The organism is Pseudomonas sp. SIMBA_067 (assembly GCF_046534675.1).
In the GTDB taxonomy this organism is placed as follows: Bacteria; Pseudomonadota; Gammaproteobacteria; order Pseudomonadales; family Pseudomonadaceae; genus Aquipseudomonas; species Aquipseudomonas putida.
Genome location: NZ_JAWRYH010000008.1, coordinates 114865 through 172535 on the forward strand (window position 1 = coordinate 114865; position 57671 = coordinate 172535).

Here is a 57671-nt window from a genome sequence, read left to right on the forward strand (position 1 = left end):
CCCTGGAAACGCTGAAAGCGATCCTGGACGGCTCGGGCGACCGCGAAATCTCCACCACCATGGCCTTCGTGCGTATTCTGGCGCAGCTGGTCAAGGACAAGGAAATCGGCCAGCGCATCGTGCCGATCATCCCGGACGAAGCCCGTACCTTCGGTATGGAAGGCATGTTCCGCCAGCTGGGCATCTACTCGTCGGTCGGCCAGCTCTACGAGCCAGTCGATAAAGACCAGGTGATGTTCTACCGCGAAGACAAGAAGGGCCAGATTCTCGAGGAAGGCATCAACGAAGCCGGCGCCATGTCGTCGTTCATCGCTGCCGGTACTTCGTACAGCTGCCACAACCAGCCGATGCTGCCGTTCTACATCTTCTACTCGATGTTCGGCTTCCAGCGCATTGGCGACCTGGCCTGGGCCGCTGGCGACAGCCGCACCCGTGGCTTCCTGATCGGCGGTACCGCCGGCCGCACCACCCTGAACGGTGAAGGTCTGCAGCACGAAGACGGTCACAGCCACATGATGGCGGGTACCATCCCGAACTGCCGCACCTACGATCCAACCTACGGCTACGAGCTGGCGGTGATCATCCAGGACGGCATGAAGAAGATGACCGAAGAGCAACAGGACATCTTCTACTACATCACCGTGATGAACGAATCCTACCAGCAGCCTGCCATGCCGGCCGGTGTCGAGGAAGGCATCATCAAGGGCATGTACCTGCTGGAAGAAGACACCCGCGAAGCCGCGCACCACGTACAGCTGATGGGCTCCGGCACCATCCTGCGCGAAGTCCGCGAAGCGGCGAAGATCCTGCGTGAAGAGTTCAACGTCGGTGCCGACGTATGGAGCGTCACCAGCTTCAACGAACTGCGTCGCGACGGCCTGGCCGTAGAGCGCGCCAACCGCCTGAAGCCTGGCCAGAAGCCACAGCAGACCTACGTCGAGCAGTGCCTGAACGGCCGCAAAGGCCCGGTCATCGCCTCTACCGACTACATGAAGCTGTTCGCCGAGCAGATTCGCCAGTGGGTGCCGAGCAAAGAGTTCAAAGTCCTGGGTACCGACGGTTACGGTCGCAGCGACAGCCGCAAGAAGCTGCGTCACTTCTTTGAAGTCGACCGCCACTTCGTGGTACTGGCTGCCCTGGAAGCCCTGGCTGACCGTGGCGAGATCGAACCCAAGGTTGTGGCTGACGCCATCGTCAAGTTCGGCATCGACCCGGACAAGCGCAACCCACTGGACTGCTGAGGAGTATTTTTAAGTGAGCGAACTCATTCGCGTACCTGACATCGGCAGCGGTGAAGGTGAAATCATCGAGCTGTTCGTCAAGGTCGGTGACCGTATCGAGGCTGACCAGAGCCTGCTGACCCTGGAGTCCGACAAGGCCTCCATGGAGATCCCGGCCCCGAAGGCCGGTATCGTCAAGGAACTCAAGGTCAAGCTGGGCGATCGCCTGAAAGAAGGCGACGAGCTGCTGGTGCTGGAAGTCGAAGGTGCCGCTGCTGCGGCGCCTGAGGCTCCGGCCGCGGCCGCTGCCCCGGCTGCTGCTCCAGCGCCTGCCGCCGAAGCCGCCCCTGCTCCTGCCGCAGCCCCGGCTGCTGCCAGCGTGCAGGACATCCACGTGCCGGACATCGGCTCGTCGGGCAAGGCCAAGATCATCGAAGTGCTGGTCAAGGTCGGCGACACCGTCGAAGCCGACCAGTCGCTGATTACCCTGGAGTCCGACAAGGCCTCCATGGAAATCCCGTCGCCGGCTGCCGGCGTTGTCGAAGAAGTACTGTGCAAGCTGGAAGACGAAGTCGGCACTGGCGACCTGATCTTCAAGCTGAAAGTCGCGGGCGCTGCCCCGGCTGCTGCGCCAGCACCTGCTGCTGCACCGGCGCCAGCCAAGGCTGAGGCTGCTCCGGCCGCCGCGCCTGCCGCTGCTGCCCCTGCTGCTGCCCCTGCACCGGCTGCTACCGCACCGGCTGCTGGCAACAATGCCAAGGTTCACGCAGGCCCGGCTGTTCGTCAGCTGGCCCGTGAATTCGGTGTCGAGCTGGGCGCAGTGGCTGCCACCGGCCCGCACGGCCGTATCCTGAAGGAAGACGTGCAGGTTTACGTCAAGGCGATGATGCAAAAGGCCAAGGAAGCCCCGGCAGCCGCCGGTGCAACCGGTGGCGCTGGCATCCCGCCGATCCCGGTGGTGGACTTCAGCAAGTTCGGTGAAGTGGAAGAAGTGGCCCTGACCCGCCTGATGCAGGTCGGTGCCGCCAACCTGCACCGCAGCTGGCTGAACGTGCCGCACGTGACCCAGTTCGACTCCGCCGACATCACCGAGCTGGAAGCCTTCCGCGTTGCGCAGAAGGCCGTGGCCGAAAAAGCTGGCGTGAAACTGACCGTGCTGCCATTGCTGCTCAAGGCCTGCGCCTTCCTGCTCAAGGAACTGCCGGACTTCAACAGCTCACTGGCGCCAAGCGGCAAGGCCATCATCCGCAAGAAGTACGTGCACATCGGCTTCGCCGTGGACACCCCGGACGGCCTGCTGGTCCCTGTGATCAAGAACGTCGACCAGAAGAGCCTGCTGCAACTGGCTGCCGAAGCCGCTGCACTGGCCGAGAAGGCGCGTACCAAAAAGCTGTCGGCCGACGACATGCAAGGTGCCTGCTTCACCATCTCCAGCCTCGGTCACATTGGCGGCACCGGCTTCACGCCGATCGTCAACGCGCCGGAAGTGGCTATCCTGGGCGTCTCGAAGGCGACCATGCAGCCAGTGTGGGATGGCAAGGCCTTCCAGCCGAAGCTGATGCTGCCGCTGTCGCTGTCCTACGATCACCGTGTGATCAACGGCGCTGCCGCCGCGCGCTTCACCAAGCGCCTGGGCGACGTGCTGGGCGATATCCGTACCATGCTGCTGTAAGGCAGCCCGCTGCCCCTCCTTGCGAGGGGCAGTACCCTTTTCGAGCTGCCACGCTCGTACCTCAACCCCGCCAATTGGCGGGGCTTTTTTTGTCCGCCGATAGGGTTTTGCCGCCTGGGAGATCGACCGCCGCCCGCGCGGCGCTCGATCTCCCAGGCGGCAAAAATCCCAACGCGATCTAAGTTTTCCGCCCCACCCGCCGATAACCTGTCCACAGCATCAAGCATGGCCGCTTGCCAGCCCTCGGGACATGATGCAACCTTGCCGAATCCGCCGCCGCTCCAAGGCCGCGCTCCCTGTTCAAGCGAGTCTTCGATGAAAAGCCAACCCGATGCCGCCAGCCGTGTGGCGGCCGAGGTCGTCACGCCGTTACCCGTGCCCTCGCGGCTCGGTATGCTGCGTTTCGAAAGGCTCAACGAAGCCACCTGGTCCATGCTCTACCTTGACCCGGCCTGCGAGCGCCAGTTTGGCCTGCACGCCGCCGACCTGTGTGCCCTGGTGGACGCGCCCTACGCCAGCCTGATGGAGCCCGAGGCCCGCTACCGGCTGCACGACGAGATCCAGCTGCAACTGGCCCAGCGCGGCTACTACCGCGTGCGCTACTCCCTGCACACGCCAACCACCTCGCTGCGCCTGCTGGAAACCGGTGAAGCCTACAAGCAGCACAACCGCCAGCTGTTGCGCGGTTACCTGAGCGTGCTCGACGACCAGCCCGACGACGCAGGCGAGAGTGCCAGCGACCTGGAGTCGCGCAACAACCGCCTGCAACTGGCCCTGCAACTGAACCAGCGTGCCCAGCAGGAACAACTGGAACACCTGGAGCGGGTACGCGGCCAGCAAGACCTGATCCTGCGCCTGGCACGCCAGCGCTACAGCGCCGAGAACTCCCTGCTGGAAGCCGCCCAGCTGATCACCCAAAGCGCCTGCGAAATTTACAAGGTCGACAGCGCCAGCATCTGGCACCTGGACGACCAGCGCCTGGAACCGATCACCGCCTGGTACCGCGACGCGCAGGAGCATCGCCAGCCCGAGGCCATCGATGCAAGCCGCTTCCCCGACTACCTTGAAGCACTGCACGCCAGCCGCGCCATCGACGCCCACAACGCCGGCCACGACCCGCGCACCCGCGCCCTCACGCAAAGCCTGCGCCCGGAAAACAAGGCCATGCTCGATGCCAGTATCCGCGTCGATGGCCAGGTGGTCGGCGTGTTGTGCCTGGAGCAGAGCGGCCAGCCACGGGCCTGGCAATCGGACGAGATAGCCTTTGCCGGCGAGCTGGCCGACCAGTTCGCCCAGGTCATCACCAACCACAACCGGCGCGCGGCGGCCAGCGCACTGCACCTGTTCCAGCGTGCGGTGGAGCAAAGCGCCAGCGCCTTCCTGCTGGTCAACCGCGATGGCCGGGTGGAGTACGTCAACCCAAGCTTCACCGCCATCACCCAGTACAGCACCGACGAAGTGCAAGGCCGCCAGTTGGGCGAGCTGCCTGCACTGGAAAACCTGAGCGAACTGCTGTTCGACTCGCCCTCCAGCCTGGCCATGGGCAATAGCTGGCAGGGTGAATTCAAGAGCCGGCGTAAAAACCTGGAGCCCTACTGGGGCCAGTTGTCGATTTCCAAGGTGTACGGCGACAACCGTGAGCTGACCCATTACATCGGCATCTACGAAGACGTCACCCAGACCAAGCTGGCCCAGCAGCGCATCGAGCGCCTGGCCTACACCGACAACCTGACCAACCTGGGCAACCGCCCGGCGTTCATCCGCAGCCTGGACGAGCGCTTCGTCCGCGATGGCGAAAGCGCGATGTGCCTGCTGCTGGTGGACATCGACAACTTCAAGCGCATCAACGACAGCCTCGGCCATCAGACCGGCGACAAGCTGCTGATCAGCCTGGCCCGGCGCCTGCGCAACAGCCTGCACAGCGGTGGCATCCTGGCGCGCTTTGCCAGTAACGAGTTCGCCGTGCTGCTCGATGACACCAGCCTGGAAGATGGCCAGGGCGTTGCGCTGCAGTTGCTGAGCACACTCGACAAGCCGATGTTCGTCGACAACCAGCTGATCAACGTCACCGCCTCGGTAGGCCTGGCTTGTGCACCACTGCACGGCGTCGACCCCGCCAGCCTGATGAAAAACGCCGGCCTTGCGCTGCACAAGGCCAAGGCCAACGGCAAGCACCAGGTACAGGTGTTTACCGAGGTGCTGAACGCCGAGGCCAGCTACAAGCTGTTCGTCGAGAACAACCTGCGCCGCGCCCTGACCCAGAACGAGCTGGAGGTGTTCTACCAGCCCAAGATCTGCCTGCGCAGCGGCCGCCTGCTGGGGCTGGAGGCATTGCTGCGCTGGAACCACCCCGAGCGCGGCATGATCCGCCCGGACCAGTTCATCAGCGTGGCAGAAGAAACCGGCCTGATCATACCCATCGGCAAGTGGGTGGTACGCCAGTCGTGCCGCATGAGCAAGCAACTGCGCGAGGCCGGGCTGGGCAACCTGCACGTGGCCATCAACCTGTCGCCCAAGCAGTTCTCCGACCCGGACCTGGTGGCGTCCATCAGCACCATCCTCAACGAAGAAGCCCTGCCCCCGCACTTGCTTGAGCTGGAGCTGACCGAAGGCCTGCTGCTGGAAGCCAGCGAAGACACCCACCGCCAGCTGGACGAACTGAAGGCCCTGGGCCTGACCCTGGCCATGGACGACTTCGGCACCGGCTATTCGTCGCTGAGCTACCTGAAGAAGTTTCCGATCGACATCCTCAAGATCGACCGCAGCTTCATCAACGAAATCCCGGATAACCAGGACGACATGGAAATCACCTCGGCGGTGGTGGCCATGGCCCATAACCTCAAGCTGAAGGTGGTGGCCGAAGGTATAGAGACGCCGGAGCAGCTGGCGTTCCTGCGCCGGCACCGCTGCGACGTGGGCCAGGGCTACCTGTTCGACCGGCCGATTCCGGGGCGCGAGCTGGCCGAGCGGCTGAAGCGTTATCCACGTGGCCCGGTGGCCTGACAGCAGCTCAAACCTCGGGCACTATAGAGGTCATTCGGGCCCTTTCGCAGCGCAAGGCTGCTCCTACAGAAAAGCGCGTCCCCTGTAGGAGCAGCCTTGTGCTGCGAATGCCCCAACACCTATCCCACTGAATTAACACAGAGGAACGGCCATGGTCCTGCGTTCGGAAATCCTGGTGAACAAAAACGTCATGCCAACTGCGGAACAGGCCCTGCCTGGCCGCGAAACGCCAATGAGCCTGCCCGAGTTCCACTACGTGTTCGAAGGCACCCCGCTGCTCGGCCCCTTCTTTGAGGGCGCCATCGACTTCGCCATCTTCGGCCTGGGTTGCTTCTGGGGGGCGGAGCGGCGCTTCTGGCAGCGTGAAGGTGTGGTCAGCACCGTGGTCGGCTACGCCGGCGGTTACACCCCGAACCCGACCTACGAAGAAGTCTGCTCGGGCCTGACCGGCCACACTGAAGTGGTGCTGGTGGTGTTCGACAAAGACAAGGTCAGCTACCGCGAGCTGCTGGCGATGTTCTGGGAACTGCACAACCCGACCCAAGGCATGCGCCAGGGCAACGACGTCGGCACCCAGTACCGCTCGGCCATCTACTGCACCAGCCCTGAACAGCTGGAACAGGCCAAGGCCAGCCGCGACGCCTTCCAGGCCGAACTGACCAAGGCCGGCTTCGGTGAGATCACCACCGAAATCGACCAGGCACCGACCGTGTACTTTGCCGAGGCCTACCACCAGCAGTACCTGGCCAAGAACCCGGACGGCTACTGCGGCATCGGCGGCACCGGTGTATGCCTGCCACCCAGCCTGCAGGGCAACTGAACCATGGCCACGATGACCCTGTTCCACTCGCCATTGTCGCCTTTCGTGCGCAAGGTCATGGTGGTGCTGCACGAGACCGCCCAGCTTGAGCGCGTGACGCTGCAACCGGTCAACATCAGCCCGGTCAGCGGCGACCCGCAGCTCAACCACGACAACCCGATCGGCAAGATCCCGGCCCTGCGCCTGGACGACGGCACCGTGCTGCATGACAGCCGGGTGATCTGCGAATACCTCGATCTGCAACATGTCGGCCTGCCATTGCTGCCCCGCGAAGGCTCGGCGCGCTGGCGGCGCCTGACCCTGGTGTCGCAGGCCGATGCGATCATGGACGCAGCAGTGTCGTCGCGCTATGAAAGCTTCCTGCGCCCAGAAGACAAACGCTGGGACGGCTGGTTGCAGGCGCAGGGCGACAAGATCCGCCGTAGCCTGGCCAACCTGGAGCAGGAGCACCTGCCCGAGCTGGTGTCCGGGTTCGACCTGGCGGCGATTGGCGTGGCCTGTGCGCTGGGGTATCTGGATTTGCGTCAGCCGGAGTTTGGCTGGCGTGAACGCCAACCAGGCCTGGCGGCATGGTATGCCGAGGTGGCCAAGCGGCCGTCGATGGTCGCCACAGCGCCGACAGCCTGACAGGGACATTCGCAGCACAAGGCTGCTCCTACAGGGGATGCGACCGCCTGTAGGAGCAGCCTTGCGCTGCGAATGCCTCACTTGGCTGTCACAGGAAACAACAGCCCGATCCTGAAGGCCAACCACCGCCCGATCTCTCTATCCTCCCTCATGCCGACCTCCCCACCCGCGCCCAGTCCAGCCGCCGGGTCAGCACCATGAACACCCCCAGCAAGCCAAAGCACAGCAGCGACCCCATCAGCAGCGCATAGTCTTCGGCACTCAGCAGCCCGTACAGCAGCGCATACAGCGCCGCCAGCCCCGCCGCAAACCCGATCCCTCGTCCCAGGCTGCGCAACACATGGCTGAGGTAGAAGCCGATCAGCAGCACACACGCCGAAGCCGACAGCCCGTACGCCAGGCCAAAGCCTATGTGCTCGGACAATGACAACAGCAGCAGGTAGAAGAACGCCAGCGCCACACCCACCAGGATGTACTGCACCGGGTGCACGCTCAGGTTTTTCAACACTTCGAACAGGAAGAAGCCAGCAAAGGTCAGCGCGATGAACAGCAACGCGTACTTGATCGCCCGCTCACTCTTCAGGTACTGGTCCACCGGGTCGACAAAGCTCACGCCGAAGCTACGCTCGCTGAAGTCTTCGCACTGGCCGGCAGTGGCGCATTGGCGCAGGGCATCTTCAAGGTTGGTGGCGAAGAACGACGTCTGCCAGTGGGCGCTGAAGCCTTGCGCATCGATGTCGCGGCGGTTGGGCAGATAGCTGCCGACAAAGCTCGGATGCGGCCAGTTGGCACGCATGTCAACGCTGCTGGTGCGGCCCACCGGCACGATGTGCAACTGGCCGGTGCCTTGCAAAGCAAGGTCGAAGCCGTAGCTGAATTCCCGTGCCTGCATACCGTCCAAACCCGGCAGGCTGGCATGCACGCCACCGCGCATCCAGTCGAGCTGGGTGCCGGCCTCGAACGGCACCTTCTGTTCGTCCAGGCTCAGTTCCAGGCCATTCTCGATGCCGCGGATATCGCTGATGCCCACCACCAGGAAGGGTTTGTCGAAGCGGTAGTCGTCGAAGTCTTTGTCGATGCCCCAACGCTCCGGGAGCTTGAAGCGGCCGCTGATACGCCCCTTGGCGTGGAACAGCCGGGCCTGATAGATGCCGCGGGCACGCAGTTCGGTGTCCACGCCCAGGTCGGCGGCGAAGGTGTCCGGCAGGAAGTACAAGTGGCCGGCGATGGTGCTGGTTTCCTGGGTGCGCTCGCCGTCCTTTTCGATCCAGCGGCGCTGGTACTTGCGGTACGGCACCACCAGCAGCGGGCCGCTGAGCTGTTGGTCGAAGCTGGCACTTTGGGCGATGTCGCGCAGCACGTTGTCGCGCAGGGCCTGGCGTTCATCGATCAGGCCGTTGATCAGCAGCAGCGGGATGAGCAGCAGCAACATGAGCACGGCGATCATGCCGAGTTTGTAACCGAGGGTCTTGGTCATGGGGCCTCCTTTGGCAGTGGGCGCAGTGTCTGCGCCTTGCGTGGAGGCTTTGGGGAGCTTGTGTGGAGATCGTGTGTACTTTCAAGGGCCAAATTGCCGACAACCCAGCTCCCACAGGTCCAGCGCAAGGCCCAGTACCTGTGGGAGCTGGCTTGCCGGCGATGGGCTGCAAAGCAGCCCCGGCTATCTCAGCTGATACGCCGCACCGGCAACCACAACCGCACCCGCACCCCGCCATCGACGTTATCCACCGCCAACGCCCCGCCATGCAGTTGCATTACCTCGGCCACAAAATTCAGCCCCAGCCCGGTGCTCTTGCGCCCGCTCCCTGGCCGCGGCAGCGAGTAGAAGCGCTCGCTGACCCGCCCGATGGCATACGCCGGTATCGCCTGCCCCTGGTTGAACAGGCTCAATGCCACCCGATCGCCGTCGCGCTCCAGGTCAAACAGCAGTGCGCCACCTGCGGGGGTGAAATCCAGTGCGTTATCCAGCAGGTTGGCCAGCGCCTGGCGCATCAGGAACGGATCACACAGCAAGCGCAAGCCAGCCGGCACCCGCTGACGCACGTGCAAACCGGCGCCTTCGATTCGCGCCCCGTGAGCCAACAGCAACTCGTCCACCAGTGCCGCCAGCGCCACCTGCTGTTCATCCTCCAGGGCCTGCATCTGCTCGACCCTGGCCAGGTTGAGCAGGCGCTCGACCATCTGCTGCAAGCGCTCGCTCTCGCGCTCGATATTGCCGGCAAAGCGCGTGCGCTGGTCGGCGGGCATGCCCTCGTCCTGCAGCAGCTCGCAAGCCCCACGAATGGCCGCCAGCGGGCTTTTCAGTTCGTGCGTCAGGGTATGCACATAGCGCTCTACATAAGCCTTGCCCTCCAGCTGGGTGCGCATGCGTTCCACCGCCTGGGCCAGGTGCGCCAGCTCGCCGCCCTTGTAGTGCGGCAACGCAGTCCGCTCACCCTCACTGACCGCCTGGGCATAACGCGCCAGCCGGCGCAGCGAGCGCGCCAGCCACCAGGATAACGCCGCACCGATCAGCAAGCCGAGGCCGATCAGCCCCAGGCCCAGCGTGAGCAGGCGCCGCTCGGAACGGTCGATGTACGGCTGCAGCGAGCTGTTGGGTTTGGCCACGGTGACCACGCCGATGACCTTGCCGTCGTCGATGATCGGTGCGCCAACGTGCATCACCGAGGTGCTTTCATCATTGGGGTCGCTGCGGGTGGAGCGGGCGCCGTACTGGCCACGCAGGGTAAGCAGCACGTCATTCCACCGCGAGTAATCCTTGCCCAGCGCCTCACCGCTGGAGTCCAGCAGCACGATGCCCTTGGCGTCAGTCACATAGATGCGGTGGCTGACCTGGTTCTTGGCCAGGCCCCAGATCTGCGCGCCCGGGCTGCGCGAGCCGTAGGCCCTGAGTACTTGCGGCAGGCGGCTCTGGCTCAAGGTGCCGGCCTTGACGTCATCGCGCAGGATCTCGGCCAGCAGGTTGGCGGTGTCGACCAGTGTTTCTTCGGAAGACTGGCGTACCACCGGGCGGATCTGTTCACGCACCGTGTTGAGCAGAAAGTAGCCCGCCAGGCCGACGAACAGGAAATACACCAGGAAGATCCGGATGCCCAGGCGCATCAGGCATGGTCCGGGCTGTAGCTGTAGCCAAGGCCGCGGTGGGTCTGGATCGGCTCGGCGTCACCCGCGACCTGGCGCAGCTTGGCGCGCAGGCTTTTGATATGGCTGTCGATGGTGCGCTCGTACCCTGCATCGGAGGCCACCCCCAGGGCATCAAGCAGCTGTTCTCGGCTGAACACCCGCTGCGGCTGCTCCAGCAGGGATTGCAGCAGGCGGAATTCGTGGCGGGTCAGCGTGAGTGGCTGGCCGCGATAGGTGATCTGCATGCGCAGGGTGTCGAGCTGGAACAACGCCGCATCGATAGCCGGGTCGGCCCTGGGGCCCATGCGTTTGAGGATCGCGCGCACCCGCGCAGCCACTTCACGCGGGCTGAAGGGTTTAACGACGTAGTCGTCGGCACCAATTTCCAGGCCCACCACCCGGTCGATTTCACCGTCACGGGCGCTGAGGAACATCACTGGCACCTCGGTGAAACGGCGCAATTGGCGGCAGGTTTCGAAGCCACTGATGTCGGGCAGGCCGATGTCGAGGATGATCAGGTCGGCCGGGCGCTGGCGCTGCTGGTCGAGTGCAGCGCCGCCCAGGGTCACCCATTCGGTACTGTGGCCGTCGGCCTGCAGGGCGTAGACCAGGGTGTCGGCGATGGCGGCTTCGTCTTCGACGATGAGGATATGGGGCATCGAGCTACAAGCCTCAAGCTGCAAGCTTCAAGTAAAAGCGGATCACGTGAACTTACACTGATCTGTTCTCACTTGCAGCTTGCAGCTACTGCTTAGCAGTCAGGCTTGCCAGCGGTAAACTTCTTGGCCGGGTTGACCGCGGCCTTGAACTCACGCAGCGCTTTGGACCCCACCAGCAGCGGGTAGTTGAAGCTGCTGCGGTCCACCAAGTTCACTTCCACGGTGCGCTTCACGTCACCCAGGCACAGCTCCAGGTCCACCACCGGGCGCTTGGAAATTTCCGGCGCATCGCCCTCTTCCTCTTCATCGGCACGGCCCTTGATCTTGCTGATGCGCGAGACCTTGTGCTCGTACACCTTGCCGTCCGAGTCCTTGGTCGCCAAGCGGAAACGTACCCACTCGTCGCCATCGCGGTTGAACAGCTCAATGTCCTTGGCCGACAGCGACGCGGTGAAGGCACCGGTGTCCATCTTGGCCTTCAGGGTTTCGCCCAGCTCGGGCAGGGCGATGTTCTCGTACCGGCCGTAGATCGTAGGTTCGGCGGCCATTACTGGCAGCGCCAACAGTGACAACATGGCTAACAGAGATTTCACAAGCAGGCTTCCTTGAGAAGGGTCAGTGCTTAGACTGCACTGGCAGGATAGGTTCGCTGTCCCAAGCCTAATCAACATAATGTGAAACATTTGTTGCCGCCGCAGGGCATTGGACATTTGGCGTAGGCCACTGCCCTGCTTATCATTGCCAGCCGTTTATTTCCCACAACAAGAGTCTCTTTATGCGTCGCCTGCTGACCGGCATTCTTACTACCACTCTGCTGCTGCTCAATACAGTTGTGTTGATCTGCCCGCTGCTGGTCTTTGCCCTGCTCAAGCTGGTGCTGCCGGGCCGTGGCCGCGACTATGCCTCGTGGGCAGTGATGTGGGTGGCCGAAACCTGGTCGGAAATCGACAAGGCCATCTTCGCCCTGTGCATTCCTACAAACTGGGACATCCGCGGCGTAGAGAACCTGCGTAAGGACACCTCCTATCTTGCGGTAAGCAACCACCAGACCTGGGTCGATATCCCGGCGTTGATCGAAAGCCTCAACCGCCGCACGCCGTTCTTCAAGTTCTTCCTCAAGAAGGAATTGATCTGGGTTCCGCTGCTGGGCCTTGCCTGGTGGGGGCTGGATTACCCGTTCATGAAGCGCTACAGCAAGGCGTTTCTGGAAAAGCACCCCGAGCTCAAGGGCAAGGACCTGGAGATCACCAAGGCGGCCTGCGAGCTGTTCAAGCGTCAGCCAGTGACCGTGGTGAACTACCTGGAGGGCACCCGGTTTACCGAAACCAAGCGCCAGGAACAGCAGTCGCCGTATCGCTACCTGCTCAAGCCCAAGGCGGGTGGTGTGGCGTTTGTGCTCGCGGCATTGGGCGAGCAACTGGATGCCCTGCTGGATGTGACCATCGTGTACCCCGGCAACCAGGCACCGGGGTTCTGGGCGTTGCTCAATGGCAGCATTAGCCGGGTGATTATCGACATTCAAGTGCGAGAGCTGGACCCGGCATTGTGGGCGGGCGATTACGAGAATGACCCCGAGTTCCGGCAGACCGTACAGGCCTGGGTGAACCAGCTGTGGGCGGCGAAGGACCAGCGGATCGAGGCGCTGCGGGGAGAGCTGGGCTGATCTGGACTGGCCCTATCGCCGGCAAGCCAGCGCCCACAGGGACTGCACAGCATTGGCCAATGCGGGCATTCTGTGGGACCTGGCTTGCCGGCGATAGGGCCGGTGAACCCACTGCAAAGCCCGATTAAAACCCAGGCTAATAATCGACATAAGGATTACTTCTTTGTCACACCCCACCTAAGTGGATAAAAATCGATCAAAGCACAATTACAAAAAGCCTGGATCGATCAATGGCCAACCAACCTAGCTCCGCCCCCGCCCAACTCCGCCGTGTCCTCGGCCTGCCCGCCCTGGTGTTCTTCGGCCTGGTCTACATGGTCCCACTGACCATCTTCACCACCTACGGCATCGTCACCGAACTCACCGGTGGCCGCACCGCCGGCGCCTACCTGGTCACCCTGGTGGCCATGCTGTTCACCGCTGCGTCCTACAGCTTCATGGTCAAACGCTTCCCGGTGGCGGGCTCGGCGTATTCCTACACCAACATGGCCTTCGGCCCCACTATCGGCTTCCTTGCCGGCTGGTCGCTGCTGCTCGACTACCTGTTCCTGCCGATGATCAACTACCTGCTGATCGGCCTGTTCCTCAACATCGCGTTCCCGGCAGTGCCCGCCTGGGCCTTCGTGCTCGCCTGCATCGCCCTGGTGACAGTGCTGAACGTGGTCGGCATCAACTCGGTGGCCAAGACCAGCAACCTGATCGTCGGCGCGCAGATCGTGTTTATCGGTGTGTTTGTCGCGCTGTCCTGCCAAACGCTGGCCGGCCAGCCGCTCGACCTGCTATCGCCGCTAATCGGTGATGGCAGCAAACCGGGCTTCGGCCACCTGATGGCTGGCGCGGCGGTGCTGTGCTTGTCGTTCCTGGGCTTCGACGCTGTGTCGACCCTGGCCGAAGAATGCCGCGACGCACGCCGCGACGTGCCACGGGCGATCATCCTCACCACCCTGTTTGCCGGCTTGCTGTTCACCCTGCTGGCTTACGTCAGCCAGCTGGTGCTGCCAGGCAGCAGCTTCGCCAATGCCGATGCAGCGGCCAACGAAGTGATGTTCAAGGCTGGCGGGCAGTTCCTGACCAACTTCTTCACCGCCGCTTATGTTGCGGGCAGCCTGGGTTCGGCGCTGGCCTCGCAGGCGGCGGTGTCGCGCATCCTGTTCACCATGGGCCGCGACAACGTGCTGCCACGCCGTAGCTTCGGCTACCTGTCGCCGCGCTTTGGTACGCCAGTGTTCGCTATCTTGCTGGTGTCAGCCTTCTCGCTGCTGGCGCTGGTGATCGACCTGGCTACCCTCGCCTCGCTGATCAGCTTCGGCGCGCTGGTGGCGTTCTCGGCGGTGAACCTGGCGGTGGTGAAGACGCATCTGATGGACGATGCAAGCCAGCGTAATGCCAAGGGGCTGTTGAGCTATGGGGTGGTGCCGCTGGTGGGGTTGGGGCTGACCTTGTGGCTGTGGACCAGCCTGTCGGCGGTGACGCTGGTGATCGGGTTGTGCTGGTTTGCCCTGGGGTTGGTCTATCTGGCAACACTGACTGCCGGCTTCCGCCGCCCAGTGCGTATGGTGGATTTCTCCGAAGCCGGCTGACCTCAAAGACGGGTACTGATAATTCTGCTAGTTGTGCATGGCCTTGCAAACATCAAGACTGAGGCAGACCGTCTTGCGAGGCCAGCCCTATGTCAGTAGCAGTGTTTACGTATTGCCCATATGGGCAGAGTAATAACCACACAAACCAGAACCCTGTGCTTGGCTTTAACGGTGAGCGATATGATCTTGCCGCCCGCGCCTATGCGTTGGGCCAAGGCTACCGCAGTTATAGTCCTGTTCTGATGCGCTTCCATGCTCCGGACCACCTCAGCCCGTTTGAGCAGGGCGGGCTCAACGCTTACGCTTTTTGCGAAGGTGACCCGGTCAATTATCAAGACCCCACAGGCCATATGCGAGGGGCGAGCATATGGCTAAGTTCCAAGGAAGCGTTAAAACGCCTGGTATCGATTTTTGATCGACCCGCTTCTCCTACTGTGGGGACCAAGGTAATACCGGACACTCTGACCACGCCAGTCACAGCGACCAAAAAAATAACACGATTCAGTAATCTACCCTCCCGCATAACCTATCCAGATGAAGCAGAGCTGACTAGACCTGACCAGTTTCGATACCGGGCAGAACTCATAAAATATTACGAAAGAGAGCTCATGAAAAATGAGCCATTGCTAAATGAGTTCGCTGACCTCCGCAAAAAAATCGAAATGCGCGCGTCCAATGGAATTAAGATTGACGTAGCAGATCAAGAAAGATTTGGAATTCTTGAAAATACGAAACTACGATTTGATCAACTCAGAAAGGAGATCGGTAAAACCCGCTCAATTTAAACATGAGACTAAAGCAAAGGGCACTGATCTCGCGCCTAAGCGCTGAATATGAATACGTTTCAGTGCCCCCTATTTTTACACCGAAGGGGCTGGTGTAGATGCCGGCGCGGTCCACAGGCTACTCAGGTTCGGCAACAATGACCCAGCAATCCCCTGCTGCCCCAAATACTGCAGAATCAGTGGCGCAAACTGCCCGATCATCCCGGTATCCATCCCCAGCGCCTTGAACGCACCGTCCAGGTCGCTGCGGTTTTCCACGTTGTTGCCCAGCGCGTTGCTCAAGGCCGACTCGCTTTCGCTGTTCTTGCCCAGCAAGTCGCCCAAGCCGCTCAAGCCACCCAGCGCATTGGCTCCGGCCAGCAGGTCCAGCCCTGGCACTGCCTTGGTCAGTTGCCCATAGTCATCGCTGCTAAGGTTGTTGCGCGCCAGCCCCAACATCGCCCCAGCTCCGCCCACGGCCTGTTCGGGGGTGATCTTCAATTCGCTGTCCAAGGTGTTCATCAGATTGGCCTGTGCCTCAGGTGCCTGTACTTGGCCCTGCTGCTTCTGAGCTTGCATGGCGGACACGGCGTTGGCAGCGTCGCTGAGGTAGAAGGCGAACACCGGGCTTGCGGCCAGAGTCATCAGGGTTGCCAGGGTGAATGCTTTCATCGGGAGAGACCTCGTGGGCCTGGATGGCCGCGGAAACGAGGCTTTTAACTCGGCGTTCCGGGGTTTGTTCCGAGCCGGTTGTCGAGACTATCAAGCAGTGGCACCAACCTGTTATTTTTGCCAGTAGCGGCATGCTCAGATCATTTAGATACTTGAAGAGGTCAAGACAAATGGGCGAAAAAGACACGCCCTCTGATAGCGAGTACAACAACATGAACAAATGCGGCGTACATGCTTACTCTCCCTATGGTTTTACAGTATCGCTCCATTCAGTAAAAAAGATGCTCGGGTTCAATGGCGAATACGCGCAAGCCCTAACATTGTTATATATGCTGGGTTCCGGTCACAGAAGTTACGGCACCGAGTTGATGCGCTTCCTTTCGCCTGACAGTTTGAGCCCGTTTGGCGACGGAGGGATCAACACCTACGCCTACTGCGCAGGCGACCCGGTGAACCGCACCGACCCAACTGGACGCTCTTACCTCCACAATCATTACATCCAGAAGCCCACCCCTACGCCGCTTATTCAATTACCCAAGCGTGGTCCAGAACCAACATTGCCCCAGCCCCTCCCACGTCTCGCTGGCAAGAATTTTAGTACAACACGTTTGAATACGATGACTTATGCCGAACTTCGATATCGGACCAGGATTTCAAAAGCCGAACTGAACAATGCTAAACGTCTGATGCTGAGTAGCCCCGACGAAACCGGTGCAGCTGCTACCAAACGATTCATCTCGTTGGAAAATCGCCACCATCGGTTGGTGGAAGCACTGAATACAAAGATAACCGAACGATATGCAGGCGTGATTCAGGCAATGACAGAGCAAAATTTATTCCGGCCAAAGATCAAGGTGCCACTCAGTCCAGAATTACTCCGCCTGATTCGCGATGGCGTGGATCTGAGCATCCCCAACTCTTACGACATGAGAACCGTCACCCCGCCTTACTAGGGGCGGGAAGTATGCGCTGCGCAGCGCTTGCTCCGCGCTTCACATCATCCATCTGCGCTTGGAACAAGCACTGATGGATGATGCTGAGTTGAGGCGCTAAGTGCTCGCTTTGACAGGTTCGAAGCCTGTTGAATCGAGCGCCAAATCTGCCAGGGGGAACAACTCCCCCAAAAAAAGCCGCCCACCACTTCAGCGCTGATGTCTGCGTTCTCGCTGCTGGCGTTGGTAATTGACCTAGCCAACTTGGCATCGTTGATAAGCTTTGGGGCGCTGGTGCCATTTCCGGCGGTGAACCAAGCGGTGGTGAAGACGCATCTGTTGGATAATGGTGCTCAGCGTAACCTCAAGGGGGCGCCAGCCTTCAACGGCTGTGATACCCACACTGCCCCTAAAACCCACTAGACCGAAGGCTGGGTCAAGGGCGCTGGGGCAGTCCACAAGCTCCCCAGGTTTTGCAATAGCGAACCAGCAATCCCCTGCTGCCCCAGGTACTGCAGAATCAACGGGGCGAACTGCCCGATCATCCCGGTGTCCATCCCCAACGCCTTGAACGCACTGTCCAGGTCGCTGCGGTTTTCCACGTTGTTGCCCAGCGCATTGCTCAATGCCGACTGATTTTCGCTGTTCTTACCCAGCAAATCGCCTAAGCCGCTCAAGCCCCCCAGCGCATTCGCACCGGCCAGCAGGTCCAGCCCCGGCACTGCCTTGGTCAGTTGGCCGTAGTCATCGCTGCTCAGGTTGTTGCGCGCCAGCCCCAACATAGCCCCAGCTCCGCCCACGGCCTGTTCGGGGGTGATCTTCAATTCGCTGCCCAAGGTATTGAGCAGGTTGGCCTGGGCCTCGGGCGCTTGCACCTGGCCTTGCTGGTTCTGGGTCTGCATGGCGGACACGGCATTGGCGGCGTCGCTGAGGTTGAAGGCGAACACCGGGCTGGCGGCCAGGGTCATCAGGGTTGCCAAGGTGAGTGCTTTCATCGGAAGGGACCTCGTCGGCCGGGATGGCCTCGAAAACGAAGGGTTTGACTGGAAATCTGAGGGATTGTTCCGAGCCCCAAAAGGCGCACACCTGACATTTCTGCCAGTAGTCAATTGCTCAAGACACCCCAGATAATCGTAGAGCCCACGCCATACATTTCCGGGGCCAACTGCAGACAACGGGAGCACGTCGGTGAAAAACAGTCCTGATACCCCCAAATATTTCTACCAGACCAGCAAACTGACCACTGTCATTGGAAACGATCAGAAGCGTTCATTCCTGCGGATTGGAACGCTCCCTCTTGCTGAGTCCGCTGGCAAAGAAGCAAGAAGCTCCCAGCTTTTCGCAACGGATGAGATGGACTCAGTGCTTGTCGTGAGCACGCCTGACGGAAAGCAAAACAATCACAACTACACCCCCTTTGGATACAACGACAAACTGCCATCAGGATCCACAGCGATGGGATTCAACGGCGAGTTCATATTGGACAACATGCACCTTTATCTCCTAGGCCAAGGACACCGTGGCTTTAGCACCGAGATGAGACGGTTCATCGGACCGGACAATGCTGAAAGCCCATTCGCCCGAGGCGGGGTCAATGCTTTCGCGTACTGTGTGAATGACCCAGTCAATCGGAAAGATGAAACGGGGATGTGGAGCATTCTCAAGCCTAGAACGTGGTTTCGTAGTAACCAAGCAAAATTGGAGCAGCGCTTGGAAAGCATGACGGTTATTAATGCAAAACTGAAAGAGCAAACCGCCAAACTCAATAATTTAGTCAACAAAAGAGAATACGGAGGAAAAACAGTCGCCCCAAGAATTGAGGCCGCTAGAAAAACCCTCCAAAAAACGCTTGACAGGGGTTTAAGAAAGGCACGCGGCATAAATAGATACGTAGAAAGTAAAGATCATGCATACATTTTCTCCGAACATTACCATGCCCAACAAGCTATAACAAATTCAACCCCTGATACTAACCGCCCAACGAGCGGGAACACCGATAGAAGAAACATGTTCTACACGCAAAAAAAATATGACGATCCTAATGACGACAGAAACTACCAATTCGGGGCAATCGACGCAAATAATGAGACGCGCCGGCCACAATCGAAGTAATTAACTGTCTGCATGAAAATGACTGCGCAGTGGCTCTTCGCTCCACCGCCACTCTCCAGGCTTCGGAACTGATGGGGTATGTGCGGGCGGCGCTCGATCTCAAAGCGATGAAAATTTTGTGACAAGCACCTCCGGCCGAGATGCCTTATCAGAATGGACAAAAAGCCCCTCAATGCGAGGGGCTCTTTTTACTCGACGCTGATTACGCCGCGCCCCACATTTTGTGCGGGTCGATCACAAACTTCTTAGGCACACCGGCATCAAACTCGCCATACCCTTCCGGCGCCTGATCCAGGTTGATCACCTGCACACCCACCACTTCAGCAATGTTGATGCGGTCCCACATGATCGCCTGCATCAGCTGGCGGTTGTATTTCATGGTCGGGGTCTGGCCGGTGTGGAAGCTGTGCGATTTCGCCCAGCCCAGGCCAAAGCGGATGCTCAGCGCGCCGATCTTGGCAGCGGCATCCACCGCGCCCGGGTCTTCGGTCACGTACAGGCCCGGGATACCGATGTTGCCGGCCACGCGGGTCACTTGCATCAGCGAGTTCAGCACGGTGGCAGGGGCCTCGTGCTTGGCACCTTCGTGGCCATGCCCACGGGCCTCGAAGCCGACGGCGTCGACGGCGCAGTCCACTTCCGGCTCACCGAGGATGTCGATGATCTGCTCGTGCAGCGGGGTGTCCTTGGACAGGTCGACCACTTCGAAGCCTTGCGACTTGGCGTGGGCCAGGCGGGCCGGGTTCAGGTCACCGACGATGACGCAGGCGGCGCCCAGCAGGCGGGCCGAGGCAGCAGCGGCCAGGCCGACAGGGCCAGCGCCCGCAACGTAAACGGTGCTGCCTGGGCCTACGCCAGCCGTCACGGCACCGTGGTAGCCGGTGGGCAGGATGTCGGACAGGCAGGTAAGGTCACGGATCTTTTCCATGGCCTTGTCGCGGTCCGGCAGTTTCAGCAGGTTGAAGTCGGCGTATGGCACCAGCACGTACTCAGCCTGGCCGCCGGTCCAGTCGCCCATGTCGACGTAGCCGTAGGCACCACCGGCGCGAGCCGGGTTGACGGTGAGGCAGACGCCGGTGTGCATCTCTTTGCAGGAGCGGCAGCGGCCGCAGGCAACGTTGAACGGCACCGACACCAGGTCACCGATTTTCAGGCGTTCGACGTCACGCCCGATCTCGACGATTTCACCGGTGATTTCGTGGCCCAGGACCAGGCCGACCTGGGCAGTGGTGCGGCCACGGACCATGTGCTGGTCAGAACCGCAGATGTTGGTGGAGACCACCTTCAGGATGACGCCGTGCTCGATCTTCTTGCCACGCGGGTCCTGCATTTTCGGGTAGTCGATGTGTTGCACTTCGACCTTGCCGGCGCCGAGATATACCACTCCACGATTGCCAGACATGCTCTTACCTCGCTTGATTTTTATTTATGCAGCGGTGGTTGAACGCGCCGCCATCCATGGGCGGCTTGTGTTACTGGAATGCAGGGAATTGTGGGCCTGATAGGCCGGGCTGCACTGACTGGAAACGACAGGGGGATGTCTTTTAGCGGCAGGTACAAAGGTGTGAGGCCATTCGCGGGCAAGCCCGCTCCCACAGGCTCACCGCTCTTTCGAACATGGCGATGAACCTGTGGGAGCGGGCTTGTCCCGCGAAGAGGCCGGTACAGGATGTCAGAGCACGACCGTGCGGTTGGCGTTGAGGAACACCCGCCGCTCGATGTGATACCCCACCGCACGCGCCAGGGTCAGGCATTCGATATCCCGCCCCTTGGCAATCAGGTCTTCGGGATAGTGACTGTGATCCACCACCTCGACACCCTGGGCAATGATCGGCCCCTCGTCCAGGTCGTTGTTGATGTAGTGCGCCGTGGCACCGACCATCTTCACGCCCTTGTTGTAGGCCTGGTGGTAAGGCTTGGCGCCCTTGAACCCTGGCAACAGCGAGTGGTGAATATTGATCGCCCAACCATCCAGACGGCGGCAAAGCTCGGGCGACAGTACCTGCATATAGCGCGCGAGGATCACCAGCTCGGCGCCGGTTTCCTCGATCACCTGCAGCACCTTGCGTTCTTGCCCAGGCTTGTCCTTGGGGTCGAGGGCGAAGTGGTAGTAAGGGATCTTGTGCCACTGCGCCAGCGGTTCGAGATCAGGGTGGTTGGACACCACCGCGACCACGTCCATGCCCAGTTGCCCAATCCGCTGACGATACAGCAGGTCATTCAGGCAATGGTCAGCCTTGGACACCATGATCACCACCTTGGGGCGGTGGTTGGGCGCGGTCAGCTCGAAGGCCATGCCGAACGCTTCGCTGCGCTCGGCGAGGCCGGCCCGGAAGCCCGCCTCGTCGAAATCGTCCGGCTGACGGAACTCGACGCGAATGAAGAAGCGCCCCGACTGCCGGTCATCGAAGGAGTGGTGCTCCGTCACGTAGCAGCGCTGCTCGAAGAGGTAACGCGTCACCACGTCGACGGTGCCGAGCATGCTCGGGCAGTCGGCGGTGAGAATCCAGGTATCCGGTGCCCGACTCATGTTCTTGCTCCTTAGGCTTCGATGCTCAGGCCGTATTCGGCAGAAGCGTCCTGCAGCCACAGCCACCAGTAATCGGCGAAGCTGCGGCGAATCACCAGCTCCCAAGTGTCTTCGGCGGTACGGCGGATCACCAGTTGCGACTTGGCGAACACGGTGCCCACGGCCTTGCCCACCGGGAAGTTGTTCGGGTGAACATCATAGCTGGTGGATTTCATCAGCACTTCGCGCACGTTCGGGCCGCGCAGTTCCAGCAGGCTTTGCCCGCCGCTGACGTTGACCACCTGGATGTGCTGGCCTTCAAGGGCTGCACGCAGCTTTTGCTCGACCGCCAGTTCCTGGCCGCCGGGCACGATCAGCAGCCACTCGTCGGGGCCGACCCATTGCAGCGACATTTCGTTGTGGGCAACCACGGTCAGGGCCACTGGCAGCTCAAGGCCCAGGGCCTTGTGCACGCCGGCGGCGAATTCCGGGTTGTGGCCATCACCGCGCAGGGTGAGGTGGCCGAGGAACTTGCGTTCACGCAGGGTCACGCCTGCGTTCTTGCGGCCTTTGCCTACCAGGCTGGCCAGGTCGGCATGGTGCAGTGGCGACTGGGCTTTGGCCTCGGCGCCGGGGTTTTGCTGGAAGACGTTGATAGCGCTCATTTCTTACCTGCCTTGAATTCTGGATTCGACCACGATGCCTGCGGGAGGCGGCCATCCTGTGGGAGCGGGCATGCCCGCGAATGCGATGTTGAATTCACCGCCCTCTTCGCGGGCACGCCCGCTCCCACAGAGACCTCATTCCACGCCTGACACCGGTTGGACCGGGGCCTTAGACGTTCTGCCGCTCACCCTTCGGATCGAAGAACACCGAAGACACGATTTCCGCCTCGATCACGCTGCCATCTGCCTGCGGCGAGTAGACACGCTCGCCCATGCGCTTGAGGCCGCCTTTGACCACACCCATGGCGAACGAGTAGCCCAGGGAGTTGGACGCGTAGCTGGAGGTGACGTGGCCGACCATGTCCATCGGAATCGGCTGTTTCGGGTCGAACACCAGCTGGGCGCCTTCCGGCAGCCACTTGGTCGGGTCGACCGGCTTCAGGCCCACCAGCTGCTTGCGGTTCTCACGTACGCAGTCTTCGCGGTTCATGCCACGCAGGCCGATCCACGAGAACGGCTTGTTGCGGCCAACGCACCAGCTCATGTTCAGGTCGTCCGGGTTCATCGAACCATCGGTGTCCTGGCCCACGATGATGAAGCCCTTCTCGGCACGCAGTACGTGCATGGTCTCGGTGCCGTACGGGGTCAGGTTGTACTTCTTGCCCGCCTCGATGATCTGTTCCAGCACGCCCATGGCGTAGTTGGCCTGCACGTTCACTTCGTACGACAGCTCGCCGGTGAACGAGATACGGAACACACGGGCCGGCACGCCACCGACGTTGCCTTCCTTCCAGGTCATGAACGGGAAGGCTTCCTTGTCCATGTCGATGTCGGTCAGCTCACTCAGCAGCTTGCGGCTGTTAGGGCCGGACAGGGTCATGGTGGCCCAGTGGTCGGTAACCGAGGTGAAGTACACCTTCAGCTCTGGCCATTCGGTCTGGTGGTACAGCTCCATCCACTGCAGCACACGGGCGGCGCCGCCGGTGGTGGTGGTCATGATGAAGTGGTTGTCGCCGACGCAGGCGGTTACGCCGTCGTCGAAGACCATGCCGTCTTCCTTGCACATCAGGCCGTAGCGGGCCTTACCCACGTCCAGCTTGGTCCAGGCATTGGTATAGATGCGGTTGAGGAACTCACGCGCGTCCGGGCCCTGGATGTCGATCTTGCCCAGGGTCGAGGCGTCCAGCAGGCCCACGCTGTCGCGCACGGCCTTGCACTCGCGGGCCACGGCGGCATGGATGTCTTCACCGGCTTTGGGGAAGTACCAAGGGCGCTTCCACTGGCCAACGTCTTCGAACTCGGCGCCGTTCTTCACGTGCCAGGCATGCAGGGCGGTGAAGCGTACGGGCTCGAACAGGTGGCCACAGTGACGGCCCGCTACCGCGCCGAACGTCACCGGCGTGTAGTTGGGGCGGAACATGGTGGTGCCCATTTCCGGGATGGTGATGCCGATCGAACGGGCGGCGATGGCCAGGCCGTTGATGTTGCCCAGTTTGCCCTGATCGGTACCGAAACCCAGCGCGGTGTAGCGTTTTACGTGCTCGACCGACTCGAAGCCTTCACGGGTGGCCAGCTCGATACCTGCGGCGGTCACGTCGTTCTGCTGGTCGACGAACTGCTTCGGCCCCTTGGTGCCTTTGTCGTGCGGCACCTGGAACAGTGCCACGGTGGCCTCTTCCTTGCGCGCCACGGTTTTTGGCAGGGTGCCGACAGAGGCCTTGAAGCCCGCCTCGGTGGCTGCGCGAACGCCGCCTTCGAAGCCATCGGCAATCACGTCACCGAGGGCGTAGACGCCATTGATACCGCCCACGCACTCGCGTTTCTGCGGCGCATCGCCCGGTACGAAGCCGAGGATGTCGTCACGCCACACTGGGCGACCGCCCAGGTGCGAAGCCAGGTGCACGATCGGGCTGTAGCCACCGGAGGTTGCGATCAGGTCGCACTCAAGGGTTTCGCCTGGGCTGGTGACTTTGTGCGCCTGCACATCGATGGCCGCCACGCGGGCGCCGGTGACATGCTTGCTGCCTTTGGCCTCGACCACGGCGCTGGAGGTGAGGATGCGGATGCCTTTGGCACGCGCTTCTTCAACCAGCGAGCCACGTGGGTTGTGGCGGGCGTCGGCGATGGCGACCACTTGCAGGCCAGCGTCGTGCCAGTCCAGCGCGGCGCGGTAGGCGTGATCGTTGTTGGTCGACAGCACCAGCTTGCGGCCCGGTGCCACGCCGTAGCGGCGAACGTAGGTGGAAACGGCACCGGCCAGCATGTTGCCCGGTACGTCGTTGTTGCCGTACACCAGCGGCCGCTCGTGGGCGCCGGGCGCCAGTACCACGCGCTTGGCGCGTACACGGTGCACACGGTGACGTACCTGGCCGATCGGGGCGCGGTCGCCGAGGTGGTCGGTAAGGCGCTCATGAATGGTCAGGAAGTTATGGTCGTGGTAGCCGTTGACCGTGGCACGTGGCAGCAGGGTCACGTCCGGCAGGCCTTCCAGCTCTTTGACCACGGCATTGACCCAGTCGGCGGCAGGCTTGCCGTCGAGGGTTTCGCGGCTGTCGAGCAGGCTGCCGCCAAACTCTTCCTGCTCGTCAGCCAGGATCACCCGTGCGCCGCTGCGCGCAGCAGCCAGTGCAGCGGCCAGGCCAGCAGGGCCGGCGCCGACAATCAGCACATCGCAGTGCTGGTTCATGTAGTCGTAGCTGTCCGGGTCGTTCTGCAGCGGTGCACGGCCAAGGCCTGCAGCTTTGCGGATGTACTTCTCGTACGTCATCCAGAACGATTTCGGGTACATGAAGGTTTTGTAGTAGAAGCCCGGCGGCATCATGCTGCCGCCCACCTTGCCGAGGATGCCCATCACGTCATTGTTGACGTTCGGCCAGCCGTTGGTGCTGGTGGCGACAAGGCCTGCATACAGCGCTTGTTGAGTAGCGCGCACGTTCGGGATCTGGGTGGCTTCGCTGGAACCGATCTGCAGGATGGCGTTCGGTTCTTCGGTACCGGCAGCGATGATGCCGCGTGGGCGCGAATACTTGAAGCTGCGGCCGACGATGTCTACGCCGTTGGCCAGCAACGCAGCGGCCAGGCTGTCACCGGCATAACCCTGGTAGGTCTTGCCGTTGAAAGTGAAATTCAGGACCTTGCTGCGGTCGATGCGGCCGCCGCTGGCGAGGCGATAGGTCTGGCTCATACTTTTTCCCCTTGGCCTTTGACGGTCGACGGTGCGTTCGCAGCTTTACCGTTGGCGGTCACTTGCGGCTTTTCGCCAATCTTGTAGGTTTCCAGAATTTCGTAGGTCACGGTGTCGCGGGTGACGTTGAAGTACTGGCGGCAACCGGCAACGTGGTCCCACAGTTCATGGTGAATACCGCGTGGGTTATCACGGTAGAACATGTAGGTACCCCACTCCTCGTCGGAGCAGGCGGCGGGGTCCAGCGGGCGGGCGATGTGCGCCTGGCCAGAGGCGTGAAACTCTTCTTCGGAGCGCAGCTCGCCGCAGTGGGGACAGAAAATATGCAACATGACGGTGTCTCCGGTTAGTGGGCGACGGCGGCGGCGCCGTGTTCGTCGATCAGTGCGCCGTTGTAGAAACGGTCCATGGAGAACGGCGCGGCCAGTGGGTGCATTTCGCCCTTGGCCAGGCTCGCGGCGAAGACGTTGCCCGAACCCGGGGTCGCCTTGAAGCCGCCAGTACCCCAACCGCAGTTGAAGAACATGTTCTTGACCGGGGTCTTGGTGATGATCGGGCAGGCGTCCGGCGAGGTGTCGACGATGCCGCCCCACTGGCGGTTCATGCGCACGCGCGAGAGGTTGGGGAACATCTCGACGATGGCCTGCAGGGTGTGCTCGATCACCGGGTACGAACCGCGCTGGCCGTAGCCGACCCAGCCGTCGATACCAGCACCGATTACCAGGTCGCCCTTGTCGGACTGGCTGATGTAGCCGTGCACGGCGTTGGACATGATCACGCTGTCGATGATCGGCTTGATCGGCTCGGATACCAGCGCTTGCAGCGGGTGCGATTCCAGCGGCAGGCGGAAACCGGCCAGCTTGGCCATGTGCCCGGAGTTACCCGCGGTGACCACGCCAACGCGCTTGGCGCCGATGAAGCCTTTGTTGGTTTCCACACCAATGACCGCGCCGTTTTCCTTGCGGAAGCCGATCACTTCGGTCTGCTGGATCAGGTCCACGCCCAGGGCGTCGGCAGCGCGGGCATAGCCCCAGGCCACGGCGTCGTGGCGGGCTACGCCACCACGGCGCTGAACGGTTGCGCCAAGGATCGGGTAACGGGTGTTCTTCGAGCAGTCCAGGTACGGGATTTCGGCCGCGACCTGGGCGGTGTTCAGCAGCTCGCCATCGACACCGTTGAGGCGGTTGGCGCTGACGCGGCGCTCGGAGTCACGAATGTCCTGCAGGGTGTGGCACAGGTTGTACACGCCGCGCTGGGAGAACATCACGTTGTAGTTGATGTCCTGGGACAGGCCTTCCCACAGCTTCATGGCGTGCTCGTACAGCTGCGCCGACTCGTCCCACAGGTAGTTGGAGCGCACGATGGTGGTGTTACGGGCGGTGTTGCCGCCGCCCAGGTAACCTTTCTCGATCACGGCAACGTTGGTGATGCCGTGCTCTTTGGCCAGGTAGTAGGCCGTGGCCAGGCCATGCCCGCCACCGCCGACGATAACCACGTCGTAAACCTTTTTAGGGGTTGGCGTGCGCCACATGCGCTGCCAGTTTTCGTGGTGGCTGAGGGAGTGTTTGAAGAGGCCGAAGCCCGAGTAGCGTTGCATGGTCGTTTACTCCACTCAGCGGTAAACAGGGAAGTCTGCGCACAGCGCCGCGACGTTCTTCGCCACATCGGCTTCGACGTCTGCGTCACCGAGGTTGTCGAGGATGTCGCAGATCCAGCCGGCCAGGGCCACGCACTGCGCAACCTTGAAGCCGCGGGTGGTGACGGCCGGGGTGCCGATGCGCAGGCCCGAGGTGACGAACGGCGACTGTGGGTCGTTCGGCACGGCGTTCTTGTTGACGGTGATGTGCGCGCGGCCCAGGGCGGCGTCGGCATCTTTGCCGGTGAGGCCCTGGCGGATCAGGCTGACCAGGAACAGGTGGTTGTCGGTGCCACCGGACACCACGTCGTAGCCGCGGTCGATGAACACCTGGGCCATGGCCTGGGCGTTTTCGATCACTTGTTGCTGGTAGGCCTTGAAGCCAGGCTCCAGCGCTTCCTTGAAGCACACGGCCTTGGCGGCAATCACGTGCATCAGCGGGCCGCCCTGGGCGCCCGGGAATACAGCGGCGTTCAGCTTCTTCTCGATCTCTTCGTTCGACTTGGCCAGGATCAGGCCGCCACGAGGGCCGCGCAGGGTCTTGTGGGTGGTGGTGGTAACCACATCGGCGAACGGGATCGGGTTCGGGTACAGGCCAGCGGCAACCAGGCCGGCTACGTGGGCCATGTCGACGAACAGCAGCGCACCGACCTTGTCGGCAATGGCGCGGAAGCGTGGGAAGTCGAGGATCTTGGAGTAGGCCGAGAAACCGGCAACGATCATTTTCGGCTTGTGCTCGACCGCCAGGCGCTCGACTTCGTCGTAGTCGATCAGGCCGGTGTCGGTGTTGATGCCGTACTGCACGGCGTTGTACAGCTTGCCCGAGGACGACACTTTTGCGCCGTGGGTCAGGTGGCCACCGTGGGCCAGGCTCATGCCGAGGATGGTGTCACCGGCTTGCAGCAGGGCCAGGTAGACGGCGCCGTTGGCCGACGAGCCGGAGTGCGGCTGGACGTTGGCGTAGTCGGCACCGAACAGCTGCTTGGCGCGCTCGATGGCCAGGGCTTCTACCTTGTCCACGTGCTCGCAGCCACCGTAGTAGCGCTTGCCTGGGTAGCCCTCGGCGTACTTGTTGGTCAGGCCGCTGCCTTGGGCCTGCATGACGCGCTTGCTGGTGTAGTTCTCCGAAGCGATCAGCTCGATGTGATCTTCCTGGCGCTGTTCTTCGGCATTCATCGCCGCCAGCAGTGCGTCGTCGTAACCCTGGATCTGGTCTTGCTTGCTGAACATCGTGTATCTCCCGGCAGCGATCGTTTTTTTGTCGTGGGGCACTGTGACCCTTTGTGGCGATGGTATGACTGGCGGGGTCGGGTCAGATGCCTGCGCACGCCTTGCAATGGCGCGTTTACGACATTCTCTTTGTGCCGCCCATGCTGGCCCCTTCGCGGGCGCGCCCGCTCCCACAGTGATTGGCGTGTGCAGGACCATTGTGGGAGCGGGCGTGCCCGCGAAGAGGCCGGCACAGAATGAACAGAAATCGCTGTACGGGTTGTATAGGCAACCGCTGAATCGATGGTTTAGAGTGCTGTTCTGCGTCGTTCACAGGACCGTGTCATGACAGATAAGAGCCAACAATTCGCCAGCGACAACTATTCCGGTATCTGCCCCGAAGCCTGGGCGGCGATGGAGAAGGCCAACCACGGCCACGACCGCGCCTATGGCGACGATCAGTGGACCGAGCGCGCCTCGGAATACTTCCGCAACCTGTTCGAAACCGACTGCGAGGTGTTTTTCGCCTTCAACGGTACCGCCGCCAACTCCCTGGCCCTGGCCTCGCTGTGCCAGAGCTACCACAGCGTGATCTGTTCCGAGACTGCCCACGTCGAAACCGACGAATGCGGCGCGCCGGAGTTTTTCTCCAACGGCTCCAAGCTGCTGACGGCGGCCAGCGTCAACGGCAAGTTGACCCCGCAGTCGATCCGCGAAGTGGCACTGAAGCGCCAGGACATCCACTACCCAAAGCCGCGCGTGGTAACCATCACCCAGGCCACCGAGGTGGGTACGGTGTACCGCCCCGATGAGCTCAAGGCCATCAGCGCCACCTGCAAGGAGCTGGGCCTGAACCTGCACATGGACGGCGCGCGCTTTACCAATGCCTGCGCGTTCCTGGGCTGTAGCCCGGCCGAGCTGACCTGGAAGGCCGGCGTCGACGTGTTGTGCTTTGGCGGCACCAAGAACGGCATGGCCGTGGGTGAAGCGATCCTGTTCTTCAACCGCCAGCTGGCCGAGGACTTCGACTACCGCTGCAAGCAGGCCGGGCAACTGGCGTCGAAAATGCGCTTCCTGTCGGCGCCGTGGGTGGGCCTGCTGGAAGACGGCGCCTGGTTGCGCCATGGCAACCACGCCAACCATTGCGCGCAGTTGCTGGCGTCGCTGGTGAGTGACTTGCCGGGGGTGGAACTGATGTTCCCGGTGGAGGCCAACGGGGTGTTCCTGCAAATGCCGGAGCACGCGATTGAAGCGCTGCGCGGCAAGGGCTGGCGGTTCTATACCTTTATCGGCAGCGGCGGGGCGCGGTTCATGTGTTCCTGGGACACCGAGGAAGAGCGGGTGCGCGAGCTGGCGGCGGATATCCGCAGCATCATCACCGCCTGACAGGTCCCAATCGCCGGCAAGCCAGCTCCCACATGGAGGTGATCCTGTAGGAGCTGGCTTGCCGGCGATGAAGCCCACACCGATCTAAAGCCTGAACCCGCCCATCTGCCGAGCCAGGTCATCAGCCAAGCCACGCAACGCCTGGCACTCCTCGCGGCAGCCCTGCACCTCTGCCGCCGTCTCCCGCGCCAGGTCGGAAATGCCCTGCACCGTGCGGTTGATTTCCTCAGTCACCGCCGACTGCTCTTCAGTCGCCGTGGCCACCTGATGGTTCATGTCGCTGATGTGTTCCACCTGGTCGGTAATCGCCCCCAGCGACGCCCCGGTGCGCTGGCTCGACTCCACCCCACTGCCGGTCGCCTGCTGCCCCGCCTGCATCGAGCTCACCGCCGAACCCGCGCCCTGCTTCAGGCGCTGGATCATCTGTTGCACTTCGTCGGTGGATAGCTGCGTGCGCCGCGCCAGCGTGCGCACTTCGTCGGCCACCACAGCAAACCCGCGGCCCATTTCCCCTGCCCGCGCAGCCTCGATGGCGGCGTTCAGCGCCAGCAAATTGGTTTGCTCGGAAATACTGCGGATAACCGCCAGCACTTCATCGATAGAGGCGACTTCGTCGGCCAACTGGCTGACTGCATCGGCTGCCTTGACGATGTCGCCCGACATGCCCTCGATGCCCTGAATTGAACGCCGTACCACCTCGCGCGCCTGCAAGGCCTCATCCCGTGCCGACTGCGAGGCCTGCGCTGCATCACCGGCATTGCGGGCAATGTCCTGCACGGTCAGGCCCATTTCATGTACGGCAGTGGCAACCATTTCGGTCATTTCCTGCTGCCGCCCGGAGCGCTCGGCCGTGTTTTCCACCACCTGGGTCACCTGCTCAACCGCCCGATGCAGCCGTTCGGATGTCTGCAACACCTCGCCAATCAGGCTGCGCTGGCTGTCGAGAAAGCGGTTGAAGCCCCGGGCCAGGTCACCCAGTTCGTCCTGGCGCGAATCATCCAGGCGGTGGCTGAGGTCGCCTGCGCCACTGCCAATCTGCACCAGCGCAGCGGTAACGCGGCGCACAGGCCGCACCAGGCCCCGCGCCAGCAGCACCACCAGCAGCAGCGACACAAGCGCCACGGCGCCACCGATCAGGCTGGTCAGCCATACCGCCTGATGCATTTGTGCGTAGATTTCCGACTCCGGCACCTCGGCCACCAGCGTCCAGTTGAGGTCACGCAGGGGCAGGCCCAGCGCCAGGTAGCGCTCGCCGTCACGGCTGAAACGGCTGTTGCGCAGGCCTTCGCCGCCGGTCATCACGGCCTTGGCAGCGTCCGTGCCGAGCTGCTCGGAGAGCTGGCGCTTGCCGCTGAAAGCAGCGTCCGGGTGCACCTGGATCAGGCCGTCGTTACGTACCAGGAAGACCTTGCCATGCTCGCCAAAGCTGAAGTCGTGAATCAGCTGCGACAGCTCGGTCATGCGCAGGCCCATGCCGGCCACGCCCACCAGCTTGCCGGCCTTTTCCACGCGATAGTCGATAAACAGCGCCAGCTCGCCAGTGGCACCGTCAATGTCGATATTGATAAACCGTTCGGCGCCGCTGTCGATGTAGCCGTAGAACCATTTGTCCTTGGAGTTGCTGCGGCTGAGGGTGCGGTCCAGGCCATTCTCGTTGTAGTAGTGGCCGGTTTCGGTCGAGGCAAACAAGGTGGTGAAGGCCCGGTTACGCTGTTTGGCGGCGCCCAGGTATTCGATGAATGCCGCAGCCTGGGCGGGGTCTTCACCGGCTGCCAGCCAGTCGCGCAGCAAGGTGTTGCCGGCAATGTCCGCCGCAGCCACCAGTGGCTGGCCGAGCATGCGTTCGATGTCGTTGCGGATCGCCTCGACACTGGCGGGCAGGGCAGTGTCGACCAGGTAGCGGTCGGTGAGGCGGTTGAGCGCCACGGTGAAGATGATGACCACCACCAGGATGCTGGCCAGCAGGGCGGCGCCCATGCTGGTGATCAACTGCCACTGGATGCTTTTACGCAAGATACGCATGCCCCTACCCCCCGCACATTATTGTTTTGCGAGAAGTGTATACACTTGCGTATCCAGTTAATCCAGTGACCTGGAACAATGAGATGGGGCTTTGGGGCTGCTGCGCAGCCCATTCGCAGCACAAGGCTGCTCCTACAGGGGAATGCATAACCCCTGGAGGAGCGGCCTTGGGCCTTTCAGCTATCGATCAGGACTCTGCAATAGTCCGCACGATGGCGTCCACCGTGGCGTCGATCTGCGCCTGGGTACGCGCAAGGGTCTGCTGGTGTTCTTTCTGCAGTTCAACCTGTTTGGAGCACAGGTTAAGGGCAGCCAGCACCAGCAATTTGTCACCGATCAGGGTCGGGTACTGACGCTTGGTTTCGTTCAGGGCGGTGTTGAGCATCCGCACCGCCTGGGCCAGGGTTTCTTCCTGGCCTTCGGGCGCCTTGATCGAATAGTCGATGCCGAGAATCGACACCACATTGACCGGCTGCTCTTGCAATCTCATGCGCCAACAACGCCAGCGCTGGCGCGATCAACCAGGGCCTGCAGGCGAGCGGCGGTGCTGCCGTTCTTCTCTTCCTGCTCCATCAGCGACAGCTGCAGGGTTTCGTTCTCTTCCTTGGCCTGGGCCAGTTGCGTGCCGAGGGCAGCGTTCTGCTCGGTGAGTTGAGCGTTTTTCTGCATCAGGTCGCTGACCAGTTGCTCGATTTGATTCAGGGAAGCTTCCAGCATGGGTCTATCTCAGGTTGTTGCGAGGGGCGCACACGATAAAGAAAAGCGCGGCCCATCGCCATTAAAAATCGGATTCACAAGGTGTCTGGCCCGCAGATTGACAGGGTAATCACCCCCTTGTTCCGACCTGGGTCAACCGCCGGTCAGGAAAAGGTTAGCTACCTCACAATTTTTGCGGGTTGCACTCAAGACTGGCCAGTCACGACCGATAGCCCGGCAAGTCATGTTTTGTCGCACTTTGCGCACTCTTTATCCCTTGCCTGGATCCTCCTCTCCATGTCTCTACGTAACATGAATATCGCCCCGCGCGCGCTGCTCGGCTTTGCGCTTATCGGCCTGCTGATGCTTGGCCTCGGTGTCTTCTCGCTGGTGCAGATGGGCAACATCCGTCAGGCGGGCGTGGCCATCGAGCAAGTCAGTGTGCCCAGCATCAAGATCCTCGACGAAATCACCGCGCTTAACCTGCGCATGCGCACCCTCTCCTACCGCCTGCTGACCAACCGCGAGCCTGCAATCCAAAGCGATACCCTCAACCTGCTGGCCCAGCGCAACAGCCAGATCGACCGCGCACGCCAGGCCTACCTGCCAATGATCGGCGCCGCCGACGAACAGGCCGCGTTCGACCAGTACGGCCAGTTGCTTGACCAGTACCGCCAACTGGAATCGCGCATGCGCAGCCTGAGCCAGGCCGACCGCGTCGACGAACTGCGCGACCTGCTCAACCGCGACCTGTTGGCCAACTCCGAACAGATCAACAAGGTCATGGACACGCTGGTGCGCATCAACACCGACCAGACCCGCGCCACTAACGAGAAAGCCGCCAGCCAATACGCTGCGGCCTTTGCCTTGGTTATCGGCCTGCTGGTTGCCGCCACCGTGCTGACCTTCGCCTGCGCCTTCCTGCTGACCCGCAGCATCGTCAAGCCGATCGATGAGGCGCTCAAGTGCGCAGAGCAAGTCGCCGACGGTGACCTGACCCATGTCATCCGCGCCGAGGGTACTGATGAAGCCGCGCGTTTGCTGCGCGCCATGGCCCGCATGCAGGACAAGCTGCGCGACACCCTGCAGCAGATCGCAGGCTCTGCCACCCAGCTGGCCTCAGCCGCCGAAGAGCTGAATGCCGTCACCGACGAAAGTGCCCGTGGCCTGCAACAGCAGAACAACGAGATTGAACAGGCCGCCACCGCCGTCACCGAAATGACCAGCGCGGTGGAGGAAGTGGCGCGCAACGCCGTGAGCACCTCGGAAGCGTCCAGTGAAGCCAGCCGCTCCACCGGCGACGGCCGCGACCTGGTGATGGAGACCGTGGGCGCCATCGAGCGCATGAGCGGTGATGTGCAGGCCACTGCCAAACTGATCACTCACCTGGCCGAACAGTCGCGCGACATTGGCAAGGTACTCGACGTGATCCGTGGCCTGGCCGACCAGACCAACCTGCTGGCGCTCAACGCTGCCATCGAGGCGGCGCGTGCTGGCGAAGCGGGCCGTGGTTTTGCCGTGGTGGCGGATGAAGTGCGCGCACTGGCGCACCGCACCCAGCAGTCGACCAGCGAAATCGAGCGGATGATCGGCAGCATCCAGGGCGGTACCGAAGAGGCGGTCGAATCGATGCGCACCAGCACCGAACGCGCCGAGTCGACGCTGAACATCGCCAAAGGCGCCGGCATGGCGCTGGACACCATTGCCGGTGCGGTCGCGCAAATCAACGAACGTAACCTGGTAATCGCCAGCGCGGCGGAAGAGCAGGCGCAGGTGGCGCGGGAAGTGGACCGCAACCTGGTGAACATCAATGACCTGTCGGTGCAGAGCGCTACCGGTGCCCATCAGACCAGTGCGGCGAGTGCAGAGCTGTCGCGCCTGGCTGTGGACCTGAATGGTCTGGTAGCCCGTTTCCGCACCTGAAAAAGTTGGGGCCGCTTTGCGGCCCCCGGCAATCTCGGATCAGTGGATCAGTAATCGATCCGCACATCCCCTTTCGGCACGCTGCAGCACGACAGGATGTAGCCCTCGGCTTCATCCTCTTCGGTAATGCCGCCGTTGTGCTCCATCTCTACTTCGCCGCCCAGTTTGAGCACCTTGCAGGTGCCGCAGATGCCCATGCCGCAAGCTTTGGGGATCATCAGGCCAACTTTGGCTGCCGCAGCATGCACGGTCTCGCCCGGGGCAACGCGGATGCTCTTGTCGCTGCCGATGAACTCCACCAGGTTGAGGTCGGAAATATCCAGCTCCGGTGCATCGGCCGCCTGCTCGGCGTGCTCCACTGCATCGGCCTTGGCCTCTGGTGGCGTCGCGCCGAACGACTCCTCGTGGTAGTTCTTCATGTCGAAGCCGACCGCTTCGAGCATGCGCTTGACTGCCGTCATGTAAGGCGTCGGGCCGCAGCAGAACACCACGCGCTCCATGTAGTCCGGCGCAATCAGCTCCATCAGCCGCTGGTTCAGGTAACCGCGGTACCCCGCCCATGGCTCGCCCAGGCCATGCTTTTCGCAAATGATGTGCAGGCTGAAGTTGGGGATGCGCGAAGCCATCTGTTCCAGCTCGCGGTGGTAGATGATGTCCTTCGGCGAACGGGCGCTGTGCACGAACACCATGTCGACATTGGCGTTGGTGTCGTAGAACCAGCGCGCCATCGACATCACCGGGGTAATGCCCACACCGCCAGACAGGTACAGCGCCTTGCCCGCCGGGAAGTCGATGGCGTTGAACAGCCCCACCGGGCCGTGCACCGGCAGCTCGGCGCCTTCGTGCATGGTGTCGTGCAGGAAGTTTGACACCAGGCCGCCCGGCACGCGCTTGACGGTGATCGAGAAGCTGTACGGCACCGACGGCGAACTGGAGATGGTGTAGGAGCGCATCACCGGCTTGCCTTCGATCTCCAGCTCCAGGGTGACGAACTGCCCGGGCTTGAAGAAAAACATGATCGGCTGATCGGCCATGAAGCAGAAAGTGCGCACGTCCCAGGTCTCCTGGATGACCTTGACGCAGCGCACGATGTGGCGGCCGTTGGCCCAGGTCTGGGTGGTGACCGGATTGAGGAAGGTATCGGACATGTTCATCTCCAGCAGCCGACTATCGGGCTTTTTATGGCTTGGATAATGCGCAAGCTGAGAGCGACGTACATTCCTGCCAGCGACATCGGCGTGCTTATCGCGACCAGCCCCGCGCTACAAGGGCTGGCGCGTCGTAATTCAAATCGGCCATGTCGCCCATGGATACGGTTCGTAGCAGCTTCGGACGCACACTCCACGGCAAATAAACACGCCAGCTGTTTAAACAAAGAGCCGCTGAAAAAAAAGCCTTGCGGCAACAACAACGATTAGCCACCTTTTGCCGGCCGCACACGGCCCCGAGGAATACACGATGGACGTCACCGCAACCCTGAGCCTGGGCGATCCACTGGAACCTGCACGCAAGGCCACCGCCGAGATGCTGCAGACCCGCGAGCGCACCTACTCGCTGCCCCAGCCTTTCTACACCGACGAGCGTCTGTTCCAGATCGACATGCAGGAGATCTTCCAGAAAGAATGGTTGATCGCCGGCATGACTTGCGAAATTCCGGCGAAAGGTAACTACATCACCCTGCAGATCGGCAAAAACCCGATCCTGGTGGTGCGTGGTGCCGAAGGCAAGGTGCACGCCTTCCATAACGTCTGCCGCCACCGTGGTTCGCGTTTGTGCGTCAGCGACAAAGGCAAGGTGGCCAAGCTGGTCTGCCATTACCACCAGTGGACCTACGAACTGGACGGCCGCCTGCTGTTCGCTGGCACCGAAATGGGCGCCGACTTCGACATGAAGGAGTACGGCCTGAAGCCAGTGCATGTGAAGGTGGCCGGTGGCTACATCTTCATCAGCCTGGCAGAAAACCCGCCTGCCATCGACGAGTTCCTGGCCACCCTGGAACACTACATGGAACCGTACGACATGGAGAACACCAAGGTGGCGGTGCACACCACCTTGATGGAAAAGGCCAACTGGAAGCTGGTGCTGGAAAACAACCGCGAGTGCTACCACTGCAGCGGTTCGCACCCGGAGCTGCTGCAAACCCTGCTGGAGTGGGACGACACCAACGACCCGCGCGCCAGCCAGGAATTCAAGGACCACGTGGCCGCTTCGGCCGCCGCCTGGGAAGCCGAAAAGATCCCGTATCTGCACAAGAGCCACGGCCTGCGTAACCGTATCGTGCGCATGCCGCTGCTCAAAGGCACGGTATCGATGACCATGGACGGCAAGCAGGCCTGCCAGAAGCTGATGGGCCGCATCAAGAACCCGGACCTGGGCTCGATGCGCATCCTGCACCTGCCGCACTCGTGGAACCACTGCATGGGCGACCACATGATCGTGTTCACCGTGTGGCCGATCAGCGCCCAGGAAACCATGGTCACCACCAAGTGGCTGGTGCACAAGGACGCCGTGGAAGGTGTGGACTACGACCCAGAGCGCATGCGCAAGGTGTGGGACGCCACCAACGACCAGGACCGCCGCCTGGCGGAAGAAAACCAGCGTGGCATTAATTCCACGGCGTACCAGCCTGGGCCGTACTCGAAAACCTACGAGTTTGGCGTGGTGAACTTCATTGACTGGTACAGCCAGCGGGTTTTGAACAACCTGGGGGCGGAACCGGCGCCGTATCTGAAGGAGGTGCAGGCGCAGTAACCCGTACCACCCACTGGCAGGGCAAATTGCCGTGCCAGTGGGTTTATCGTCGCCTTATGTCCCGATTCGGAGACGGAGGCGGCGCACTGGGTTCAGTACCCCAGCGACGCCATGCATCAATAGCTGCTCGACCTGCCGAAGCGATCCTGGCCCCGAGTGCCGTGCCTCTGCCCCACACGTACGAAGCCCCTTCGACAACCATGCGCACACCGGTGACTTCATAGAATGTCTCCCAGGCTACCCTTACCCCCGACACTCCGGGCTGTCCTACCCCCCTCCATACAGCCTGTGCCGCCTCGGCGTTGGAGAACAAGCCACCGCTGATGTTCCCAATTGCGTTGCCCAGCCCCAGGCGACGGCCGTTACTGGTCAGTACATTACCAATCCACCCTTGTTCGACACCGCTCAATGCGGTGCCTGCAACCCCCATTCCTCCTGTGTAGAAAAGGCTTGTATTACCAATCCGGGATCTTAGGCTCGGCTCGGTGTAGGGCGTACCGGAATGCTGGCTTTGCAAGCGGGCGACCACGTTTCTGGCCGTTCGTGTGACAGCCCCGCCCAGCGTCACCGAACTTGAAAACATGCTTATGCCACTGAGCACCGGGCTAATCACGTCGACCTGGGGGCGGGCGGACCGGGTGGCCGGGACGGCGCCACTGGGGTCGACCCGGTTGATCGGGTCGCCACCGCAGTAGGCATAGGCATTCAGCCCACCCTCCGAGAAAGGGCTGAGTGAGTCGGCAGAGTGAAAGCGCATCAGCACAGGGTTGTAGGTTCGCCGGCCATTGCCCAGGTGATAGCAACCCGTCAGGCGATCGACCATCTGCCCGGCGAAGGCAATATTCCTTGCACCAGCATAGGCCCCGTATGCTGAATACGACCTTGGAGTCCCGCCCATGTGGGTAGGGATAACGGGTTGCAGCATGCCATGCATGATGAACGCTCAGCCGATAGTGATCGCTCATTCTACTCGCCTGAAACAGGACTGCTAACTGATAGAAATGATAGGTTCTTGGTACTTATTCACAGGTTCTGACTTGGGTGATCCTGAGTTTTTACCTGCACTCACCAAGAACGTAAGCCAGAGCAGTGTTAGAGCCCGATTGGCTGTTTTCTGATCAAAGCATTCGAAGACAGGAACGGCGGGGCCTACAGCCGCTCTCAAACAGATTATCCACAGAGCGGCTAACAGAGATTGTGGGAAAGCCTCGACAAGAACCAGCATTGACCGCCTCAGGCGAAGCCGGCGGAAGCTGATCATTTTATGATCTAAACCGTGTAAGCGCCGTTATATAAGGCTCCTAGCCATGCACCAACAATTTATCCACACCTTGGCGAACAGATTCCGTGGGCAAAACGGAGCGTACCTGACAGTTCGTCCAGTTTGCTGGAATCCAGGCATGTGACGGGGGAAATGAATAACTTATACACAGGGGACTGGGCTATGGATTGTGCCGCAGGGGCCGCAGCGCGGCCCCAGGATCTGGATTCTGCCTCAGGATTGTCAGGGGGCTGCCAAGCGGCCCATCGCGTCACACAGGCCGCCCCCAGGGGACTCAGCGCAATACGCCCTCTTCCACCAGCAACTTGAGGATTGCCTCAGCGCCTTCCTGCGGCGAAACGTCCTTCAGCACCTTGCCACCACCGCCACTGGCCTTGGCCGTCGCGGCCTTCATGCGGTCGGCGCCACTCTTGGCCTTGATCACCTTCAAGCGCTTGGGCCTTGGACGGGCCGGTTGCAGCTCGGCGTCAGCCAACAGCTCATCTTCGACAATGGCCACGTTACGCGCCGCCAATACCCCCCGACGCGCAGGCCCAAAAGCGCTCTGGCGCGGCTTGGGCGCCGCGTTATCCACAGTCGCTAACAACGGCAGGCGCACTTTCAGCCGGCGCCGCTGACCCCGCGGCAAGGCCTGCAATACCTGAGCGGTGCCGTTCTCGATCGACTCCACCTCGGCCAACCCCACGATCAACGGCCAGCCAAGCTTTTCGGCCAGCAGAAATGGCAACATGCCCGACCCTTCCCCCGTCTCGGCCTGGCTACCGGTCAGCACCAGCTGTGCTCCGGCGTCGCGCAGGTAATCCCCCAGCACGCCCAGCACATCGGCACCGGCCGGCTGCTCGAGCACGTCAAGATGGTCCAGGCCCATGCCCAGGTAGGCGCGCAATGCTTCTTCCTGTGGGTTGCCGGCATGTACCACCTGCAAGTTATCCCCAGCCAGCTGCAAACCCAGTTCCACGGCGCGGGCATCCTGCTCGGCGCGGCGGGCGCGCCCGGAGCTTGGGTGAGCACCGATGGAAACCAGGCTGATCACTTTCGTACTCATGCTCGTGCCCTTATGCCGCGTCGCGCTGACCGCCGCTGCGGTAGTTGTCCACAGCCTCGATCAATGCCTTGAGAATCGCCGAACTGTCGCCAATCACCGACAGGTCCGCCCGTTTGATCATGTCGCAACCCGGGTCCATGTTGATCGCCACCACCTTGTCGCAGGCGCCGATGCCCTGCAGGTGCTGGATGGCACCCGAGATACCCACAGCCACGTACACCCGCGCGGTAACCCAGGTGCCGGTAGCACCCACCTGGCGGTTGCGCGGCATGAAGCCGTCGTCCACCGCCACCCGCGAGGCGCCTTCGGTGGCGCCAAGGGCTGCGGTGGCCTGGTGGTACAGGTCCCAGTCCTTGACCCCGTTGCCGCCCGAGATGATGAACTCGGCCTCGGCCATGGCAATGGTGGCCGGGTCCACGGCCACCGAGCCCAGGTCTTCGATGCGCGACAGGCTGCGCGCCACGCTTGTGGACAACTCCACCGGCAAGGCTTCGTGACGGGTTTCGCTAACCGGCTCGGCGCACTCGGCAGCCGCCAGGATCAGGCGTGGCACCGCGCGTTGCAGGTCTTGCTGGCCGGCACCGGCGCGGCCGATGCACTGGCCGTCCTTGACCTGCCATACGCGCGTGGCGGGGCGTTCGCCCAGCGACGCGCCCAGGCGTCGACCCAGTTCGCCGCCCCCGGTGCGGCTGTCAGGCAGCAGCCAGTGGCGCGGGGTGAACTGGTTATCCACAGCCCGCAGGCCCTGCACCAGTTGCTCCGGTGCATAACCCTCGAAGGCCTCGCCCTCGAGGACCAGCAGACGGTCGACGCCAGCTGTGGAAAAGTTGCTTTCCTTGTGCTCGTTAAAGACCACCGCCAGCACCGCGCCGTCACTACCGGCCAGGCTGTGGGCCAGGCCGAGCAGGTCGCGGTCGTGGCTGCTCAGGCGGCCACCGACCATGTCCGGCACCACCGCGATGTAGAACGCGGGCGCCGATACCTGGTGCAGCGGCAGCTTGACCTCTGCCGCCGCCGTGCGCCGCCCGCCCACACCGGTACCCTGCTGGGCGCCGCTACGGTCGATGCGCTTGATGCCGGCCGGCCCGATGAAGCCTGCGGCAATCGCATGAGGGTTCTTGCGGATGAGGCCATTGGGCCCCATCCAGCTGGTTTGTTGCGTCTGCATGGCCGCATGCAGCGGGTGCAGGCGGTTACGGGCGATCCACTCGGCGCGTGGGTCGCGGCGGATAATATCGCTCATCAGTGCACCTCCGCAGGTTCACGTTTGGCCGTTTGCGGCTTTGCGGCAGACGGTGCGTCCTCTTCGATCAGCACGTCGGCCACCAACTCGGCCAGGTCCTTGATCTGTGGGCGCGGCTCGACCACGCCTTCGAGCATGGCGGTGCACTGTGGGCAACCCACGGCCACCAACTCGGCCTCGGTTTCGCGAATGTCGTCCATGCGCATGTCGGGGATACGCTGCTTGCCCGGGATGTCGGTGATCGGCGCACCGCCGCCACCGCCGCAGCAACGGGAACGGAAGCCCGAGCGCTGCATCTCGCGCACTTCGATACCCAGCGCCTTGAGCACTTCACGCGGCGCTTCGTACTCACCGTTGTAGCGGCCCAGATAGCACGGGTCATGGTAGGTGATGCTGCCGCCCTTGTGCTGGCCGAGGTTGAGCTTGTTGGCCGCGATCAGTTCGGCCATGTAGGTGCTGTGGTGCTGCACCTGGTACTCGCCGCCCAATGCGCCGTACTCGTTCTTCAGCACATGGAAGCTGTGCGGGTCGCAGGTGACGATGCGCTGGAACTGGTACTTGGCCAGGGTCTGGATGTTGCGTTTGGCCAGTTGCTGGAAGGTCGCTTCGTCACCCAAGCGACGGGCCACGTCGCCACTGTCGCGTTCTTCCAGGCCGAGCACGGCAAAGTCCACGCCCGAGGCCTTCAGTACTTTGACAAACGAACGCAGCGTGCGCTGGTTGCGCATGTCGAAGGCACCGTCGCCAACCCAGAACAGCACTTCGGTGGTTTTCACCTCCGACAGCAGTTTCAGGTTGAGGTCGGCTGCCCAGTTCATGCGACCGCCGGGGGCGAAGCCGCCGGGGTTGTCGGTGGCGATCAGGTTATCCAGTACCTCGGCGCCCTTGTTCGGGGTGGCGCCCTTTTCCAAGGTGAGGTGGCGGCGCATGTCGACGATGGCATCGACGTGCTCGATCATCATCGGGCATTCCTCGACGCAGGCACGGCAGGTGGTGCACGACCACAGCGTTTCAGCGTCGACCAGGCCATTGACGATCGGCTGGTGCGGATGGCCGCCGTGTTCACCAATCGGCTTGCCCGGGTAAGGGCTGCCGGCAAACTTGGCGTCCGTGCCACCGGCCAGGCCGATGACCATGTCCTGAATGAGCTTTTTCGGGTTCAGCGGCTGGCCAGCGGCAAAGGCCGGGCACATGGCTTCACATTTACCGCACTGCACGCAGGCGTCGAAGCCCAGCAGCTGGTTCCAGGTGAAATCCGCCGGCTTTTCCACGCCCAGTGGAGCGGTCGGGTCTTCCAGGTCCAGCGGCTTGAGGCCGGTGGAGCGTCCGCCGCCAAAGCGCTCGGCGCGGCGGTGCCAGGCCAGGTGCAGCGCACCGGCGAAGGCGTGCTTCATCGGGCCGCCCCAGGTCATGCCGAAGAACAGCTCCGACACGCCCCACAGCACGCCCAGGCCGAGCACTGCCACCATCACCCAGCCACCCGTGTTGGCAGGCAGGATGCCGGCGACCGGCAGGGTGGCAATGAAGAAGCTTACGGCAAACACCAGCAGGCTCTTCGGCAAGCGCATCCACGGGCCTTTGGACAGGCGCGCAGGCGGGTTGAGGCGGCGCTTGAAGACAAAGATGGCGCCAGTGAACATGATCACCGTGGCCACCAGCAGCGCGTAGCCGAGGATTTTGCTCTGCAGGCCAAAGCCATGCACCAGGATCGCCAGCGCGGCCGACAGCACGAAGCCGCCAGCGGTGGCCACGTGGGTCTTGGACATGTACTTGTCGCGCTCGACGACGTGGTGCAGGTCCACCAGGTAACGGCGCGGCATGGCCAGCAGGCCGCCGATCAGGTCGACCTTGGAGGCCCGGCCACGCCGCCACATGCGCACCCGGCGCAGGGCGCCGAGCACCGCCAGGCCAAGGGCAGCGAACAGCAGGATGGGTAGAAGGGTGTTCAACATGGGAGGCTCCCACAACAGCTAGATTCTTGCGCCACCCCAAAGGCCAGCGCGGACCCCTGTAGGAGCGGCCTTGTGCCGCGAAAGGGCCGCGTAGCGGCCCCAGCATCCTTGATACTGATGAAATGCTGGGGCCGCTTCGCGACCCTTTCGCGGCACAAGGCCGCTCCTACAGGGGGGCCAGTCCCGCCTCTAGAAAGGCGGTGCGATCAGAAATCCTTGCACAGGCGCAAGGCGTCGTAGATCGCCGCATGCACGTTGCGCTGGGCCACGCAGTCGCCGATGCGGTACAGCAGGTAACCTTCGCCCGGCTGGCTGAGGATCGGCTGTGGCTTGATGGCAAACAGCGCCTCCACATCGATCTGGCCCTTGTTGCGCGAGCCCTCTTTCAGCGCGTAGTACAGCGCTTCATCAGGCCGCACACCGTTCTCGATCACCACCTGGTCGACCACGCGTTCTTCCTTGGCACCGGTGTACTCGTTCTCCAGCACCGCCACCAGCTTGTCGCCTTCGCGGTAGACCTTTTCCAGCATCATGTCGCCGGTCATGATCACTTCTTTCGGGTACATGCTGCGGTAGTAGGTCGGGAAGGTCGTGCCGCCCATGGCCACGCCCGGCTTGATGTCGTCGGTGACGATCTCGACCTGGCTGCCTTTGTCGGCAATGTAGTCTGCTGCCGACATGCCGGTGAATTCACAAATGGTGTCGTACACCAGCACGTTCTTGCCCGGCGCAACCTTGCCGTCGAGCACGTCCCAGCTGCTGACCACCAGCCCTTCGGCAGCGCCCCAGTGCTCGTTCTGCTCGACGAACGGATGGCCGCCCACCGCCAGCACGATAACGTCCGGGCGCAGGTCCTGGATGGCGTCCACGCTGGCAGCGGTGCCCAGGCGCAGGTCCACTTTCAGGCGCGCCAGCTCCAGCTGGTACCAGCGGGTGATGCCGGCGATCTGGTCACGCTGCGGTGCCTTGGCGGCAATGGTGATCTGCCCGCCGATCTGGTCTTTCTTCTCGAACAGGGTCACATCGTGGCCACGTTCGGCAGCCACGCGGGCTGCTTCCATGCCGGCAGGACCGGCGCCAACCACCACCACCTTGCGTTTGACGCCGGTGGTTTTTTCGATGATGTGCGGCACACCCATGTATTCACGGGAGGTCGCGGCGTTCTGGATGCACAGCACATCCAGGCCCTGGTATTGGCGGTCGATGCAGTAGTTGGCACCGACGCACTGCTTGATCTGGTCAATCTGGCCCATCTTGATCTTGGCGATCAGGTGCGGGTCGGCCATGTGCGCACGGGTCATGCCGACCATGTCCACGTAGCCGCCTTCAAGAATGCGCGTGGCCTGGTTCGGGTCCTTGATGTTCTGCGCGTGCAGTACCGGGACCTTGACCACTTCCTTGATGCCGGCTGCCAGGTGCAGGAACGGCTCTGGCGGGTAGCTCATGTTCGGGATGACGTTGGCCAGGGTGTTGTGGGTGTCGCAACCCGAGCCGACCACGCCAATGAAGTCGAGCATGCCGGTGCCGTCGTAATACGCGGCGATCTGTTTCATGTCCTCGTGGCTGAGGCCATCAGGGTGGAACTCGTCGCCACAGAGACGCATGCCCACGCAGAAGTCGTCGCCCACTTCAGCGCGCACGGCTTTAAGTACTTCCAGGCCGAACTTCATGCGGCCTTCAAACGTGCCGCCCCATTCGTCGGTACGCTTGTTGACCCGCGGGCTCCAGAACTGGTCGATCATGTGCTGGTGCACGGCCGACAGTTCCACGCCGTCCAGGCCGCCCTCTTTGGCACGCCGCGCAGCCTGCGCGTAGTTGCCGATGACGCGCCAGATCTCTTCCACCTCGATGGTCTTGCAGGTGGCGCGGTGCACCGGTTCGCGGATGCCCGACGGCGACATCAGGGTCGGCCAGTTGAAGCCGTCCCAGCGCGAGCGACGGCCCATGTGGGTAATCTGGATCATGATCTTGGCGCCATGCTTGTGCATGGCGTCGGCCAGGTTCTGGAAGTGCGGGATGATGCGGTCGGTCGACAGGTTGACCGACGCCCACCATTCCTGCGGGCTGTCGATGGCGACGACGGACGAGCCGCCGCAGATCGCCAGGCCGATGCCGCCCTTGGCCTTCTCTTCGTAGTACTTCACGTAGCGGTCGGTCGTCATGCCGCCGTCAGTGGCGTAGACCTCGGCGTGCGCGGTGCTGAGCACACGGTTGCGGATGGTCAGTTTGCCGATCTGGATCGGCTGGAACATTGCTTCGAATGCCATGACGCTATCTCCGGCTTACAACGGCTTTGTAACGAACAGGCCATCTTCGTGGCCTTCTTCCGACCCACCGTAGACCTGTTCGGCCACGGTGCGGATCGAGCTGCCGCGGGCAGCGAGAATCTGGTCCATTGCGCCGGCGAACCAGCCGGTGAACATGTAGTCGACCTTGCGGCCAACCTTGCCGTACACGTACACGAACGCCGAATGCTTGAGCTTGACGCTGCAGGTGCCTTTGTCCAGGTCGATGTCCTGGATCTCGAACAGGCCCCAGCCACGCTGGCTCAGGCGCTTCATGTAGTGCTCGAACACCGCCACGCCTTCCAGGCCATGGCACTCGGCTTCTTTTTCACACCAGTGCCAGGCGGACTTGTAGCCGGCCTTGTAGAGGATCTCGGCATAGGCGTCGGCGCCCAGCACTTCCTCGATGCCGATGTGGTTGTTGACGAAGAAATGGCGCGGCACGTACAGCATCGGCAAGGCGTCGCTGGTCCAGACACCGGTCTCGCTGTCGACTTCGATTGGCAATTGCGGGGCGATCTTGGCCATGGAAACTCAACTCCATACAAATTTTTATGTGGGTGCCCCGGCGTTGCTGGCAGGGGCTATCAGGCTTGGAGAGCGGCTTACTCGCCCCAGACGTCCTTGAGGACGTTGACCCAGTTCTCGCCCATGATCTTGCGCACCACACGCTCGGAGTGGCCGCGCTTGAGCAAGGTTTCGGTGAGGTTGGGGAATTCGCCCACGGTGCGGATGCCCAGCGGGTTGATGATCTTGCCGAAGTTGGTCAGGCGACGGGCGTAGCCCTTGTCGTGGGTCAGGTACTCGAAGAAGTCCTGGCCATGGCCCTGGGTGAAGTCGGTGCCGATACCGATGGCGTCTTCACCGACGATGTTCATGGTGTACTCGATGGCTTCGGCGTAGTCGTCGATGGTCGAGTCGATGCCTTTGGCCAGGAACGGCGCGAACATGGTCACGCCGACGAAGCCGCCGTGGTCGGCGATGAATTTCAGCTCTGCGTCCGACTTGTTGCGCGGGTGCTCTTTAAGGCCCGACGGCAGGCAGTGGGAGTAGCAGACCGGTTTTTTCGATTCGAGGATGACCTCTTCGGAGGTCTTGGAGCCGACATGGGACAGGTCGCACATGATGCCGACGCGGTTCATTTCCGCCACGATCTCGCGGCCGAAGCCCGACAGCCCGCCGTCACGCTCGTAGCAGCCGGTGCCCACCAGGTTCTGGGTGTTGTAGCACATCTGCACGATGCCCACGCCCAGCTGCTTGAACACGTCCACATAGGCGATCTGGTCTTCGAACGCATGGGCGTTCTGGAAGCCGAAGAGGATGCCGGTCTTGCCCAGTTCCTTGGCCTTGCGGATGTCGGCGGTGGTACGCACCGGCATCACCAGGTCGCTGTTGTCGCGGATCAGCTTCTGGCTGGCGGCGATCTGGTCGACGGTTGCCTTGAAGCCTTCCCAGACCGACACCGTGCAGTTGGCCGCAGTCAGCCCGCCTTTGCGCATGTCCTCGAACAGCTCGCGGTTCCATTTGGCAATGATCAGGCCGTCGATGACGATGCTGTCGGCGTGAAGTTCGGCTGGGCTCATCAGGCTGTCCCCTTTTATTGAATGGTTGGCGCCAAACCTTGTGTCGGCGCTTTGGGGCCAGCATATGCCTGTGCCCAAAGGCGCCCCGATGCAAAAACGACAGGGGGTTTGCCGAAAGCGTCAATGCGGGACAACACGCCCTCTGGCACGCCGTCTGGCGATGAGAGGCAGTCGCGTTAACGACCTTTCGGGCTGCTTTATGAACATTTGGACAGGTGGCTACCCACGCGCCTTCGTCTGAGCGAGAATCCCTGCGATTCGTCAGCCTGTTGAGGAGAAAAGGGATGAAATCATTGGCATGGCTGGCGCTGCTGGCCGTCGTATCGGGCGCCCAGGCCGGCGAGGAAGAAAGCACCCCGTGCGACAACGTCGACACCGACCAGCAGACCTACGCCTGCGCTGCGTTCAACAAGCAGACGGCCGAGCGGGAGCTGAAGTCGGCTTACGATGACTTGATCCAGCGCATTCGCGATCAATATGCCGACGAAGGCGACCAGGCCACTGCCCTGATCGGGCGCATGGACGCGGCAGAGAAGCTGTGGACGCAACTGCGCGATGCTGATTGCAAGGTCGAGACCTATGCCGAGAAGCAGGGGAGCAAGGCATTCCAGGCAGCCTGGGATACCTGCGTGGCCCAGCGCAGTGATGACCGGTCGGAGTATTTGCAGTCCATCGGCCAGCAGTGAAATACCTGTTTCCTGCGCAGGCCCTATCGCCGGCAAGCCAGCTCCCATAGGTACCCCACGGCACTCAAAGCCTGTGCAATACCTGTGGGAGCTGGCTTGCCGGCGATAGGGCCAGTGCAGGAGGAAATCAAACTGCCCTGGCCATCCTGTCCTCCCGCGGGCAACGCTGGTACCGCGCCCGGTAACAGCGGGTAAAGTACGAAGCCGACTCGAACCCGCAAGCCACCCCCACCTCCAGCACACTCATGTCGGTCTGGCGCAACAACTGCCGCGCCTTGTCCAGCCGCAGTCGCAAATAGAACCCACTGGGTGTGTCGTCCAGGTGCACACGAAACAGCCGTTCCAGCTGGCGCCGGGTCACCTGCACCGCTTCAGCCAGCACCTGGGTATTGAGCGGCTGTTCGGTGTTGCGCTCCATTTCGCCAATCACCTTCACCAGTTTCTTGTTACTGATGCCATAGCGGCTGGCAATCTGCATGCGCTGGTGGTCCTGTCGCTGGCGGATACGCCCGAGCACGAATTGCTCCGACACCTGCACCGCCAGTTCGCTGCCATGGGCCTGTGCAATAAGGTCGAGCATCAGGTCGATCGACGCCGTACCGCCAGCGCAGGTGATGCGCCGCCGGTCGATCTCGAACAACTCCTGGGTCGCCTGCAGGCTCGGGTAGTTTTCCTTGAACGCTTCCAGCGCCTCCCAGTGCACGGTGGCGCGATGGCCGTCGAGCAGGCCGGCCTCGGCCAGTACCACTGCACCCGTGTCGATGCCGCCGAGTATCACCCCTTCATGATCCAGGCGGCGTAGCACCTGTTGCAGCGCCGGGCCATAACAGGCCAAGGGATCGAAACCGGCCACGATCAGCAGGATGCCGGCAGGCTCGCCCGCGGCCAGCGCCGCATCGGCGTTTACCGACATGCCGTTGCTGGCCTGCACCGCACCGCCATCCAGGCTCAATACCTGCCAACGGTAGGACGGCCCCTTGAACCGATTGGCTACCCGCAGCGGCTCCAGGGCACTGATGAAGCCCATGGCCGAGAACCCGGGCAACAGCAGAAACTGAATGTTTTGCAGCATTGCATGCTCCACGGCAAAGGTGGTCGCCTCCGTGCAAGTGTTGGTCGCCAGGGTGCGATTTTTCACCCTGCGTGCAGCGTAGCGTGTTCACACGGCCCAGAGAGACCGAACCCCATAACAATATGCACTGCCGATGGAGAGCCACCATGCACAGCTTGATCCGCCGCAGCCTGTTGACCCTTGCCCTGAGCAGCATCGCCACTTCCCCGCTTTACGCCGCCGAACCTGCGGCCTGCAAGAACGTCCGCCTGGGCGTGGTCAACTGGACCGACGTCATCGCCACTAGCGCCATGGCGCAGGTGCTGCTCGACGGCCTGGGCTACCAGACCAAACAGACCAGCGCCTCGCAGCAGATCATCTTTGCCGGCATCCGCGACAAGCGCCTGGATATGTTCCTGGGTTACTGGAACCCGATCATGACCCAGACCATCACCCCGTTCATCGATGCCCAGCAGGTAAAGGTGCTGGAAAAGCCCAGCCTGGAAGATGCCCGGGCGACCCTGGCAGTGCCGAAGTACCTGTATGACAAAGGCCTGAAGACCTTCGCCGACATCCACAAGTTCGAGAAGGAGCTGGGCGGCAAGATCTACGGCATCGAGCCCGGCTCCGGCGCCAACACCCAGATCAAGGCGATGATCACCAAGAACCAGTTCGGCCTGGGCAAGTTCCAGCTGGTCGAGTCCAGCGAGGCCGGCATGCTTGCTGCCGTCGACCGCGCCGTGCGGCGCAAGGAGGCCGTGGTGTTCTTCGGCTGGGCGCCGCACCCGATGAACGTGAACATCGACATGGCCTACCTGGGCGAGAGCCAGGACGCCCTGGGCCCGGACGAAGGCCGCGCAACGGTGTGGACGGTGACTGCCCCGGATTACGCCGAACGCTGCCCCAACGCCCACCGCCTGCTGGCCAACCTGAACTTCAGCGCCGAGGACGAGAGCCGCATGATGCAGCCGCTGCTCGACCACAAGGATGCGCTGGAATCGGCCCGCCAGTGGCTCAAGGACCACCCCGATGACAAGGCGCGCTGGCTTGAGGGCGTGACCACCTTCGATGGCAAGCCGGCTGCGGACAACCTCAAGCTTACTGCCAACTGATCCGGCCCTTTCGCGGGCACGCCCGCTCCCACAGGTTCTCCCTACGCCCAGGGTTCACGCGAACCCTGTGGGAGCTGGCTTGCCGGCGATAGGGCCAGCACCGACAACACAAGGAACCCCGCCATGAACCACGACGTCATCATCACCTGCGCCCTCACCGGCGCCGGCGACACCGCCTCGAAAAGCCACCTGGTCCCGGTCACCCCCAAGCAGATCGCCGAAGCCGCCGTCGAAGCTGCCAAAGCCGGCGCCACGGTGGTCCACTGCCACGTTCGCGACCCGCAAACCGGCCGTTTCAGCCGCGACGTAAACCTCTACCGCGAAGTCATGGAACGCATCCGTGAAGCCGACGTGGACATCATCGTCAACCTCACTGCCGGCATGGGCGGCGACCTGGAAATCGGCCCGGGTGAAACGCCGCTGGAGTTCGGCCCGGGCACCGACCTGATCGGCCCGCTGGAGCGCCTGGCCCATGTCGAAGCGCTGTTGCCGGAAATCTGCACACTCGATTGCGGCACCCTCAACTTCGGCGACGGCAACTCGATCTACGTGTCCACCCCGGCCCAACTGCGCGCCGGCGCCAAACGCATCACCGAACTGGGCGTGAAAGCCGAACTGGAAATCTTCGACACCGGCCACCTGTGGTTCGCCAAGCAAATGATCAAGGAAGGCCTGCTCGAAGACCCGCTGTTCCAGCTGTGCCTGGGCATCCCTTGGGGCGCACCGGCCGACACCACCACCATGAAGGCGATGGTCGACAACCTGCCGGCCAACGTCACCTGGGCGGGCTTTGGCATCGGCCGCATGCAGATGCCGATGGCCGCACAAGCGGTGTTACTCGGCGGCAACGTGAGGGTCGGCCTGGAAGACAACCTGTACCTGGACCGCGGCGTGCTGGCCAGCAACGGCCAGTTGGTCGAACGCGCGAGCGAGATCATCACCCGCATGGGTGGCCGCATCCTGTCCCCGGCAGAAGGCCGGGAAAAAATGAATCTCAAGCGCCGCTGACACTTCAGGAGACTGATATGCCCTTCATCACTGAGATCAAGACCTTCGCCGCTTTGGGTAGCGGCGTAATCGGCAGCGGCTGGGTTGCCCGCGCCCTCGCCCACGGCTTGGACGTGGTCGCCTGGGACCCGGCCCCCGGTGCCGAGCAAGCACTGCGCAAGCGCATCGCCAACGCTTGGCCGGCACTAGAAAAACAAGGCCTGACCCAAGGTGCCTCCCAAAACCGGCTGAAGTTCGTCAGCACCATCGAGGAATGCGTGCGCGATGCCGATTTCATCCAGGAAAGCGCACCGGAGCGGCTGGACCTCAAGCTCGACCTGCACGCAAAAATCAGCGCCGCCGCCAAGCCCGATGCCATCATCGGTTCCAGCACTTCAGGCCTGCTGCCCAGCGAATTCTATGAGTCGTCGACTCACCCAGAACGCTGCGTTGTCGGCCACCCGTTCAATCCGGTGTACCTGCTGCCGCTGGTCGAGATTGTCGGCGGTAGCCGCACCTCACCCGAGGCCATTGAAGCTGCCAAAACCATCTACACCGCACTCGGCATGCGCCCGCTGCATGTGCGCAAGGAAGTGCCAGGCTTCATCGCCGACCGCCTGCTCGAAGCGCTCTGGCGCGAGGCCTTGCACCTGGTCAACGACGGCGTTGCCACCACGGGCGAAATCGACGACGCGATTCGCTTCGGCGCAGGCTTGCGCTGGTCGTTCATGGGCACGTTCCTTACCTACACCCTGGCCGGTGGCGATGCTGGCATGCGCCACTTCATGTCACAGTTCGGCCCTGCCCTGAAGCTGCCCTGGACCTACCTGCCAGCACCGGAACTGACCGACAAGCTGATCGGCGATGTGGTGAACGGTACCTCTGAGCAACAGGGCGAGCGCAGTATCGCTGCACTGGAGCGCTACCGTGACGACACCCTGCTGGCGGTACTGGAAGCGGTGAAAACCAGCAAGGCCAGCCACGGAATGTCGTTTGGCGATTAAGGAGACCAAGATGCCCGCTCTGATCACTTACCGCACCACGGTCCAGGAGGACTGGGTCGATTACAACGGCCACCTGCGGGATGCCTTCTACCTGCTGATCTTCAGCTACGCGACCGATGCCCTGATGGAGCGCATTGGCCTGGACGCCGACAGCCGCGGGCAAAGCGGTAATTCACTGTTCACGCTGGAGGCGCATATCAATTATCTGCACGAGGTGAAGCTGGGCACCGAGGTGTGGGTGCAGACGCATATCATCGGCTTTGATCGCAAGCGTCTTCACGTGTATCACAGCCTGCACCGGGCAGGGTTCGACGAGGTCCTGGCGGCGAGCGAGCAGATGTTATTGCACGTGGACCTGGCGGGGCCGCAGTCAGCACCTTTTGGGCACACGACTGTTTGCCAATTGAATCACTTGGTAAAGCAACAGGAGGGGACGCTGGCGCCGCGATACCTGGGGCGTACCCTACAACTTCCCTCTTGAATGACCATGGAGTTGGCGCCAAGGTGTATATAAAGACCAAGCACCTTGGCGCCCTCGCCAGATACGATCAGGCCCTAGGTTTACTCATAGGACACTCTGTATACTGGCCCGATTAGTCTTCTCGTGAATTCGAACCCCTCGGGCTTACCACCACCCGAATGTACGCTAGTTATTTCAAAGTCCCCAGAAAAATTGCCTGCCTTATAACAACTGTGTACCCAATAGAGGATATTGGAGAAACACAGCTTTCTCGGCGTGGAACCACTGTAAAAGTCTTTTACCACGACTTGTACGGGATCGACATCATTATCCTTGCATTCGGTATACCATGAGAGCAGGGCTTGTTCACCCGGGTTCAAATCAATGAAGCAACCCCGGTTCGCCCCGTACAACCACAAACGAACAGGATGAGCAGGGTCCGGATAAAAATTGGCAACAGTGTCACGATTTTCATTGAAAGCCCGCGCCACATCATTTTTATCTACCGTACCCATAGGAACCCCTTGATACTGCAAACGCGGGTTTGAATGGTAGGGAATGGCGCCATGCGACGTTCGCATCTGAGTATGGAAATTTGGCGCTGTACGCTGGTAGCCATAGGCGTAAAGGGGTAGAGACCCAACTGGAGCCTCGTCCTTATGATCGGCCCCCATGTTATGTCCTAATTCGTGTCCTAACGCAGCAAAGCAACTAATGGCCGAAAAAGCCCTGTACACGGTAGCGTTAACGTTCGCTATGCCACAGTAAACGCTAAACGTCGAAAGCATTGATACCAGATCGGCGCGCCCCTTTTCACGTTCAATATGAATTTTAGCCCCCAAGGGTTTACCAGCTGCCATATCACCGATCTGAGTTTCGGGCGTTTTGCCTGTTTCATCGTAGTCAGAATCGTAAATATCAGACAGCTCGTACACGGCATCGACTTTGCTATTTATAAAGTATTGATTGGCGTTCTGTAACGCCTGCGCCAATTCGATCTTGTAATTCGGAAACATGGCCCTCGACTGCTGGGTTGTAACGAATAGCACCCTAATAGTGCTTTTTGGCGACTGAGATGTGTTGAGTGATTTGGTTTTGGCCTGAGCTTGCACAGGAACTGGAATCGGCGCTGCTTCTGGTGGTAGTTTTGATTCATCAACCTTGACCAAGACTTGCTGGCCTTTGCCAACCGCCGTTAACCGGTAGAGCTGCCCATCCACCCGGATATCCCCAACGACCAGGTTACCGTCGCTCACCAATGAAACCCAGTTGAGCGGATCCATATCGACTTCCGCCGGTGAGGGGTAAAGTTGTCTACGGTTGGAAGGCATATCGCCAACCCACCCTAGCATTCCTGGAGCAACACTATCGCTTCTTGATAACTTGAAACTCACCGTTCTGCCGTCAGTCAGAGGCATTGAGAGCATCGTCGTATCTTTCGATACAAGCCCAGGCTTGACCTGCACTTCTTTAACTTCAGCTTCTTCTGACCAATTCAACAAAAGCTTCAAATACTTGTCAGTACTAGATTGCCTCTCGAGGGCGGCGCGGTTCTGGTCTGGCTTGATCTGAAACAGCGTATCCGCCGAACTTTCGAGATGGTTTGTAGGGTCCGAAGCTGTGCATCCTCCAAAAAGAAACACAGCACCTAGCAAGCAGAATTTCAATTGTTTCCGGTTCATGTTCATGCTCCAGATATCGGAGCCTCACTTGAGCATGGGCATCGATTCCCAACAACTGACATAAATAACAGTTGCAAAAAAACCCCGGAAAGCCGTGAGCTACCGGGGCCAAGAGCGAGCAACATCCACTGTGCGTGAGCGAGGGTGACCAAACCCTCGGGTACCGTGAATGGCTTCAGTGTGCGGGCTTGCCGGGCGGGGGATTTAGCCGTAAACGACCTGTTCTTAGCCAAAGCAGCCATGGCGACATTCTGTTCTTGCGAGGCTGTCGCGCACGTCACAGAATCGGTCGTAAATCACAGCAGCACTCTCTTAGCGATAAAAGGGACAACAGCCATGATGCATGCGGATTTGATTGATCAGGACGACCTCGCCGGCCATTTGCGCGCGCGCGGTTTCGATATTCCGGCCGGGGCCAGTGCCGAACAGGCGTGTGAAGCGGTGGTGCGGGGGCTGACCGAGCCCAATGCGCGGGCGCTGAAGGGGATGGTGGAGCAGATGTACACCGGTAGTGCGACGATCCTGCCTGCTGTGCGCCAGGCCATCGACAAGCAGCTGTTGCCGGCGCTGGCGAGTTTCAACAAGCGGGCCTGATTCTTTTTCCTGTACTGGCCCTCTCGCCTGCAAGCCAGCTCCCACAGTGACTACACACAGCTCGAGGCCTGTGCAGTACCTGTGGGAGCGGGCGTGCCCGCGAAGAGGCCGACTCGGTATCAGAGCCTTACGCTGGCAAAGGTCGACTCGTTGCGCGCCTGGCTCAGTGCCGCCATCGGCCCGCTGTGTGGCGACAGGGTCATGGCCTGCGGAATCGGCATCATCGCTACCTGCTGCGCGGTGTTGGAACCCACACGCTCGTCACGCGGCGGAATGCCGAAGTACTCGCGGTAGCACTTGGAGAAGTGCGGCGTGGACACAAAACCACACACCGACGCCACTTCGATGATCGACATCGGTGTCTGCTTCAGCAGCTGCCGCGCACGGATCAGGCGCAATTTCAGGTAGTAGCGCGATGGCGAGCAGTGCAGGTACTTCTGGAACAGCCGCTCAAGCTGGCGTCGCGACACTGCCACGTACACCGCCAGTTCGTCCAGGTCGATCGGCTCTTCGAGGTTGGCCTCCATCAGCGCGACGATTTCCTGCAACTTCGGCTGGTTGGTACCGAGCATGTGCTTGAGCGGCACGCGCTGGTGGTCCTGCTCGTTGCGGATGCGCTCATAGACGAACATCTCGGAGATGGCCGCCGACAGCTCGCGGCCATGGTCGCGGCTGATCAGGTGCAACATCATGTCCAGCGGCGCAGTGCCGCCGGAGCTGGTGAAGCGGTTACGGTCGAGGGTGAACAGGCGGGTGCTCATGTTCACCCGTGGGTAGGCTTCCTGCATGGCCGCCAGGCACTCCCAGTGCACACTGCAATCGAAACCGTCGAGCAGCCCGGCACAGGCCAGGGCCCAGCTGCCGGTGCACACCGCGCCAAGGCGGCGCGACTGGCGGGCCTGGGCCTGCAGCCAGGTGACATGCTCACGGGTAACAGTGCGCTGGATGCCCACGCCGCCGCAGACGATCACGGTATCGATGGGCGGCGCGCTGTGCATGGCGGCATCGGGGGTGATCTGCAGGCCGTCGCTGGCCCAGACCTGGCCGCCGTCGACCGTCAGGGTGTGCCAGCGGTACAGCTCGCGGCCGGACAGCTGGTTGGCCATGCGCAGCGGCTCGACGGCCGATGCCAGGGAAATCAGGGTGAAATTGTCCAGTAGAAGAAACCCGATGGACTGGGGTGCTGTGCGGTTCTGGGTTGGGGTCCCGGAGGTGTACGACGTCATCGCGATTTCTCCTCACACAAATGCAGGGTGTGCCTCAGGCGGGCACTGATTTCTTGTTATGACCCCTCGGTCATTTTCCGGGGGTAGGTTGCCAATCTCAACGCAAACGCCGTGCCTGAAATTGAACGGCTATCCAAAAAAACCTGAAAACGACACCTTTATCAGGCAAATCAGGGGCTTCGGCCGAGTTGGCAGATAGTCGCAAAACAGGCGTGCTAGGCGCCGTGCGTGTAACGGCTGAGCAATTTGGTGACACGTGCAGCGCAAGTTGCCCAGAAACGACACTCTTGAGTGTCACCGACAATGCCCGCACTGATAGCGACACCCGACGATCGGTAGGCGCCGGGCGCACCATAAGGAGGCATTTGTGGTTATGTTGCACCTGCATCAACCTTCAAAGGCCCCTTCGCGGGTGAACCCGCGAAGGGGGCCAGCAAACCTGGTAAAGATCAGCACTCGATAGCGCTGACCGCCAGGCCACCGCGTGAGGTCTCTTTGTACTTGTCGTGCATGTCGGCCCCGGTATCGCGCATGGTGCGGATCACCTGGTCGAGGGAAATGAAGTGCTCGCCGTCACCGCGCAGCGCCATTTGCACCGCGTTGATAGCTTTTACCGCAGCAATCGCGTTGCGCTCGATGCATGGCACCTGCACCAGCCCGCCGACCGGGTCGCAGGTCAGGCCAAGGTTGTGTTCCAAGGCAATCTCGGCGGCGTTCTCTACCTGTGGCGGGGTGGCACCGAGCACTTCGGCAAGGCCCGCTGCGGCCATGGCGCAGGCCGAGCCGACTTCCCCCTGGCAACCCACTTCAGCCCCAGAGATCGAGGCGTTCTTCTTGCACAGGATGCCCACGGCAGCCGCAGCCAGGAAGTAATCGACAATGCTGGACTCGTTCACCTCATCGCTGAAGCGCATGTAGTAGTGCAGCACCGCCGGGATGATGCCGGCCGCGCCATTGGTGGGTGCGGTAACCATGCGCCCACCGGCGGCGTTCTCTTCGTTGACGGCCAGGGCGAACAGGTTGACCCATTCCATGGCGCTCATGGTCGAGCCGATCACGTTGGGCTTGCCGATCTCTTGCAGGCTACGGTGCAGCTTGGCAGCGCGGCGGCGCACGTTCAGCCCGCCGGGCAGCGTGCCTTCGTATTTAAGGCCGTTGTTGACGCATTCCTGCATGGCTTCCCAGAGCTTGTGCAGGCCGGCGCGGATCTCTTCCTCGCTGCGCCAGACCTTCTCGTTGGCCATCATCAATTGCGACACGCTGAGGTCGTTTTGCTTGCACAGGCGCAGCAGTTCGGCGGCGCTGTTGAAGTCGTACGGCAGCACCGTCTGGTCGGCATCCAGCACACCGCTGGCGGCCTGGGCGGCATCGACCACAAAGCCGCCACCCACCGAGTAGTAGGTGTCGCGGTGCAACTCGCCCTGCTCGCCCTCGGCAACCAGGGTCATGGCGTTGGGGTGGTACGGCAGGTTTTCGTCCAGCAGCAGCATGTCGCGGGCCCAGACGAATTCTATGGGCAGGCGGCTGTCCAGCTGCAGGGTGTTGGTTTCGCGCAGGTCGGCAATGCGCGGCACGATCTGGGTCGGGTCAATGGCGTCAGGCCACTCGCCCATCAAGCCCATGATGGTGGCGTTGTCGGTGCCGTGACCGATACCGGTGGCCGACAGCGAGCCATACAGGCGCACCTCGATCCGTTTCACACGTTCCAGCTCGCCGCGTTCGCGAAGGCCCTGAACAAACAGGGCGCCAGCACGCATGGGGCCGACGGTGTGGGAGCTGGAAGGCCCGACACCGATCTTGAACAGGTCGAACACGCTGATGGCCATTGTCGAATCACCTCTTGCTGGGCTTGTCTCTGCGCGCCATGCGCAGGGCGGGGCAACTGCTAGGCTCAAACAGCGGGCCGCCTTGAATGCCAGCATCATCGGGCTTTTACCGCACCCCTCGCCGTCTGCAACCGACGTACTTTTGTCCAGCCGCGCCGCGCTGTTTTTACTCAAGGAGCGGCCCTCACCACGCCGCTTTCCGGCGGCCTGGTGACGCAAAAATGCGGCCGAGGGGGTGGATAAACCCATAAGCGACATCGCCCTTACTGGATGCGACCCGTTCCGTACTGGATACGACCCTACCAGTAGGCGATTGCCCGGCGCTGGAGGATTATCGAAAGCGACTCGTAAAGCACGGCCACGCATCCTGCCCTCTGCAGGCCTGGTCGACCGGACCCTCAGAAAGCCCGGCGACCCACGCGAACCCGAAGACAATATCTCAGGAGTCCATCCATGAAAGGTTCACCCTCGCTGTTGCTGGTTGCGTTGCTGTCCACGCCCTTGCTGGCCCAGGCCGCCGAACCCGAGCAGTGTCAGACGGTACGTTTCTCCGACGTCGGCTGGACCGACATCACAGTCACGACCGCGACCACCAGCGTTGTGCTCGAAGCCCTGGGTTACAAAACCCACACCACCATGATCTCGGTACCCGTGACCTACAAGTCGCTGGCCGCCGGCAAGGACCTGGACGTGTTTCTCGGCAACTGGATGCCGACCATGGAGAACGACATCAAGCAGTACCGCGACGCTGGCACCGTGGAAACGGTGCGCGCCAACCTGGAAAACGCCAAGTACACCTTGGCCGTGCCTCAGGCGCTGTACGAC

At 61.8% G+C, this 57671-nt stretch carries 48 protein-coding genes and 2 pseudogenes (2 of these 50 only partly in view); 22 read left to right on the plus strand and 28 right to left on the minus strand.

Annotated features, from left to right (window positions below; genetic code table 11):
- The 5 genes from aceE to SB765_RS18415 all read left to right on the plus strand — a co-directional run.
- Window positions 1–1241 carry the end of a pyruvate dehydrogenase (acetyl-transferring), homodimeric type gene (gene aceE / locus SB765_RS18395; RefSeq protein WP_019470533.1) on the plus strand. The gene continues 1405 nt to the left of window position 1, outside the view, so 1241 of the gene's 2646 nt are visible here — the last part of the coding sequence; its start codon lies beyond the left edge, outside the window; its stop codon occupies window positions 1239–1241.
- Between the two features lie 13 nt (window positions 1242–1254).
- Window positions 1255–2892 (plus strand): dihydrolipoyllysine-residue acetyltransferase, encoded by a 1638-nt coding sequence (gene aceF / locus SB765_RS18400; protein ID WP_016497644.1) that lies wholly within the window; start codon window positions 1255–1257, stop codon window positions 2890–2892.
- A gap of 315 nt (window positions 2893–3207) precedes the next feature.
- Window positions 3208–5895 carry a putative bifunctional diguanylate cyclase/phosphodiesterase gene (locus SB765_RS18405; RefSeq protein WP_016497643.1) on the plus strand — a complete coding sequence of 896 codons (2688 nt, stop codon included), beginning with the start codon at window positions 3208–3210 and terminating at the stop codon, window positions 5893–5895.
- 151 nt (window positions 5896–6046) lie between these two features.
- The gene (msrA, locus tag SB765_RS18410; protein ID WP_410911134.1) at window positions 6047–6715 is read left to right on the plus strand and encodes a peptide-methionine (S)-S-oxide reductase MsrA; all 669 of its coding nucleotides are present in this window, start codon (window positions 6047–6049) and stop codon (window positions 6713–6715) included.
- A gap of 3 nt (window positions 6716–6718) precedes the next feature.
- Window positions 6719–7342: a glutathione S-transferase gene (locus SB765_RS18415; protein ID WP_041167498.1), complete on the plus strand. Its 624-nt coding sequence runs from the start codon at window positions 6719–6721 to the stop codon at window positions 7340–7342.
- A 148-nt stretch (window positions 7343–7490) separates the two neighbouring features.
- Here the strand turns inward: SB765_RS18415 and creD are convergent, their stop codons facing one another.
- From creD to SB765_RS18435, 4 genes are all read right to left on the minus strand, one after another.
- Window positions 7491–8819, minus strand: a complete 1329-nt coding sequence (creD, locus tag SB765_RS18420) for a cell envelope integrity protein CreD (RefSeq protein WP_410911133.1) — start codon at window positions 8817–8819, stop codon at window positions 7491–7493.
- 188 nt (window positions 8820–9007) lie between these two features.
- Window positions 9008–10444, minus strand: a complete 1437-nt coding sequence (creC, locus tag SB765_RS18425; protein ID WP_410911132.1) for a two-component system sensor histidine kinase CreC — start codon at window positions 10442–10444, stop codon at window positions 9008–9010.
- Window positions 10444–11124 carry a two-component system response regulator CreB gene (creB, locus tag SB765_RS18430; RefSeq protein ID WP_341797354.1) on the minus strand — a complete coding sequence of 227 codons (681 nt, stop codon included), beginning with the start codon at window positions 11122–11124 and terminating at the stop codon, window positions 10444–10446. Before creB ends, creC begins: the two co-directional genes overlap by 1 nt.
- A gap of 92 nt (window positions 11125–11216) precedes the next feature.
- Window positions 11217–11717 carry an ATP-dependent zinc protease gene (locus tag SB765_RS18435; protein ID WP_341797353.1) on the minus strand — a complete coding sequence of 167 codons (501 nt, stop codon included), beginning with the start codon at window positions 11715–11717 and terminating at the stop codon, window positions 11217–11219.
- A 182-nt stretch (window positions 11718–11899) separates the two neighbouring features.
- Between SB765_RS18435 and SB765_RS18440 the strand changes: the two genes are divergently transcribed.
- From SB765_RS18440 to SB765_RS18450, 3 genes are all read left to right on the plus strand, one after another.
- Entirely contained in the window at window positions 11900–12787 is an 888-nt protein-coding gene (locus SB765_RS18440) for an acyltransferase (RefSeq protein WP_341797352.1), read from the plus strand.
- Between the two features lie 230 nt (window positions 12788–13017).
- Window positions 13018–14367: an APC family permease gene (locus SB765_RS18445; protein ID WP_410931718.1), complete on the plus strand. Its 1350-nt coding sequence runs from the start codon at window positions 13018–13020 to the stop codon at window positions 14365–14367.
- 89 nt (window positions 14368–14456) lie between these two features.
- Window positions 14457–15152, plus strand: a complete 696-nt coding sequence (locus SB765_RS18450; RefSeq protein ID WP_410911131.1) for an RHS repeat-associated core domain-containing protein — start codon at window positions 14457–14459, stop codon at window positions 15150–15152.
- A gap of 75 nt (window positions 15153–15227) precedes the next feature.
- Here the strand turns inward: SB765_RS18450 and SB765_RS18455 are convergent, their stop codons facing one another.
- Entirely contained in the window at window positions 15228–15803 is a 576-nt protein-coding gene (locus SB765_RS18455) for a DUF2780 domain-containing protein (RefSeq protein ID WP_341797350.1), read from the minus strand.
- Between the two features lie 170 nt (window positions 15804–15973).
- Here SB765_RS18455 and SB765_RS18460 point away from each other — a divergent pair, with 170 nt between their 5' ends.
- Window positions 15974–16756, plus strand: a complete 783-nt coding sequence (locus tag SB765_RS18460) for an RHS repeat-associated core domain-containing protein (RefSeq protein WP_341797349.1) — start codon at window positions 15974–15976, stop codon at window positions 16754–16756.
- Window positions 16757–16951: 195 nt separating this feature from the next.
- Window positions 16952–17107 (plus strand): annotated as a pseudogene (locus SB765_RS18465) (Putrescine importer PuuP); the annotation flags it as partial.
- 47 nt (window positions 17108–17154) lie between these two features.
- On the opposite strand, the gene SB765_RS18470 reads toward SB765_RS18465, so the two are convergent.
- Window positions 17155–17730 carry a DUF2780 domain-containing protein gene (locus SB765_RS18470; RefSeq protein ID WP_341797348.1) on the minus strand — a complete coding sequence of 192 codons (576 nt, stop codon included), beginning with the start codon at window positions 17728–17730 and terminating at the stop codon, window positions 17155–17157.
- 193 nt (window positions 17731–17923) lie between these two features.
- On the opposite strand from SB765_RS18470, the gene SB765_RS18475 reads away from it, so the two are divergent.
- Window positions 17924–18847, plus strand: a complete 924-nt coding sequence (locus SB765_RS18475) for an RHS repeat-associated core domain-containing protein (protein WP_410911130.1) — start codon at window positions 17924–17926, stop codon at window positions 18845–18847.
- A gap of 202 nt (window positions 18848–19049) precedes the next feature.
- On the opposite strand, the gene fdhA is transcribed toward SB765_RS18475, so the two are convergent.
- The 7 genes from fdhA to SB765_RS18510 form a co-directional block, all read right to left on the minus strand.
- A complete protein-coding gene (fdhA, locus tag SB765_RS18480; RefSeq protein WP_016497631.1) occupies window positions 19050–20249 on the minus strand; it encodes a formaldehyde dehydrogenase, glutathione-independent in 1200 nt (399 codons plus the stop codon).
- 270 nt (window positions 20250–20519) lie between these two features.
- Window positions 20520–21377 carry a formyltetrahydrofolate deformylase gene (gene purU / locus SB765_RS18485; RefSeq protein WP_016714526.1) on the minus strand — a complete coding sequence of 286 codons (858 nt, stop codon included), beginning with the start codon at window positions 21375–21377 and terminating at the stop codon, window positions 20520–20522.
- An 11-nt stretch (window positions 21378–21388) separates the two neighbouring features.
- Window positions 21389–22021 (minus strand): sarcosine oxidase subunit gamma, encoded by a 633-nt coding sequence (locus SB765_RS18490; RefSeq protein WP_341797346.1) that lies wholly within the window; start codon window positions 22019–22021, stop codon window positions 21389–21391.
- 169 nt (window positions 22022–22190) lie between these two features.
- Entirely contained in the window at window positions 22191–25205 is a 3015-nt protein-coding gene (locus tag SB765_RS18495; RefSeq protein ID WP_341797345.1) for a sarcosine oxidase subunit alpha, read from the minus strand.
- On the minus strand, window positions 25202–25537 hold the full coding sequence (locus tag SB765_RS18500) for a sarcosine oxidase subunit delta (RefSeq protein ID WP_016484537.1): 336 nt from the start codon (window positions 25535–25537) through the stop codon (window positions 25202–25204). The genes SB765_RS18495 and SB765_RS18500 overlap by 4 nt, the downstream gene beginning before the upstream one ends.
- 14 nt (window positions 25538–25551) lie before the next feature.
- A complete protein-coding gene (locus SB765_RS18505) occupies window positions 25552–26802 on the minus strand; it encodes a sarcosine oxidase subunit beta family protein (RefSeq protein WP_016484536.1) in 1251 nt (416 codons plus the stop codon).
- Between the two features lie 15 nt (window positions 26803–26817).
- Entirely contained in the window at window positions 26818–28071 is a 1254-nt protein-coding gene (locus SB765_RS18510) for a serine hydroxymethyltransferase (protein WP_341797344.1), read from the minus strand.
- A 324-nt stretch (window positions 28072–28395) separates the two neighbouring features.
- Here SB765_RS18510 and SB765_RS18515 point away from each other — a divergent pair, with 324 nt between their 5' ends.
- A complete protein-coding gene (locus SB765_RS18515) occupies window positions 28396–29436 on the plus strand; it encodes a threonine aldolase family protein (RefSeq protein ID WP_043202883.1) in 1041 nt (346 codons plus the stop codon).
- An 84-nt stretch (window positions 29437–29520) separates the two neighbouring features.
- Here the strand turns inward: SB765_RS18515 and mcpH are convergent, their stop codons facing one another.
- The 3 genes from mcpH to SB765_RS18530 all read right to left on the minus strand — a co-directional run bounded on the left by mcpH (window position 29521) and on the right by SB765_RS18530 (window position 32175).
- Window positions 29521–31458 carry a methyl-accepting chemotaxis protein McpH gene (gene mcpH, locus SB765_RS18520; protein ID WP_410931719.1) on the minus strand — a complete coding sequence of 646 codons (1938 nt, stop codon included), beginning with the start codon at window positions 31456–31458 and terminating at the stop codon, window positions 29521–29523.
- Window positions 31459–31645: 187 nt separating this feature from the next.
- Window positions 31646–31948 (minus strand): cell division protein ZapA, encoded by a 303-nt coding sequence (locus tag SB765_RS18525; RefSeq protein ID WP_016484532.1) that lies wholly within the window; start codon window positions 31946–31948, stop codon window positions 31646–31648.
- Window positions 31945–32175, minus strand: a complete 231-nt coding sequence (locus SB765_RS18530; protein WP_019470193.1) for a hypothetical protein — start codon at window positions 32173–32175, stop codon at window positions 31945–31947. The genes SB765_RS18525 and SB765_RS18530 overlap by 4 nt, the downstream gene beginning before the upstream one ends.
- Before the next feature lie 291 nt (window positions 32176–32466).
- On the opposite strand from SB765_RS18530, the pseudogene SB765_RS18535 reads away from it, so the two are divergent.
- Window positions 32467–33222, plus strand: a pseudogene (locus tag SB765_RS18535) (MCP four helix bundle domain-containing protein); the annotation flags it as partial.
- Window positions 33214–34077, plus strand: a complete 864-nt coding sequence (locus SB765_RS18540; protein WP_410931774.1) for a methyl-accepting chemotaxis protein — start codon at window positions 33214–33216, stop codon at window positions 34075–34077. The pseudogene SB765_RS18535 and the gene SB765_RS18540, both read left to right, overlap by 9 nt.
- 47 nt (window positions 34078–34124) lie before the next feature.
- On the opposite strand, the gene gbcB is transcribed toward SB765_RS18540, so the two are convergent.
- Window positions 34125–35225, minus strand: a complete 1101-nt coding sequence (gene gbcB / locus SB765_RS18545; protein WP_049274014.1) for a glycine-betaine demethylase subunit GbcB — start codon at window positions 35223–35225, stop codon at window positions 34125–34127.
- Between the two features lie 310 nt (window positions 35226–35535).
- On the opposite strand from gbcB, the gene gbcA reads away from it, so the two are divergent.
- On the plus strand, window positions 35536–36828 hold the full coding sequence (gene gbcA / locus SB765_RS18550; protein ID WP_059394973.1) for a glycine-betaine demethylase subunit GbcA: 1293 nt from the start codon (window positions 35536–35538) through the stop codon (window positions 36826–36828).
- Between the two features lie 43 nt (window positions 36829–36871).
- Here the strand turns inward: gbcA and SB765_RS18555 are convergent, their stop codons facing one another.
- The 7 genes from SB765_RS18555 to SB765_RS18585 all read right to left on the minus strand — a co-directional run bounded on the left by SB765_RS18555 (window position 36872) and on the right by SB765_RS18585 (window position 46218).
- A complete protein-coding gene (locus tag SB765_RS18555) occupies window positions 36872–37762 on the minus strand; it encodes an RHS repeat-associated core domain-containing protein (protein WP_410931720.1) in 891 nt (296 codons plus the stop codon).
- A 622-nt stretch (window positions 37763–38384) separates the two neighbouring features.
- The gene (locus tag SB765_RS18560; RefSeq protein WP_016484524.1) at window positions 38385–39155 is read right to left on the minus strand and encodes an electron transfer flavoprotein subunit beta; all 771 of its coding nucleotides are present in this window, start codon (window positions 39153–39155) and stop codon (window positions 38385–38387) included.
- 10 nt (window positions 39156–39165) lie between these two features.
- Window positions 39166–40398: an electron transfer flavoprotein subunit alpha/FixB family protein gene (locus tag SB765_RS18565; protein ID WP_410931721.1), complete on the minus strand. Its 1233-nt coding sequence runs from the start codon at window positions 40396–40398 to the stop codon at window positions 39166–39168.
- A complete protein-coding gene (gene dgcB / locus SB765_RS18570) occupies window positions 40398–42350 on the minus strand; it encodes a dimethylglycine demethylation protein DgcB (protein WP_410931722.1) in 1953 nt (650 codons plus the stop codon). Before dgcB ends, SB765_RS18565 begins: the two co-directional genes overlap by 1 nt.
- A gap of 206 nt (window positions 42351–42556) precedes the next feature.
- Window positions 42557–44617 carry a dimethylglycine demethylation protein DgcA gene (gene dgcA, locus SB765_RS18575; RefSeq protein ID WP_341797339.1) on the minus strand — a complete coding sequence of 687 codons (2061 nt, stop codon included), beginning with the start codon at window positions 44615–44617 and terminating at the stop codon, window positions 42557–42559.
- Between the two features lie 15 nt (window positions 44618–44632).
- The gene (locus SB765_RS18580) at window positions 44633–45163 is read right to left on the minus strand and encodes a DUF5943 domain-containing protein (RefSeq protein WP_016497619.1); all 531 of its coding nucleotides are present in this window, start codon (window positions 45161–45163) and stop codon (window positions 44633–44635) included.
- Window positions 45164–45240: 77 nt separating this feature from the next.
- Window positions 45241–46218: a dipeptidase gene (locus SB765_RS18585; protein ID WP_009682902.1), complete on the minus strand. Its 978-nt coding sequence runs from the start codon at window positions 46216–46218 to the stop codon at window positions 45241–45243.
- Between the two features lie 284 nt (window positions 46219–46502).
- On the opposite strand from SB765_RS18585, the gene SB765_RS18590 reads away from it, so the two are divergent.
- A complete protein-coding gene (locus SB765_RS18590; RefSeq protein ID WP_306381436.1) occupies window positions 46503–46904 on the plus strand; it encodes a lysozyme inhibitor LprI family protein in 402 nt (133 codons plus the stop codon).
- A gap of 127 nt (window positions 46905–47031) precedes the next feature.
- On the opposite strand, the gene SB765_RS18595 is transcribed toward SB765_RS18590, so the two are convergent.
- A complete protein-coding gene (locus SB765_RS18595) occupies window positions 47032–47976 on the minus strand; it encodes a GlxA family transcriptional regulator (RefSeq protein ID WP_410931723.1) in 945 nt (314 codons plus the stop codon).
- A gap of 146 nt (window positions 47977–48122) precedes the next feature.
- On the opposite strand from SB765_RS18595, the gene choX reads away from it, so the two are divergent.
- The 4 genes from choX to SB765_RS18615 all read left to right on the plus strand — a co-directional run bounded on the left by choX (window position 48123) and on the right by SB765_RS18615 (window position 51539).
- Window positions 48123–49067 carry a choline ABC transporter substrate-binding protein gene (gene choX / locus SB765_RS18600; protein ID WP_016497615.1) on the plus strand — a complete coding sequence of 315 codons (945 nt, stop codon included), beginning with the start codon at window positions 48123–48125 and terminating at the stop codon, window positions 49065–49067.
- Window positions 49068–49190: 123 nt separating this feature from the next.
- On the plus strand, window positions 49191–50075 hold the full coding sequence (locus tag SB765_RS18605) for a 3-keto-5-aminohexanoate cleavage protein (RefSeq protein WP_132842916.1): 885 nt from the start codon (window positions 49191–49193) through the stop codon (window positions 50073–50075).
- 17 nt (window positions 50076–50092) lie between these two features.
- A complete protein-coding gene (locus SB765_RS18610) occupies window positions 50093–51058 on the plus strand; it encodes an L-carnitine dehydrogenase (protein WP_410931724.1) in 966 nt (321 codons plus the stop codon).
- Window positions 51059–51068: 10 nt separating this feature from the next.
- Entirely contained in the window at window positions 51069–51539 is a 471-nt protein-coding gene (locus SB765_RS18615; protein WP_341797335.1) for a thioesterase family protein, read from the plus strand.
- An 80-nt stretch (window positions 51540–51619) separates the two neighbouring features.
- Here the strand turns inward: SB765_RS18615 and SB765_RS18620 are convergent, their stop codons facing one another.
- On the minus strand, window positions 51620–53200 hold the full coding sequence (locus SB765_RS18620) for a zinc-dependent metalloprotease family protein (RefSeq protein WP_410931725.1): 1581 nt from the start codon (window positions 53198–53200) through the stop codon (window positions 51620–51622).
- A 336-nt stretch (window positions 53201–53536) separates the two neighbouring features.
- Here SB765_RS18620 and SB765_RS18625 point away from each other — a divergent pair, with 336 nt between their 5' ends.
- Window positions 53537–53794 carry a hypothetical protein gene (locus tag SB765_RS18625; RefSeq protein WP_016497608.1) on the plus strand — a complete coding sequence of 86 codons (258 nt, stop codon included), beginning with the start codon at window positions 53537–53539 and terminating at the stop codon, window positions 53792–53794.
- Window positions 53795–53913: 119 nt separating this feature from the next.
- Here the strand turns inward: SB765_RS18625 and SB765_RS18630 are convergent, their stop codons facing one another.
- Both SB765_RS18630 and SB765_RS18635 read right to left on the minus strand, forming a co-directional pair.
- Entirely contained in the window at window positions 53914–55020 is a 1107-nt protein-coding gene (locus SB765_RS18630) for a GlxA family transcriptional regulator (RefSeq protein ID WP_016497607.1), read from the minus strand.
- A 449-nt stretch (window positions 55021–55469) separates the two neighbouring features.
- Window positions 55470–56846, minus strand: coding sequence for an L-serine ammonia-lyase (locus SB765_RS18635; protein WP_259139819.1), 1377 nt, complete (start codon window positions 56844–56846; stop codon window positions 55470–55472).
- 453 nt (window positions 56847–57299) lie between these two features.
- Between SB765_RS18635 and SB765_RS18640 the strand changes: the two genes are divergently transcribed.
- Window positions 57300–57671: the 5' end (the start) of a choline ABC transporter substrate-binding protein gene (locus SB765_RS18640; protein ID WP_341797332.1), read on the plus strand. Its footprint extends 576 nt past the window's final position; only the first 372 of its 948 coding nucleotides appear in the window; the start codon lies at window positions 57300–57302; its stop codon lies beyond the right edge, outside the window.

Coding starts and splice junctions, on each gene's coding strand:
- SB765_RS18525 (WP_016484532.1), bottom strand. CDS start 31,948: ATGAGATTGCAAGAGCAGCCGGTCAATGTGGTGTCGATTCTCGGCATC.
- SB765_RS18515 (WP_043202883.1), top strand. CDS start 28,396: ATGACAGATAAGAGCCAACAATTCGCCAGCGACAACTATTCCGGTATC.
- SB765_RS18500 (WP_016484537.1), bottom strand. CDS start 25,537: ATGTTGCATATTTTCTGTCCCCACTGCGGCGAGCTGCGCTCCGAAGAA.
- purU (WP_016714526.1), bottom strand. CDS start 21,377: ATGAGTCGGGCACCGGATACCTGGATTCTCACCGCCGACTGCCCGAGC.
- dgcB (WP_410931722.1), bottom strand. CDS start 42,350: ATGTTGAACACCCTTCTACCCATCCTGCTGTTCGCTGCCCTTGGCCTG.
- SB765_RS18620 (WP_410931725.1), bottom strand. CDS start 53,200: ATGAACCGGAAACAATTGAAATTCTGCTTGCTAGGTGCTGTGTTTCTT.
- mcpH (WP_410931719.1), bottom strand. CDS start 31,458: ATGCGTATCTTGCGTAAAAGCATCCAGTGGCAGTTGATCACCAGCATG.
- dgcA (WP_341797339.1), bottom strand. CDS start 44,617: ATGGCATTCGAAGCAATGTTCCAGCCGATCCAGATCGGCAAACTGACC.
- SB765_RS18505 (WP_016484536.1), bottom strand. CDS start 26,802: ATGCAACGCTACTCGGGCTTCGGCCTCTTCAAACACTCCCTCAGCCAC.
- SB765_RS18635 (WP_259139819.1), bottom strand. CDS start 56,846: ATGGCCATCAGCGTGTTCGACCTGTTCAAGATCGGTGTCGGGCCTTCC.
- gbcB (WP_049274014.1), bottom strand. CDS start 35,225: ATGTCCGATACCTTCCTCAATCCGGTCACCACCCAGACCTGGGCCAAC.
- SB765_RS18455 (WP_341797350.1), bottom strand. CDS start 15,803: ATGAAAGCATTCACCCTGGCAACCCTGATGACTCTGGCCGCAAGCCCG.
- SB765_RS18610 (WP_410931724.1), top strand. CDS start 50,093: ATGCCCTTCATCACTGAGATCAAGACCTTCGCCGCTTTGGGTAGCGGC.
- SB765_RS18415 (WP_041167498.1), top strand. CDS start 6,719: ATGGCCACGATGACCCTGTTCCACTCGCCATTGTCGCCTTTCGTGCGC.
- msrA (WP_410911134.1), top strand. CDS start 6,047: ATGGTCCTGCGTTCGGAAATCCTGGTGAACAAAAACGTCATGCCAACT.
- gbcA (WP_059394973.1), top strand. CDS start 35,536: ATGGACGTCACCGCAACCCTGAGCCTGGGCGATCCACTGGAACCTGCA.
- SB765_RS18440 (WP_341797352.1), top strand. CDS start 11,900: ATGCGTCGCCTGCTGACCGGCATTCTTACTACCACTCTGCTGCTGCTC.
- SB765_RS18565 (WP_410931721.1), bottom strand. CDS start 40,398: ATGAGCGATATTATCCGCCGCGACCCACGCGCCGAGTGGATCGCCCGT.
- creB (WP_341797354.1), bottom strand. CDS start 11,124: ATGCCCCATATCCTCATCGTCGAAGACGAAGCCGCCATCGCCGACACC.
- SB765_RS18595 (WP_410931723.1), bottom strand. CDS start 47,976: ATGCTGCAAAACATTCAGTTTCTGCTGTTGCCCGGGTTCTCGGCCATG.
- fdhA (WP_016497631.1), bottom strand. CDS start 20,249: ATGTCTGGCAATCGTGGAGTGGTATATCTCGGCGCCGGCAAGGTCGAA.
- SB765_RS18450 (WP_410911131.1), top strand. CDS start 14,457: ATGTCAGTAGCAGTGTTTACGTATTGCCCATATGGGCAGAGTAATAAC.
- SB765_RS18510 (WP_341797344.1), bottom strand. CDS start 28,071: ATGTTCAGCAAGCAAGACCAGATCCAGGGTTACGACGACGCACTGCTG.
- SB765_RS18585 (WP_009682902.1), bottom strand. CDS start 46,218: ATGAGCCCAGCCGAACTTCACGCCGACAGCATCGTCATCGACGGCCTG.
- SB765_RS18470 (WP_341797348.1), bottom strand. CDS start 17,730: ATGAAAGCACTCACCTTGGCAACCCTGATGACCCTGGCCGCCAGCCCG.
- SB765_RS18530 (WP_019470193.1), bottom strand. CDS start 32,175: ATGCTGGAAGCTTCCCTGAATCAAATCGAGCAACTGGTCAGCGACCTG.
- choX (WP_016497615.1), top strand. CDS start 48,123: ATGCACAGCTTGATCCGCCGCAGCCTGTTGACCCTTGCCCTGAGCAGC.
- SB765_RS18615 (WP_341797335.1), top strand. CDS start 51,069: ATGCCCGCTCTGATCACTTACCGCACCACGGTCCAGGAGGACTGGGTC.
- SB765_RS18490 (WP_341797346.1), bottom strand. CDS start 22,021: ATGAGCGCTATCAACGTCTTCCAGCAAAACCCCGGCGCCGAGGCCAAA.
- SB765_RS18560 (WP_016484524.1), bottom strand. CDS start 39,155: ATGAGTACGAAAGTGATCAGCCTGGTTTCCATCGGTGCTCACCCAAGC.
- SB765_RS18460 (WP_341797349.1), top strand. CDS start 15,974: ATGGGCGAAAAAGACACGCCCTCTGATAGCGAGTACAACAACATGAAC.
- SB765_RS18630 (WP_016497607.1), bottom strand. CDS start 55,020: ATGACGTCGTACACCTCCGGGACCCCAACCCAGAACCGCACAGCACCC.
- SB765_RS18580 (WP_016497619.1), bottom strand. CDS start 45,163: ATGGCCAAGATCGCCCCGCAATTGCCAATCGAAGTCGACAGCGAGACC.
- SB765_RS18405 (WP_016497643.1), top strand. CDS start 3,208: ATGAAAAGCCAACCCGATGCCGCCAGCCGTGTGGCGGCCGAGGTCGTC.
- creC (WP_410911132.1), bottom strand. CDS start 10,444: ATGCGCCTGGGCATCCGGATCTTCCTGGTGTATTTCCTGTTCGTCGGC.
- SB765_RS18590 (WP_306381436.1), top strand. CDS start 46,503: ATGAAATCATTGGCATGGCTGGCGCTGCTGGCCGTCGTATCGGGCGCC.
- SB765_RS18555 (WP_410931720.1), bottom strand. CDS start 37,762: ATGCATGGCATGCTGCAACCCGTTATCCCTACCCACATGGGCGGGACT.
- SB765_RS18445 (WP_410931718.1), top strand. CDS start 13,018: ATGGCCAACCAACCTAGCTCCGCCCCCGCCCAACTCCGCCGTGTCCTC.
- SB765_RS18625 (WP_016497608.1), top strand. CDS start 53,537: ATGATGCATGCGGATTTGATTGATCAGGACGACCTCGCCGGCCATTTG.
- SB765_RS18605 (WP_132842916.1), top strand. CDS start 49,191: ATGAACCACGACGTCATCATCACCTGCGCCCTCACCGGCGCCGGCGAC.
- SB765_RS18540 (WP_410931774.1), top strand. CDS start 33,214: ATGCAGGACAAGCTGCGCGACACCCTGCAGCAGATCGCAGGCTCTGCC.
- SB765_RS18495 (WP_341797345.1), bottom strand. CDS start 25,205: ATGAGCCAGACCTATCGCCTCGCCAGCGGCGGCCGCATCGACCGCAGC.
- creD (WP_410911133.1), bottom strand. CDS start 8,819: ATGACCAAGACCCTCGGTTACAAACTCGGCATGATCGCCGTGCTCATG.